The following is a 57,671-nucleotide window of genomic DNA, read 5'->3' as shown; positions in this document are numbered from 1 at the left end:
GCATCCCGTAGCCTGTATAATGCGGCGCATAATATTTATTGCTGCATCATGGCCATCAAACAACGAAGCGGCTGTTACAATGCGAATTTTATTTTTTGGTTTATATGGTTCAACGCGTTCCATGTATTCCCTTTTTTGATTTTAAGATTAAAAAATCTGAAAGATATTTATATTTGAAGATTGAAAAACATTTAGGAAGTAAGAATTGAAATAATATCAATTAAATAGTCGCTTTAAGTTTTACACTACTCTAATCTTTCATTCTTACATTCTGAAAGTCTTTCAATCGGCGAAGGAATATACAAACTTAGCAGGATTTTGTAAACGAGGGATTTTACACAATTCAATCATTTTTTATTGCAAATCTTTACTTCCCAATTTTACTTAAAAGCCGGTCATGTGGTTTGCTTAAAACAATCAGTGCCACAATCGCGCCAATAGTTGCATAAAGCATATCCGATTGTGTATCCCATATATAGCCTTGTGTTCCTAAAAATGATTCGGCAGATTCACCCGAAAGTTCTGCGACAAACCATTCAATAAATTCATAAGATGCGCTTATGGCCAAACACATTGAGACAATAATTGCATTGAGCCATTTTCGGCCATTAACGACACTTTTTCTCACCAGGATTTCGCGGGCAATCATTGCCGGAATAAAACCCTGGGCAAAATGACCAACCTTGTCGTAATTGTTGCGGCTCTGGTCAAAGGCTTCACGAATCCAATCAAACAAAGGCACTTCGGCATAAGTGTAATGTCCGCCAACCATCAAAATTATACTGTGGATTAAAATCAAAACATAGAGCAAGTTTGTAAATTGAAACTTTTTAAATGTGATTGCCAGGGTGACCAGTCCGATTAAAGCCGGCAATACTTCTAAAAACCAGGTAAAATAATCGAAAGGATTTATTGCGGACCAAATTAAAACCGTAAAAAACAGAATCAAAAGTGTTGTAAAAAATTTCATTTTAGTATCCTAGTAAGTATGCAAATATCAATGGCACAACTATGGTCGCATCAGATTCAATTATAAACTTTGGCGTATCAGCATCCAGTTTGCCCCAGGTAATTTTCTCATTTGGCACAGCACCGGAGTATGATCCGTAGCTTGTAGTAGAATCCGATATCTGGCAAAAATATGACCAGAAAGGTGTATCTGTTCGTTCTAAATCCTGGTATAACATTGGCACAACACAAATGGGGAAATCCCCGGCAATGCCCCCTCCAATCTGGAAAAACCCGATACCGTAATCTTTTGTGTTTTTAGAATACCAGTCGGCAAGCCAAGCCATATATTCTATACCGGATTTCATTGTTGTTGGGTTTAAATCTCCTTTAATACAATATGAGGCAAAAATATTACCCATGGTGGAGTCTTCCCAGCCGGGTACGACAATCGGCAGATTTTTTTCGGCAGCAGCCAACACCCAACTGTCTTTTGGATCAATCTCATAGTATTGCTCCAATATACCAGACAACAGCATTTTATACATAAACTCGTGAGGAAAGTATCGCTCCCCCGTTTGGTCGGCTTCTTTCCAAATGGCGTATATATGTTTTTGCAATCTTCGAAAAGCTTCTTCCTCAGGAATGCAAGTGTCCGTAACCCTGTTCAAACCTTTGTCCAGCAATTCCCTTTCCTGTTGGGCGGTCAAATCACGATAATCCGGCACACGTTTATAATGAGAATGCGCCACAAGATTCATAATATCTTCTTCAAGATTGGCACCTGTGCATGAAATGATTTGAACCTTATCCTTGCGGATCATCTCGGCCAGCGTTTTGCCGATTTCAGCCGTACTCATTGCCCCTGCCATGGTGATCATCATTTTATTATCGAGATCCAATTGTTGCTCGTAAGCTTTGGCCGCATCGACAACACTGGCAGAATTGAAATGCTTGAAATGCTCAAGCATAAATTGTGAAATCTCACCTTTTTTATTCATAAAATTTATAGGATAAAAGTTTATAATATAATTTGGCAGCCAGAAAATCTGGTGCGGTTAAGTCTCCGATCGGAGAAAGTTCTACAATATCAAATCCAACAATATTTTTCTCTTTAAAAACCTTGGCCAAATATTGAATAATTGTGTTCCAATCCATACCTCCGGGCTCCGGTGTGCCGGTTGAAGGCATAATTGACGGATCGAAGACATCCAAATCTATAGTGATGTAGACATCTTCAGTCATTTTAGAAATTGATTCATCCATCCAGTTTTGATGACCAAACATCTGTTCTGCAAAAAAACACTTTTCAGGATTCAGGTATTCTTTTTCACTACTATCCATACTCCTGATTCCCACCTGAATTAGATTGGTTGTTTTACTTGCTTTATGCACGGCGCAGGCATGGTTATACTCTGAGCCAAGATACTCTTTCCTCAAATCGGCATGGGCATCAAGCTGCAACACGGTTAAATCTTTATATCTATTTCTGAATGCTTCAATTATGCCAATACTGATGGAGTGTTCGCCACCAAAAAAAGTCAGGAATTTTTTTGTTTTAAGTAACTTCTGTGTTTTTTCAAGAACCGTTTTATAAACATTTTCAGGGGAGGAGTCTTCTTCAATCTTATCTAAAATATGAATACCTTTTTTATAAACCTCAGAATGTGTTTCGATATCGTAAAGCTCCATATTTTCTGAAGCATCTAAAAAAGCATCAAATCCTTTATCAGCCCCTTTGCCCCAGGTACTTGTGCCGTCGTATGGAACAGGTTGCAAAAGTATAGCGGCCAAATCAAAGTCAGATAATGCAGTCTCAATCCCGGCATATGTTCGTTTATTTTTCATTGTATCCCAAAATATTAAACATTTCCCGGCTGGATTGTTCTTCCCGGTAAACCGTATCGACAATATTGCCTTTTTCATCCCTGTCAATTATTACATGTTTTGGAGATGGAATTAAACAATGCTTTATACCGCCATATCCACTAACAGAATCCTGATAGGCACCGGTATGAAAAAATCCTAAATAAAGAGGCTCTTTGTCATTTTTAGGAGAAACGGGAAACAACACTTCCTGGTTAAAATCTTCTGAATTATAATAATCCGAATGATCACAACTAATCCCACCAATATTTACCCGTTCATACTCGTTTTGCCATTTGTTTATGGGCAATAAAATAAATTTTTCCTGGATCGACCAGGCATCCGGTATTGTGTTCATCAAGCTATTATCAATGATGTACCATTTCTCATTATCATTCTGCTGTTTTTGCTCCAAAACCTGAAAAATAATTGCACCCGATTCTCCGACAGTATATTTGCCAAACTCGGTATAAATATCCGGTTCCAGAACATTTTCCGCTGTACAGACTTCCTTAATATTTTTAATGATTTCATTAATCATATATTCATAATTGTACTCAAATCCAAGGTGATTTCGAATTGGAAATCCGCCGCCCAGATTAAATGAATCAAGACTTTTACTTTCTTTTTTAAGATCCACATAAAGTTTTAACGCCTTCTGAAATTCGCCCCAGTAGTACGGTGTGTCTTTTATCCCGGAGTCTACAAAAAAGTGCAAAACTTTAAGCTCTACCTTTTCATTATCACGAATGTTTTTCTTGAAAAAATCAACAATTTCTGTGTGCGGAATGCCCAAACGGGACGTATAGTACGGCGATTGTGGCTCTTCATTTATTGACATACGAATGCCAATTTTTAATTTCTGGTTTGTTTTTACTTTTTTTAATAGCCGTTTCAATTCATCTTTGCTATCCAGAATTGTGATTGCATTTTCAAATCCAAGTTCATGCAACTTGATAATCTTCTGCAGGTAATCGTTGGTTTTATAACCGTTGAGAATAATCTTTATTTTCTTGTCTAATTTTCCTTTTTCCAGCAAAGACAAAATCAGGTCAATATCAAAAGAGGATGAAGTTTCCAGATTAACATTATGTTTTAGGGCTTCGTTAATTACATGGTAAAAATGATTGCATTTCGTGCAGTAGCAGAAATTATATCTGCCTTTATAAGCATTGTTTTTTATCGCCCTGTTAAACAGGTTACGCGCCTTCTTAATCTGGTCACCAATTTTGGGCAGGTAAATAAACCTAAAAGGAGTGCCATGCTTTTCAATAAGATGCTTGAGCGAAACGCCATGAAATGTCAGGAAGTTATTTCGTAAATCAAACCCTTCCTGGGGGAAATAATAACTTTGTTCAATTAAATCAAAATATGAGTTTTTCATTCTTTTCTTTGTAATTTTTTACCAAAATATGGGCTAACATTAAAACAAACTTCGGATTTAATCAATCAAATTTTATGCTGCGTTTTCATTGGCTGGAATATTATTATTAGTATTCAAAGATATTAATCCAAAGATTGGACCAATTGCCAAAACTAAATAAATATATTTTGGATCAAATATATCCTGCATAAAATTTATCAGCTGAATACTAACAATTGTAATGGCAAAACCTATGCTGTTAACAATTGTTAAAGCAGTCCCTTTTGTTTCTGCTTCCACATTACCTGCCACAAGCGTTGAAAAAAGTGGCGAGTCTGCCACGACCACCCATCCCCAAAAAACTAGAAATCCAATCAGAATTATGGGAGAACCTATAAAAAAGATTGCTGGTGAAACAAGGCAACAAAGTCCTGAGAAAAATATAGCCAAAGACGCGGTTTTCTTTACACCAATTTTTTGAGATGCAAAACCACCGGCAAAACAAGCCAATCCACCTGAGCCTATTACCAAAAAAGAAAGGGTTGATATATTCAAATCTGCCTGAGGATATATTGAAGAATAGGTGCCTAAAATTACCGGGAGAAAAGCCCAAAAACTGTAAAGCTCCCACATATGCCCAAAATATCCAAACGCGGCCGCACGAAAGTTACGATTTCTGAAAACAGTGAACAATGCGCTTAAATCCAGCTTATTACTTTGTTTTCGGTACGGGCCGTCGGGTACAAAAAACAGTATCAGCAGTCCTCCTACAAATGCAAGAGAGGATGTAAAAAAGAGAACGGATCGCCATGGGAAACCGCTGCTTCCTGTAAAATCTTTAAGCAAATGTGGAAAGGCTGTTCCTAAAACAACTGCACCGACTAAAAAACTTAAAGATTTTCCCAAACCTTCTTTGTAGTAATCAGCGATGATTTTCATTCCAACCGGATATATTCCTGCCAATGAGAAACCAACCAAAAACCTGAAAATAATTAAACTGAATAAGGTGTTGCCAGACCAAATTGTACCAAGATTAAAAATTGCTCCAGACAATGCACTCATAAAAAAAACGCGGGATGGAGAAAAACGATCTGCGATTGTAAGCAAAGCGAAAAGAAAAGAACCTGAAATGAATCCAAACTGAACGGCTGAAGTTAAATGACCCAAAGCGCTTTTTTCAAGATGAAAAGTAGAAAGCAAATCATTCATCACTCCATTGCCGGCAAACCATAAAGATGTTCCACAGAATTGTGCTAAAACTACAATGAATAAAATCCAGGAAAGATTATTTTGGGGTTTATATACTTTACTCAGATGATTGTCCAATCGAAAAAAAATATTTACAAAAAATTGTTATTACCGGGAATGCAACAATTCCAAGCTTGTATTTTGGATTAATTGCCAGGCTTGTTCAACATGTTTTTGCTCAACATTTGTCTGGCCGATGGATAAACGAAGAGAATAATTATCTTTTACTTTGGTATGTGTCAGATACAGTTTACCTGAGTCATTTAATTTGTGAAGTAATTTTTCATTTAAGTCGTTTAGGGTATCTTCATCGTTTATATTATCAGGCTTATAGCGAAAGCAAATTGTATTTAACGTGACTGGTGCAAGTACCTCAAATTCAGCATGATTATTAATTTTTTCAGAGTATTTTTTTGCCAGGGAAATATGTAAACGAATTTTTTCCTGAATGCCTTTTACACCAAAATTTCTAATGACAAACCACAACTTCAACGCTCTAAAGCGCCTGCCAAGTGGTACGCCCCAATCGCGATAATCATTTACTTTACCCCTTGTTCTCGTCTTAAGATATTCTGGCAAAATCTCAAAAGTTCGTATCAGGGATTCTTTGTCTTTTACAAAATAAGCGGAACAATCAAAGTTGGTAAACATCCATTTGTGCGGATTAAACACAAAACTGTCAGCCATTTCAATTCCTTCAATCATCCAACGAAACTCAGGGAGGACCAAAGCGCTGCCTGCAAAAGCAGCATCCACATGCAGCCAAAGCTCATGTTTTTTGCATATTTCGGCAATGCTTTTTATTGGGTCAATTGATGTTGTGCTTGTTGTCCCGATTGAAGCGATAACACAAAGTGGTTTTTTCCCCTCTGCAATATCCTTTTCAATAGCTGCAGATAAAATGTCTGGCTTTAAACTCAGCTTGTCATCTACTTCAATTTTGACAAGGTTTTGTTTTCCAATGCCTGCAATTTTCACAGCCTTTTCAATGGAAGAATGTGTTTCCGTAGAACAATAAACCCGAAAATCTCCACATGCATTAAGGCCATGTGAGTTAATTTTATAATTCGATATTTTTTCCCGTGCAGTAAGTATCGAAGCCAATGTAGCTGTTGATGCAGTATCTTGAATGACTCCGTCAAAATTCTGAGGAATGCCAATCATCTCTTTTAGCCAATTCATTACCCGTTCTTCCAACTCTGCAGCAGAAGGAGACGTCTCCCAAATCATGGCCTGGGTGCCCAAAGCAGCGGTTATCATCTCTGCTAAAACCGAGGGATAACTGGAATTTGCCGGAAAGTATGCGAAAAAATTTGGGCTTTGCCAATGTGTAATTCCGGGCACAATAATATTTTGAAAATCTTTCATGATCACATCAAAAGGCTCACCATTTTCAGGAGCCAAATCAGGCAGCTGATTATAAATTTCTTTTGGTTTAGCAGGAGATTTTACAGGGTATTTCTCGACATCCTGCAGATAGTCTGCAATCCAATCAACTACCTGATGTGCATGCTTTCTAAAATCGTCATTATTTAACATTTTAATATTCGTTTACGTGTTTGCCTGACTTAATTAATAAAATCCAGCCAATGGATTGAGTTCTACTCACCTTCTTTTTCTTTACTATCCTTGTCAACCACATCAGGCTTAAAAAGCCCAAATTGTATTAATTTTTCCTCTATATCTTTCTTATTATATGGTTTTAACATGTAGCTGTCACATCCATAACGTATAGCTTTAATAACGTCTTCCTCCTCATCCGAAGAGGTTGTCATTATTATTTTAACTTTTTTTAATCCTTTATCGATCTGTCGAATTTGCTGCAAAACTTCAAATCCGGAAATCCCAGGCATAAAAATATCTAGACAAATCAAATCGTATGGTTTGTTTTTTTTTTGAGCTGCCTTGAATAATTGTAACCCATCTTTACCAGATCTTACCGAATCACACGAACCATAATCATTAAGTATTTTTTCCAATAGTCTTATATTAATTACGACATCTTCTATGATCAGTATTTTCATTATAGCCCCATGAATTTATAATTATCTCATAAATGGGATGACCTTAAGGTGTTAAATATAAACCAGCATCCGGACCAAGCTGAAATCCAAAAATTAACCAGATGATCAATAATATCGACCATACAATAAAGAAGAAAAATGTGTAAGGCAGCATGGTTGATATGACCGTTCCTATACCAGCATTTTTATCATAACGGGCCATAAAAGCAACAATCAAAGCAAAGTATGACATCATTGGTGAAATGATATTAGAAACGCTATCACCAATCCTGTATGCAACCTGAACCAATTCCGGGCTGTAACCAAGGAGCATAAACATTGGGATAAATACCGGCGCCATAATGGCCCACTTTGCAGAAGCGCTACCCATAAACATATTTATAATGGAAGAGAGTGCAATAAATGCCAGCATCAAAGGTATTGCCCCAAGATCCAGAGCTTGCAAAAATTCGGCCCCCTTAATGGCGATAATCAATCCAAGATTTGTCCATTTAAAATAGGCCACAAACTGGGCTGCAAAGAAAACAAGTACAATATAAATGCCCAGAGTTTCCATAGCCTTGCCCATACCATTCATAACTTCTGTATCATTTTTATAGGTTTTGGCACCCCAACCATATGCAATACCACAAATGGCAGAAATAAGAAAAATGAACGCTACAATCCCATCCATAAAAGGAGATTTTAACCAGCTGTCTGTAATAGGATCACGCAAATAGCCACCATCAGGAATTATGCCTATTGCCAAAAATAATGAGCAAAGAACAAGTGCGACGGTTGCGTATGCTAAACCTTTCTCCTCTGCCTTAGTCAGCTTTCTTATTTCTTCCGGTTCTTCATCACCTGTGTATTTTCCTAATCGTGGCACAACAATTTTTTCAGTTACCCATGTACCAACCACGGCAATAAAAAATGTTGAAACAAACATGAAATACAAATTTGCTGCCGGATTAACTAGGTATTCAGGATCAATGATATGAGCTGCTTCTTGTGAAAGGCCTGCTAAAAGTGGATCGATTGTACCAAGCAAAAGGTTTGCGCTATAACCACCGGAAACGCCCGCAAAAGCTGCTGCCATACCTGCGATCGGGTGACGACCCATAGCCAGAAATATTATTGCACCCAAAGGAACAAGTAACACATATCCAACTTCGCTGGCCGTGTTTGACAAAATACCTGCAAACACAATCACAAAAGTTAAAAGATTTTTTGGAGCCGAAATAACCAAAAGACGCAATGCAGTTCCAATAAGTCCGCTGCTTTCTGCAATTCCGATACCCAGCATAGCCACGAGCACGGTGCCTAAGGGAGCAAAGCCCGTAAAGTTAGTAACCATTTCACTAAAAATCATGTGCATGCCTTCTACCGATAAAAGGCTAAAAGGTGTAACTATTTTTTTTGTGCCCGGATGAATAACCTCCAGATCGAACATGGCGGCTATGCCTGATAAAACGACAACTCCCAGAGCGAAAATTAAAAAGAGTGTGGCTGGATGAGGAAGAGCATTCCCGCCTTTTTCAATAACTGTCAGAAACCGGTCAACAAGCGGTTTCTTGTTTTTAGTTTTCTTTGACATAGTGTTTCCTGTATTTAATAAGAGATTTCGTTAATAATTTTAGAGTGAGGATACCTAAATAGAAAACCTAAGATAAAAGTTCCACTATTATGATTCAATCTTACAGGCAGTATTTATCTAAAAAATTACTTGGATAACTATCCCCTTTTTTGTATTTTGTGTACATGTTTCTTATTTTACGTACATGTACAAGGAGCTAAAATGATTACTATTAGTGTCACAAACTTCCGCAACAATATGTTTACTTACCTGGAAAAAATTGAAGCAGGAGAAACCATAATCCTTGAACGTAACAAAAAGGAAGTTGCACGTTTGGTACCTTCCAAACAAACAAATTGGCGTGAGCGAATGAGTTCAAAACCAGAAATACTTGTTTCAGCTGAAAAACTAATTGAACCTATTGAAGATATTTGGGAAGATTATTTATGAAGCAGAATAGCTACTTACTCGATACGCATGCTTTATTATTCTGGGTAAATCAATCAGAAGTATCTGGAAATTTTATTAAACACTTTGACAATCAGCAGCAAAAGGGGAATGTTGCAGTTTCTGCAATATCATTTTGGGAAATCGCGTTACTTGTAAAAAAAAAGCGGATCAAAATTGGGGATGTCCAAAACTGGAAAAACGAATTGTTTAACAATACCAACCTTCGGTTAATTAATATAGATGTTTCCGAAATGATTACTTCAACTACTTTACCGGATTTTCATAAAGACCCTTTTGACCGTTTGCTAATTGCCCAGGCAAAACTCCACAAAACCCTTTTGGTGACAAAAGATAAGCAGATTCAAAAATATGATGTACAAACATTTTGGATGGAATAAACACAAACAATGAATCACTACCAAAAAAAACTTGAAAAATTTATTCCACAAACCTTGTTTAATTCCCTGGATGAGCCCTCACGTGATTTTATCAGAAAAATCGCAACAGGATATCGGCTTACTTTTCAGGAATTCCGGCAGGTAACTGAGGCCGCTCGTGATCTTTCCATGTGGGGTGAAAAACCACTCGCAGAATGGTGGGCCGAAAACGTTCGGGATGATGCAAATAGGCAAAATAAAAAGAACGCTTTAAACCTTTTACATGATTATACAAATTCATTAAAAGCTTCTGCAAAAATTTATCCGCGACAAGGATTAGAGCGCCCTAAAAAACGGGAAAAGGGTAAAATTGTATTAAAAGAATCTGACAAAAATATATTTGGCTGGTGCCCTGTAGCTTCAGAAAAAACAGTTTGCTGTAATCTTAAAACTATTGATGCCGTTGAGAATTGCATTTTTGGTTGCAGCTATTGCACCATCCAGACATTCTACAAAAGTGAAACGGTTTTTGATAACAATCTGGCTGAAAAATTATCTCAAATTAATCTTGAGCCAGATAGGCGCTATCATATCGGAACAGGTCAATCATCCGATTCTCTGGCCTGGGGCAATAAAAATGGCAACCTGGATGCTTTGTGTAAGTTTGCCTCTGACAATCCAAATATTTTATTAGAGTTTAAAACAAAATCGGACAACATCACTTATTTCCTTGAAAATGAAATTCCGGCAAATATTGTTAGCAGTTGGTCGCTCAACCCTCAAACAATTATTGATAATGAGGAGCATTTTACAGCCAACCTGGAAAACCGCTTAAAAGCAGCAAAAGCAGTTGCTGAAAAAGGTGTAAAAGTTTCATTCCATTTTCACCCGATTGTTTACTATAAAGATTGGGAAAAAGAATATACTCAGATTGCTAAAGAAGTCATGAGTATGTTTAAACATGAAGAAATACTGTTTATCTCCTTTGGATCGGTTACATTTATCAAACCTGTTTTAAAGAAAATTCGCAAACTTGGTTTCCCAACCAAAATCACCCAAATGGAATTGGTTACAGATCCGCATGGTAAAATGACGTATCCGGATCACATAAAAATTGAAAAATTTTCTGCCATGTACAAAGCATTTGAAAAATGGCATTCTAAAGTTTTCTTTTATCTTTGTATGGAAAAAGCAGAGTTGTGGGAAAAGAGTTTGGGTTTTGTTTATAATACAAATGAAGAGTTTGAAAAAGATATGCTTGACAATGTTTTCAACAAGATAAAACTTGAATCCAGATGATCAAAGATAAACAATATTACAAGTTCTGCCTTTATGGTTTTCTTAAAAACCTCCGTTTCTTTGAGCCTTTTTTTATCCTCTTTTTTCTTAGCAAAGATTTAACCTTCCTGCAAATCGGAACGCTTTATGCCACCCGCGAAATTGCCATTAATCTGTTTGAAATACCTTCAGGGATTATTGCCGATACTCTTGGCCGCCGCAAAACTTTAGCATCATCTTTTATGGTTTATATTTTAGCTTTTATAATTTTTTATGGTAGTTCCAATTTTGGATTGTTTATTTTAGCAATGCTCTTTTATGCACTGGGCGATGCAATCCGGTCCGGAATAAATAAAGCAATGATTGTTGACTACTTAAAACGTACGGGGCAACAGGCTCATAAAATTAAATATTATGGCCACACCCGATCATGGTCGCAATTTGGCAGTGCTCTCTCCAGCCTCGCGGGAGGGATTCTTTATTTTTTCAATCAAAATTTAGATACTATTTTTCTATTTTCAATAATCCCCTACGTATTGGATTTTGCAAATGTATTGACGTACCCTAAATACCTGGATAAAAGCGCATCAGAATCAAGATCTGTAATGAAGGATTTTAGAGAAATAAGCGCTTCATTCCTGCAATCGCTAAAAAATTCAAGTTTGCTAAAAGCCCTGATTAACAGCTCTATTTATTCCGGATATTATAAAAGCATCAAAGATTTTATTCAGCCATTTTTAAAAACCCTGGTTATTCAACTTCCCTTTCTGTTGTTTTTAAACAATGAAGAAAAAACAGCAATCTTGCTAGGCGCAATCTATTTTCTAATTTTTATTGGTAATTCTGTGGCTTCAAGAAAAACAGCTGTCATAGCAGATAAGTTTAAATCAGCACACAGTTATTTAAACAAAACCCTTGTTGTGGGAATATTTTTAGGTTTGATAAGCGGTTTGATAATGCAGTTTTATATTTCTGTATGGGCAATACTTTTGTTTATCATAATTTTACTAATAGAAAATGCCCGGAAACCTGCCGGCATAGTTGTGATTACTGATCATAGTGATGAAAGAATCCATGCAGGTGTTTTATCGGTTACTTCGCAAATACGCTCTGGCTTTTCAGCTTTATTTGTTTTAGCAATTGGCCTTTTTGCAGATATCTATGGTGTTGGTGCGGGCATTGTTATTGTTAGTGGAATGATGCTGGTAACACTTCCCTTTTATAAGTTGAAATAAAAAAAATGGGAAACTAAGATATCGTTTTATCTCAATTTCCCAACCAAAGAAGTACTTATATTTCAGTAGTCAAATCTCATCTTTAACTTTTTACAATTCCAGGCCAACTACAAATCCAGGCCAAACACGCAGATAGTGATCATCTTCAAATTCATCTACCCATGGGTTTTGCGATAAGTCTTCGACAGCTATTTTTGAATACCATGCAGTTATTGTCGGCCCGACAAAAAGGCTTCCTTCATAACCCAATCCATAGCGGAACATAAGATTGAACTTTGCCATTGCTCCTAAATCGCCATCATCCCATTCATTATCTTTAAAGTTATCATCCAAAAGTTTATGTGCAGAAATGCCTACATCCAGCCCCCAATTATCACCCAAGTGAATTTTACGGCCGAACCCCGCACCAACTGTGTGGTAGCGAACATCGCCTTCAACCCTGCGTCCTACAGAAATAAGGTTGTACCAGTCTTCATTTCCAGACCTTAAGCCGGCATTCACAAATTGCATATCATCATACCACACATGATATCCCAACGGGACATCATTCACATAAGTAAATAAACCAACTGGAATTCCATCATGCTCCTGAGCAATGTTAACAATGCCAATTTGTAAACCTGAATCAAAATAGCGGGCAATATTTACTGTACCAATTTGCAACCCGCGAAAAGATCCGCTTAAAATATTTAATGCCGATCCTGCCTGCACACCGCGAAAATCCCCATTTGTTATATTAAACACTTCGCTTACCTGAACTCCTTTAAAATCACCATTTTGGATTGTGAAAACACCGGATGCCTGAACGCCTAGAAAATCACCATTTTGGATCTGGAAAATACCACTTCCCTGAACCCCTTTAAAATTACCATTTTGCATTCCAAAAATTCCGTTACCCTGCACGCCTTTCACATCACCATTTATCATCGTAAATATACCTGCTCCTTGTGCGCCTCGGATATTACCATTTACAAGTGTGAAAATCCCGCTTGCCTGAAAGCCTTGAATCCCTTCAGAATAAATGCTAAAAATCCCAGATATATCAGCTCCACGCAACCTGGCAGCACGCATACCAATAACACTGAATGCAAATCCTGTATTATAGATTTTTTTATATCCGGCTTCTTCGGCCCACATATCACCGGTGCTAATTCCCGGCCACAATGAAAGGTTAAATGGAATTTTTACATATTCATCATCATCATGCCAATCCTGTGAAAAAACGCCTGAAAATAACAGTAGTAATATTAGTAAGATTTTTTTCATTTCAGCTCCTTTTTTTTAGCCGTTGTAATAAAAACTGAGTACGGCAGAAAAAATGAATATGTTTCTATAATTTTATTTATTTTTAGAAATTAATTTATCAAGATTCCAGTTTTAAAAAAATCATTGGATCACTAATATTTACCAAGGATCATTTATGATAAAAAAGGTTGCTGTTTTTTGTGGCTCCAACAGTGGTGCGGATATAATTTATAAAGAAGAGGCTAAAAAATTAGGTCTGTATCTCGCTCAAAATAACATTGGTTTAGTTTATGGCGGTGGCAAAGTAGGATTAATGGGCATAATTGCTGATGCCATTCTGGAGAATAATGGTTCAGTAACTGGTATTATGCCGGATCACCTTTATCAAAAAGAAGTGGCTCATGAGAGACTGACCGAATTGCAAATTGTACAAACGATGCACGAACGCAAAGCACTGATGGAAAAGTTATCCGATGCATTTATTGCTATGCCCGGCGGCATGGGTACTCTCGATGAAATTGTTGAGATTTTTACCTGGTCTCAATTAAATCTGCATACTAAACCTTTTGGATTTTACAACATCGAGAATTTCTTTGGAAAACTATTCGATTTTTTTGAACACATGGTAAAAAATCAATTCTTACATCAGGGCCATTATGACAGAATTGCTATTTCCGATAATCCAAAGGATTTGCTGACGATACTAAACAGATACATGCATGGTGAGATTGATAAATGGTTTTGATAAGATATTAAACGGATCGCTTTCTGATTGTGTGGTTTAGAATTATCCCTTTCAAAAAAGACTTTATAAAAAAATGCTGCCTTTTTCAAAAACTCCTATTAGCTAAAACAAGGGAATGTTTTTTTGACCTTTTATGTTTGTTACTGAAGTCAACACATCGCAAAAGGGGTTACTGTGAATTTACTTTGTGGAACAAGCGGATTTAGTTATAAGGAATGGAAAGGCTCTTTTTACCCTCAGAAACATCCTGATAAGGAAATGCTTTCGTATTATGCAAGCCAGTTAACCGCAGTTGAGATTAATAACACTTTTTACAGAATGCCGAAAGAGAATGTGTTGCAAGCCTGGGCAGAAAAAGTTCCGGACACGTTTAAATTTTCCATCAAGGCATCCAGAAAAATAACTCATTTTAAACGGCTGAAAGAATGTGAAGACGAATGCGGATATCTCTTTAAAATGGTACGCACCCTAGAAAAAAAATTAGGCTGCATATTATTTCAACTTCCACCAAACCTGAAAATAGACATTGAACGGCTTGAAAAATTTCTTAAAATAATCCCTGATGACATAAAAGCAGCTTTCGAGTTTCGTCATCCATCCTGGCTAATCGATGATATTTATCAAATGTTAAATAGTAAAAATTGTTCTCTCGTAATTACGGAAACAGATGAAGCTCCAAAAGCTAAATTTACAGAAACTGCCGATTGGACCTATCTGCGACTTAGGCGCACACAATATTCTAAAGAAGAGCTTTCTGAACGAATGGAAAAAATTAAAAAAAGTAATTGGGAAGATGTATTGGTCTTTTTTAAACATGAAGACGAGGGAACAGGCCCCCGTCTTGCAAAACAGTTTATGGAGCTATCCTAATTTCTACTTGATTAGTGAGGCCATAACCATCCAAATGTGCCGGCAGTAATCACAGCATATATCAATGCATCAAGTGATGATTTTACTGCCATTGAAAATGAGTGTTTATACCAGATTGCGTTTTGCCAACTACCAAGCGCATACGCAACAAATGAAAGAGTCCCGACAAATCTGAAAACTGAAAGATAATCCGCACCTGGCCCCAGTGCCCTTCCGCTTATATAAGCTGCAAAAATTCCAATAACAATTGTCGATATAAACCAAAGAGTTAAACTTTTACCCATGTTGGGCGGTCCATTTTCGCCAACAGCCAGAAAACCAACCGGACCTTTTTTCATTTTTTCAATATATGCTTCATCTTTCATCGCTTCCATACTGCCTGCATATGGTAAAACATAAACACCCGGTTTAATATCCTGTTTTCGCAATGCTTCCATTGCTCCGTCTTCATCAGGCAATTTGCTATAATCCGTGTTATGATATTTTAATACCATATGGATTATTGAGCTAGCTACAAAAACAAACACAGCCGAAATAAGTATCGGCAACCATAATGACATGATTGATACCATGCGACCTCCCTTATGTTATATTTATGAATTGAGTTAGGTAGAAAAAAGAATAATACCACACATATAACATAGTGCCTTGCTAATAAATTCCATAAACACTTATGATTATACCTAATTAATAACACTTAAACTTTTATTTTGAAATTGATGAATATCAATTCTAATCCAAAAAGAATGCATTAGTATTGTCCAAGTTGCAGAACATTTTTTAAAAAATGGAGGTGAATATGAGAGTTTTTGTAATAATTATAAGCTTGCTTATAACTCAATCAAACATGCTCCTGGCACAAGGTGGTGATAAAAGCCTAGCTTTTGATGGAATCGATGATTGGCTCAATTGTGGAACAAATTCCCTTGGTATTTCAGGCTCAATCACAATTGAAACCTGGGTAAAAGGAAACGATCTTCAGCCAACGTCCTACGGTAGAATAATCGACAAATTTAATTGGAACGATAAAGCAGGTTTTAACCTGGTTATGGAATTTCCCTCAAGTAGTGGAAGTGCAATGTTTGATTTCTTCGCGACAGATGGAAGTGAAAATGCGGTTGTTGGTGCGACTAAAATTAATGATAATAAATGGCATCACGTGACGGCAACATATGATGGCAATACCATGAAAATCTACATTGACGGTCAATTGGAAGGCGAAAATATTGTAGGCGCTAAAACTATTAAGGCTTCAACTAACTTTTTAGGAATTGGAAATAATAATGATGGTAACCAATGGTTTCCGTTCAACGGCTTTATTGAAGAAGCCCGGGTATGGGATGTAGCCTTGGGTTCAGAAGAAATTCGCGGCTGGATGTATAAAGATGTTGAAGCATCACACCCGTTTTATAGCAGGCTACAAGGTTACTGGAAATTTAACGACGGAAGCGGATCTACAGCGAAAGATGATGGCTCAAAAATCCATCACGGCAAACTTACCAGCATGGATACAATTGCAGCCTGGCAAAACTCTAATGCTCCAATAGCTACAAATCTTACCAATTCGTTGGAAGAACTCTCTGCTGTGTGGGCCGCACAAGATTCCAGTGCATCCTCAATCCTTTCTATCGTTGATACTATTAATGGAGATGGAGTAATTATATTTGGTCACAATAACGCAGACCTTTCCTGGAACTGGACAGAAGTGCCTGATAAAAATATTATTGAAAGGCGGTTAAACCGCGTTTGGCGTTTTGAAGTTTATGACACGCTTAAAGGGGAAATTTTAATTGATTTGACAACCCTTTTATCAGCCGATGACGAAGCCGTTTTACTTGTGAGTGATCAGGAAACATTTACCAATGCCGATACCGTTTCAGCAGAACTAGACCGATTTTCAAAACTGCATGTTTTAAACCACAGTTTTAAACATGGACAGTATTACACCGTTGGAGTAAAAGTCGGAACAGCAAACGGTTTAATTGGACATTATTACCAAGGTTACAAAATCGATTCACTGGGTCATATCAGTTTTAACGGTCTAACGAAATCATTTACCAGATTAGATACAATTATAGATTTTTGGAATGGTGGTCAAAATTATCAATTCAACCCAGTCCCTGGGTGGGCCAATAATTATAGTATCGAATGGAAAGGCTATATTCAAATCAAAGAGGAAGGCCAATATGGGTTTGGCACTATTTCAGATGATGGCTCACAAATTTTTATTAATGACAGCCTGATAATGGATAATGGGGAAAAACAGTGGTATGACTGGGAAGATAACATTAGCGAAGGGGATACATCTAATACGCCGTTTCCACCCTTCTTTTTAGATAAAGGGTATCACAAAATTTCCATAAGATTTTATGAAGACAGGTCGCTGGATGGTATTGAGGTTTGGTGGATCAAACCAGGTGATATCGATTCTTCCGATATACCGTGGTATGGCAAAAATTTTAACAGTGGTGAACCACCTACATTCAACCCAAATACCAACTGGGAGCTTATCCCCAAAAACGTGTTATTCACCGCGAATCCTGATACAATAATTACATCTATTGGTAGATACGAGGAAAAAGACATTCTACCTGCTACAATCCAGCTATATCAAAACTATCCAAACCCATTTAACCCGGTGACTACAATTGGCTACAATCTGCCAATTAATAATCATGTAAAACTTACAATCTATGATATGATGGGGAAAAAAATAAAAACGGTTATTAATAGTTTACAGCAGGCAGGATTTCATAAAATTGCTTTTGATGCGTCCAACTTTGCAAGCGGTGTATATTTTTACCGGTTACAAACCAACAGCCAAACCATATCAAAGAAAATGATATTAATTCGCTAAAATCTATAATCCCAAAAATAAAAAGGGGTATTGTACAATTGGCACAATACCCCTTATTCTAAAACTTATTTCTAATCTAATATTCAGGAATTTCCTGACCATCAATATATGGGGCACCTGCATCTTTTAAAGCCTTTTCAAATGCCGGAATATCTATACTTGTAATCTTTTCCAGTTTTATTTTTAGCTTTTGGAATTCCTCGGCGGCTATTTCCAGACTGCGCCTTTGCGTTTGAGTTGGCCCGTATGTCGTTCCCCAATTGCCAGATGCAACCCGGTGTCTACTGACCATAGTTGGATTATTCTTTTCTCCAACTTCTCTTTTCAGCGTGCTGCCGAATAGCTCCTCTTCCATTTCAAACATTTCCTGCTTCAAGTCATGAATCTGTTTATCCAAATTTCCAGGAGCAAGCTTTAAGCGTGATAATACTTTTTGCAATATTTTAACACGATCCAGCGCTTTTGTAAAAACACTCCTGGCTGCGGTCATAGATTTATTAAATCGTTCTGTTTCCTGCCAGAATGCTGACACTTCCTCAGGTGTAGATCCGGTCAAAGCGCCTTTTGCCAGTTGTTCGATTTCAAATTCCATTGGTCCGGCAATTTCTGCGGAAACACCGTCTTCCATTTTTGCCAACGTCACAGAATATGTTCCGGGAGCAACCATAGCACCAGTATATCCACCATTAAAATCATTAAGGCTGTTAACAGCATCTGTTGGTGGATATCTCATATCCCATACAATGCGGTTAAAACCCTTTTTATTCACGGCAGGGAAAATACGGATTACTTCGCCCTTACTATTTTTAATGATAGCCCATATCTGTGGTGCATCCTGGCGCTTTTCGGCCGTCAGAACATCCCAACCCGGGAATTTTAAATTCTTCTTATCCTTTTTAAGTTTTCCTTCTTTCTTTTTACGTTCCGATTTTTTGGTTGTCAGTGCATCTTTCAGATAATAAGTAAGAACTGCTCCATATGGAGGATTAGGCGCTGAATAATTGTTTCCGGAGAAAAAGCCGCGCATTCCTTTTTGCATGTACCACCAAGTTTTACGGGCAGGAAAAATTACAGCTTCCTTTTGAAGTTCTTTTTCAGAAACTTCACGTAAAACGGAATAATCATCGAAAACATAAAATCCACGTCCAAAAGAAGCACCCACTAAATCATTCTCACGTTTTTGAATGGCCAAATCACGAAATGAAATTGTTGGCACGCCACCGCTTAACTTAATCCATTTCTTCCCCCCATCAATTGTAAAATAAATTCCGAACTCAGTGGCCGTAAATAATAGATTTGGTTTTACATGATCCTGAACAACCCTCCAAACCAATGTACGATCGGGAATATCGCCTACGATAGATGTCCAGCTTTTACCACGATTTGTACTTTTTAAAAGATAGGGTTTAAAATCACCAAACTTATGATTATCAAGCGCAATATAAACTGTGTTAACATCAAATAAATCTGCTTTAATATCATTTACAAATGCTGTTTTAGGAATACCAGGTAAGCTACTTACGTTAATTTTTCTCCAGTTTTTTCCACCATCTTCTGTCACCTGGATCAGCCCATCATCTGTACCGGCATAAATCAAACCCTCTTGTTTTGGGGACTCGGCCAACGATGTGATGGTATTGTAGTTGGACATTGCATAATAATCCCAGGGAGCATCCCAACCCCAGGTTTTATCCATTATCGGTAGATTAATTCTCTCCTGGTCAAGAGTCAGATCGCCGGAAATTGCTGTCCAGCTATCACCGCGGTTTTCAGATTTCCATACCCTTTGCGAAGCAAAATAAAGTCGTGTCGGTTTATGAGGGCTAACTAAAATCGGTGAATCCCAGTTGAAACGTTCATAATCTTGGCCGGCCTCAGGTTGCGGCTGGATTGATATTGTCTCGCCATTTGTACGATCTATGCGCGATAAAAATCCCTCTTGCGATTCAGCATATACAATATCCGGATTTCCCGGTTCTGTGGCAGACTGATGACCATCGCCGCCCAATGTTAAAAACCAGTCGGAGTTTTGAATTCCATTGGCCCAAAGTGTCCGGGAAGGACCACCTTGTGAAAAATTGTCTTGAGTTCCACCATATATATTATAAAACGGTTCAGAATCATCCACTGCAACTTTATAGTATTGTGTCACCGGTAAATTTGGAAAAAAATACCAGTTCGCTGCTAAATCAAAACTTTGATACAAACCACCATCCGTTCCAACTAATAGCCAATTAGGATCTGTTTTACTGAATGCCATGGCGTGATTATCAGAATGCTTTGCCCTTTCTCTCATTCTGCGGAAAGTTTTACCGCCGTCATCAGAAACCTGCATGCGCACATCGGCAAGATAAATTCTATCAAAAGCATGAGGGCTGGCATAAAGTTCTTGGTAATAATGCGGCCCTGTTCCACCGGAAACCGTATCTGACATTTTTTGCCATGTGAGGCCCCTGTTAGCAGAGCGGTAAACTGCACCTTTTCTACGATTCAACTCAATGGCTGCATAAAGTACATTTGGGTTTTGCGGGGACATGGCTAAACCAATCTTAGCAAGATTGCCGCCCGGTAAACCACCGCCCAGTTTTTTCCAGGTGTCACCACCATCGTTTGAACTGCGAATTCCTGATTCCGGGCCACCGCCCATATAGGCTGCCACATTGCGGTGCCGTTGCCAGGTTGCTGCATATAAACGATTTGGATTATCAGGATCGATCAGAATATCAGTAACACCAGTCCATTTGGCATCACCTAAAACTTTTTTCCATTTTTTACCACCATCCGTACTTTTGTATAAACCACGCTCATCGCCTTTTGACCAGAGTGGTCCTTGAGCTGCAACCCAGATTATATCAGAATTTTCAGGATGAACGATAATTTTGGAAATATGCTCTGATTTCTTCAGTCCCATATTTTCCCAGCTGCCACCACCATCGAGGCTGCGGTAAACACCATCGCCATAACCGACATGCCTGCCGCCTACATTTTCACCTGTTCCTACCCAAATTATACTCGGATTATTAGGATCGATTGTGATACATCCAATTGAGTATGAAGGCTGGTCATCAAAAATAGGCTGCCAGGTTGTCCCGGCATTTCTGGTTTTCCATACGCCGCCGGAACCTACGGCAACATACCACAAGTTTGGATCATCGGGATGAATAGCAATATCCGCGATACGCCCGGATGTAAAAGCAGGGCCAATTCCACGCAGCTTTAAACCGGAAAAGGTCTGTTCATTTAAAATACTTTTGTCTTCGGGTGGAAGAGCAAATAAAAAATTGGAAAACAATAATGATGCAAGTACTAAAACAATTGAACGTTTCATTACAATGGCCTCCAAGGTGAGTAGGTATTTTATTAAGAATGTAAGATGTGAAATAAAAATTCCTGAAATATAGAATCTTCCCTACGAGACATGCAAGCCATTGTTTCAAATTAGCGCTTGCTAAACTTTAGATACTTGCTTTATTTCAATCGCCGAATACCAATTAATTTTTCGAGTCACAAACATTACAATTGCTAAAATGAAAAACAGACCAATGCTACCCATAATCAGTGCATAATCCTGAAGTTGAAGAATGATAAACAGATAGCTATATAATCCGGTAAGGGTGCCAAGTACAGTAAACATTTGGATTGGCTTCCCTAAAATACTTTTTGAATAAGACGTTATTAAACCGGTGATGCTAATGGTGGCAATAATGTATGAGCTCTGAAAACCAATGTGTTCTGAAAAAGACAGGAGTAAGGTGTAAAACAACAATAAAGCAAAACCGATCAATAAATATTGAATGGGGTGTAGCATTTTTTTATTTAGAACTTCAATCATAAAAAAAGTTAGGAAAGTAAGTGCTATAAACATGATTGCATATTTTGTAGTACGCATCGTTTTCTGATATTCATCAACCGGCAACCGTAACTCAACACCGAAAGCAGAGTTTTCAATTTTATATTGATTGCCAATCCATAACTGTGGATAATTTCTATTCAAGTTCAATATTTTCCAGGTTGCAGAAAAGCCACTCTCCGTAACTTCCCTTTTTTTTGGTAAAAAGGCCCCTGAAAAACTGGGATTATTCCAGCTTGATTCGAGTTTGATATTTGTTTCTTTACCAAGTGGAGAAAAGAAAAGTTGTTTGCTACCATTAATATTTAAAGCAAATGAAAAGTCATAATTTGATTTGTTGTCTGAAAGATCAATTGGAATATTCACGCCAGATTGAAACAATTCCTTGGCTTCAATCCCCGGAATGGAAGTTTTATTTTGATCTGCCCATTTTACTTTAACAAGATCATTTATACCCTGCATATCTGATAAGCCAATAGCAAGAAAAGCTTGATCCCATAAAACCTTGCCATAAGAATTGACTGCATCCAGATCTTTTTTGATTTTAAATGAACCATTAAACTGCAACAACGAGGAATACAACGCAACTTCATAAATACCTCTATAACGAATCTGAGGATCCATCTTTCCTTCAATTTGTAAATCGTCAGGTAAAAAATAGGCGTAATTGCGGTAATGAATAGTCTTATTTGTTTTATCAGTTTTAATTTGTTCAAGAATAGGAACTACTACGATGGGACCTGAAATTGTTTGTGATGCACCCCATTTATCACTTATTTCGATTTCAGTTTCCACGCGTCGTTCTTGACGTTCCTCAACTAAATTTTGGATTAATATTGCGGGTATTAATAGCACAATGGTCATAATGGCTATAATAATCAAGCGGGCAGTAATTGAATTCTTAACTTTGTTTAGGCTCATTGTTTTTCCTTTGGTTAAATGAAAATCAAGAGCTTTCTACTGCGGGAATTATCGCGGGTTCAGATAGGGATAATTTTTGGTACTAATGGAGTTATTGATGTAAAACTTTCCAACCGAAATAATGCCATTTAGTTTGCAATTTTTGATAATTGATAATATGTGGTTTTTTCCTCTGACCATTCATTATCTTTTTGAAATTTTGATATGCATCTCATAAGATTGTCTGAAACTAAATCTATAACAATTTCAATTTTAAACTCGGTCCCATCTTTTAACTGAAGATCTCCGCGAGCATTGATTTTGTCATCGTTCAAAGTAGCTTTTCCATTGGAGTGGTCACCAAATTTTGATTTATATGAATATAAATAGGAACCATCCGAATGCAATTTGATTATAGATTCTCCAATTGCTTCATGCTTTTCCTGCAAATGCAATATTTTTATTTCTACACTATTTTGAATTAAATCCCATTTTAAAATCTTAAAATACGGTTTCTGATTTTTATTCGTTTGAACAATCCATGTCCTATTTATAAAAGAATCAATAAGGGCTGAATTGGTTTTAGAATGATATGAGTTTATTTTTTTTTCAGGCTCATATTTATGATGATATGTTTTAACAGAAGGAGATGTGCTTAAAAGTGAATTTGCAAAATAGTCAAACGAAGCTCCCACAAGTAAAGAAGACGCACCTATCCCAAGTAATTTTATTGGTTCAACCTTTTTTAAATAGCTTTCATTGTCAATGTCATAATTTTCATCTTCTTCATCATTATCATTTAAAGCCACAGATAAAGCAACTATTCCCAAAGAACCAAATCCAACTCCATAAGAAATCCATTGCGCAGTTCGTAGAGGAACATAAAGAACCTTTTTATGAATAGGCTTGGGTGTACAAAGTGAAGAATCAACATCGTTATAATGTCTGAACTTCTCAGATCCAATATCTGTTATTAAAGAGTGTCTTAGACCTGTACAACATGAGGAAAGGAATATCAAAAAAAATATGGAAATTAATAAAAGTTTTATTCTCATTTTGTTAAAATAATTTAATTAGAGGTTTTTACTTTAGACGGCTAAATTGTATGCAAAATATCATAAATGGTAAAATAATAGCCGTCCTAAAACAACCTACTTATCTGGTTTCAAAAATGCAATATAAAAGGCAGGGTTTGCGGATTAAATCATTAATTATAAGTCAAATCTCGGATGATTTATAGTTTCAAAATTGTAGTTGGAATATTATTAATGTAAAACCCCAGTTCCGGTCAAAGTTCTTCGGTCAACTCAACAAAACGTTTGTATGGAATTGCTGTCCAGCTTTCGGCTTGGGAAGCACCTTCCTTCTGGCTGATTAGGGAAACCTTTGCCGCTGTCTCCGCATCCGGTGCTTCAAAGATATCCATAAAATCGTATTTGCCCAGTAAGGCATAGTGGGCCACAAATTTCACTTCAGGACATTTTTCATGAACCTGCCCAAGCCAGTTGCGGCCAATCTGTTCACGCTGTTTTATTTTGCTGGTAAGTTCGGGGGGAAGTTTGGTCATTAATACAAATGTTTGCATATCATACCTCACTTTTTGGATTTATGATTTTAAGACTGAAAGAATGTAAGATTGTTAAGTTTTTTCTTACACCTACTTCTCACTTCCAAATTCCTACTTCTTCAATGATAATTTAACGGTTGCTGATCCTTAAGTAAATGGATTGTTTTGGCAATAACGGTTTTTCGATGTTTTAATTCATCCCGGAATTCTTTCTTGTCGGTATGAGAAATTTCCATACGCAGATCCGAAAGAAACATTTCGAGGGTTTCAACAATTATTTGTTTTTCCTCAATATTTAAATTCTCAGTGAACATAATTCCTCCTTCAGATTAAGGATGAAGTTTACTAAAAAGAAGATACCAAGAACGAAATGGGAGAGCAATAAAAGAATGAAAAATTATTTATCCTCTGTCTCCCAATCTTCTGACAAATCAAGATGTATGTGCTCATCCGGAGCTTCGTCTTTCTTTTTAAAGAAAGCACGCATCCCTGTTTTTTCTTCCAGGTATGGGCTTAGATTTATTTTCTTGCCTTCTTTAATAATTGTTATGGACTTGCCTGATTTTATTACCTCATCAAGAAATTTATAAACATTTTGTCTAAATTCCGCTGCAGTGATTTCCATATTCTTCTCCTCCAATTTTTATATCTCCATTTAATTAATCATTGAATAAAGCATTTTTATTTCTTCAGCCCAGCGCTCAGGATTTGGCGTTTCCAGGATTATCGGCATATCTTCAAATCTTGGATCGTTCATTATAAACCGGAATGCATCAATTCCAATCAGACCATCGCCGATACTTTCATGCCTGTCCAGCCGGCTGGCAAATTCTTTTTTTGAATCGTTTAAGTGGATGCCCTTCAGATATTCTATACCCACAATATCTTCAAAAGTTTTAAAAGTTTTATTAAAACCGTCTTCATTTCTTAATTCGTATCCGGCACCAAAAGTATGGCATGTATCAATACAAACACCGATTCGGGATTTATCTTCAACAATATCTATAATGTGAGCCAAATGTTCAAATTTGTAACCCATATTGCTGCCCTGCCCGGCCGTATTCTCAATCAGCAATGTTACGCCGGTTGTTTTATCCAGCATCATATTCAACGATTCGCCAATTCTGTCCAGGCACTCTTCTTCACTTATTCTTTTTAAATGGCTGCCGGGATGAAAATTGAGCATTTTTATTCCAAGCTGCTCGCAACGCTGAATCTCTTTTAAAAATGAATTGCGCGACTTCTCCAGGCCATCCGGATCGGGGCTGCCCAGGTTAATAAGATAACTATCATGCGGCAGAACATAATCCATGTCAAATTTCAATTCTTCACAATTTTTTTTAAAACCATCAATACTTTCTGTTGTCAAAGGTTTTACAAACCATTGCCGTTGGTTTTTAACAAATAGCGCAAAAGCTTTTGCTTCAATTTCTTTCGCATTTAAGGGAGCGTTTTCCACACCTCCGGATGAGCTTACATGTGCCCCGATATATTTCATAAATCTGTACTCCTTCTCTTGCTCATAATCTTAATCAGTCTCGTTTTCTTAATCGCATCTAACAATGGAATATTGGAATAATGAATTATTGAAAAGCACTGAACTAATCTTTAGTTCAATCCTACAATTATCAGTTGTCAATTGTCAATTTTCCTCAAACTAACTCAATCTTATCCGGTTTATTTGGCACCAGGCACAAAAACTGAAAATCTTCATCTCCCAAAGTTTTATAATTATGTGGAACTCCGGCCGGGATAAAAACAACATCATCTTTTTTTACTTCAAATTCTTTACCATCAATTACTACCTTTGCGCGACCATTTAAAACAAGTTGTTCATGCTCAACCAGGTTTGTGTGCATCGGCATTGATCCACCAGGTTCGATTGTAAAACGGCGCATGGCAAAATTAGGTGCATCATCAGCGCTGATCAAAACCTGCATAAATGTATCTTTGCCAGCAGCTACTTTTTCTCTTTTAAATAAATCGATATTTTTGACCATATAATTTCCTTGGTTTCAACTTAACCGGGAAGATAAATGTAAGAATTTTTCCAACAAACAACCCAATCAATTTTGGATTTACTTTTCTGTTTGACGGTAAAAATTTTAATTCTAAATTAAATAGTTTTTCATGAGCAAAACCATGTAACATTTTTAATGCACAATCGTTATATGAGAAGTCTTTTCTTTTCTAAAAAACCACATCAAAATAAATAATCCTTAAGGAGGAAGCATGAAGCATAAATTTTATGCCGCTATTCTTATGGCAATGGTCTTTATTTTTGCTGGCAGCTTAATCGCCTCAGATAAGATTTTGCCATATCCAATTAATCAGCATAAGCTTGACAATGGGTTAAATGTTGTGACAGTCCAGTTTGACAGCCCCGGATTGGCAGCATTTTATATTGTTGTACGTGTTGGAGCCCGCAATGAAGTTGAAAAAGGTGTAACCGGATTTGCCCACTTTTTTGAGCACATGATGTTCCGTGGTACAGACAAATATTCCAAAGCTGAATATGGCGCTGTATTAAAATCAACCGGAGCATCGGCCAATGCCAATACATCTCAAGACAGAACTGTATATCACATTACCGGAAACGCAGAAAAACTGGAAACCATGTTTGAGCTTGAAGCCGACCGCTTCATGAATCTTAATTATTCTGAACATGGATTTAAGACTGAAGCAGGAGCGGTAAAAGGTGAATATACAAAAAATTATGCCAGCCCTTATTCACGAATCTATGAGAAAATGCTAAATACAGCATTTGACGTTCATACATACAAGCACACAACCATGGGCTTTTTTGATGATATCGTTGACATGCCGAATCAATACAAATACTCCCTTCAGTTTTTCGATCGTTATTATCGTCCGGAGTATTGCACCATCGTTGTAGTAGGTGATGTAACAGATGACCAGGTAAACAAACTTGCAGAAAAGTACTTTGGAAAATGGGAAACAGGAAGTTACGTTTCTGTTGTTCCTGAAGAACCACCTCAAAAAGGTACGCGCTATGCACATCTTCAAAATGGCGAAATCCCACCATACATGAGCCTGGCTTATAAAGGTCCCGCATTTAAAGATGATCAGATCGATATGCCTGCATTGGATGTTATGTCTTCCATAGTTTTTTCAAGGACATCAGATCTTTACAAAAAATTGGTATTAACCGAACAGAAAGCTCGTTTCCTGGGTGGTGGTGCAGGAGATTCAAGAGATCCAAACCTGTTTAATATCAGAGCCTCAATGGTGGATAAAAAAGATCTGCAATATTTCAAAGACGAAGTTATAAAGGCCATTGAAAATGTAAAAGCAAATGGCGTTGATGCAGAAATTCTTGCCAAAACAAAATCCAATCTAAAATACAGCTTTGCTATGAGCATTGATAACCCAAGCAATATAGCAAACTCACTTTGTCACTATATTATGCTTACAGGTGATCCTGAATCATTAAATAATTTATATGCACTTTATGATCAGGTTACGGTGGAAGATATTAAAATGGTTGCAAATAAATATTTTATTTCTGATGCCCTGACCGTATCAACAATTTCTGAAGACACAAAAGGAGGTGTTAAATGAAACATTTCAAAATTATAGCACTTTTCCTGTTGGCCGTGCTTGTGTCCCTTTCCTGGGCAGGTGATAAAAATGTTGTCGAATTAAACATGGCAAATTCCAATAAACTGGTTGTAAAACTTATGTTCCGTAATGGTGCTGTAAGTGATCCGGCTGGAAAAGAAGGTTTAACTGTAGCTACGGCATCAATTTTATCACAAGGCGGTGCGGGTGATATGAGCTATAGCGAAATTCAGGATAAACTACACCCATGGGCAGCAGGTTATGGCGCAAATGTTGATAAAGAAGTAACGGTTTTTACTTTTCAGGTGCCGGCAGATTTTGCAGATGAGTTTTATCCTATCTTGCGCGATGTCATTCTTAAACCGGCTTTTGCTGAAAATGATTTCAAACGCATAATGGTCAATCAGCAGAATTATGTCGATCAGGGAATTCGTGCTCAGTCTGATGAAGAATACAGCAAAAAAGCTTTGGAAGATTTGTTGTTTCGCGGTACAAATTATCAGCATATGAAACAGGGAAAATCAGAAAGCGTAAAATCCATTACCCTGGATGATGTTAAAGATCATTACAAAAAATATTTTACAAAAAATAATCTGACAATCGGAATTGCAGGCAAATATTCAGCCGATTTCTTATCTCAGCTTAAAAAAGATATGGCTACTTTACCGGACATAAATCCAATTATCCCTATAAATGGCAAAGCCCGGACTCCAAAAGGTATTGAGGTTGAAATTATTTCCAAACAAGGTGCATTTGGCTCGGCTATTTTTACAGGAGCTCCATTGGCTATTACCCGCTCGGATGATGATTTTGCGGCTATGATGGTTGCCAACTCCTGGATGGGCGAACACCGCAAGTCCTACTCGCGTCTGTATCAAAAAATACGTGAAACACGCTCTATGAACTATGGTGATTACTCTTACATAGAATGGTATGATAATGGTGGTGGTAATATGTTGCCACCTTCCGGAGTTCCGCGCCACTCAAATTATTTCTCTATCTGGATCAGGCCTGTTCAAATCGCCAAGCAGCTAAAAGGACAATATGAAGAGTTGGCTGATATTAAAGTTGGACATGCTCATTTTGCTTTGCGTATGGCCATCCGTGAATTTGATTTGCTAATTGCCAATGGCATGGATGAAAAGTCTTTTGAAGAAACCCGTACTTTTCTACGCAGTTACATAAAATTGTATGCCCAAACTCCTGCCCAACAATTGGGCTGGTTAATGGACTCTCGTTTTTATGGCAGAACAAATTATCTGAAAGAAGTTGACGGTTTACTCTCAAAACTAACTTTAGCTGATGTAAATAAGGCCATCAAAAAATATTGGCCAACTGAAAATATGTTTGTCACTATTGTAACGGATGAAAGTGAAGCCGGTCCGTTAGCAAAAAGCCTGCTTGAGAATGAAGCATCACCAATGAGCTATTCCAACCTGGTTAAATCCGGTTTACCGGAAGAAGTGTTGGCTGAAGATGATGAAGTGGCTAATTATAAGCTGAATGTTAAATCTGTGAATATTATTAACTCTGCAGATACGTTCAAGTAAAACAGAAATACTGAATTAGTGAATTGCTAAATATGAGAAGGCGGTAATCAGAAACTTTGAATAACCGCCTTTTTTATTTTGATTTATGTGAATTAAAAACCTGGTATGTGCCAACCAGATATAGTAAACCAACAATTATTGAAATCATCGAGTAACTTGTTTCCAAAACAGAACTCGTATCATTCAAATTATCATAAAAGAATTCACCAATCCCTCGCAGCAGATAGATAAATGCGATAGAATAATTTACTATCTTTAAAAAAGGAAGCTTTTTGCCAGAACCCGCTGCAGACAAGGCATATCGGCCAAAAAGATAAAAGAAAACTGCAACAACAATTGTTAAAAGGTAAGGCAGAGAAACATGAATTTCTGCAAGTTCAGCCATATCTTTTTCGATACCTGTTACCCTGAACATCCAATCTGCCCACAACAGACCCACAATGTGCAAAACGGCAATCATGTAATTGATATAACCACCAATAAGCAAAAGTATGTTCTTTTTTTCAGAATCGCTGCGTTCCATTCCTATTCCTTTATACCATTTTTATTTCGATTAAAATTGCTGCTAAAAAAAAGACAAATGTTGCAATAAGAATTCCAATAAAAGGGTCTTTAAACCAATATCGCTTCGCAAGAAATAAGTAAGATATACTATTCACTACTGCGAGCCAGATAAAAGTTGTTGTTGTAAAAAATAAATCCATGTGAAATATTGAAAGTATTAAATACAACAAAGAAAATATTATGGCACCCAAACTATGGCTCGCATTAAAACCAATCCAGGCTTTCCACATGGTAGTTTGATCTGTTAAAATTGGAGTTGTATTTTTCATTTCACTTACAACTTCAGCTTTCCGGGCCAGAAATTTATCCGTAAAAAAAGTAAATAATAAATGGGCGCTCCCTAAAATTCCAAATATCCCAGCACCAACAATAATTAATATTTGTTCTATCACTTTTTTTCCTTTCAATGAAAATGATAATAACTCACAACTCTTTTGTCATTTCTCTAAGATTTATTATTTCAACTTTGGAAAATGATATTTCACGAACCATATCCATTTTCTTTCCCCACAAGTATTTGTGGCCTTTAAACATCTTTGTCAGTCGCATACGCCTTTTTAAGCGATTGATTTCTTTTTCAGTGGCTTTCCTTTTTTCTCCCATCTGTCCATAAAGTTTTAAAGCAGGATACGTACTAAACTTTCCATCAAGCAGAGATTTTAGCCAAAACCCACGTCCACTATTCACACCCAGGATACAGACATTTTTATTCGATTTGGCATGTTGAGAGAGTTTTGTTGGAAATTTCTCGAAGTAGAATCCTGTTTGGTTCCCATTTAAAAATAATGAACCAATCGGCGTAACTGTTGGATTATTTTCCGAGTCTACAGATGCAATTGATACATGGAGACTTGATCTAAAACTCTTGTTAAAATGTAATCTCACTCTTTTCCAGTCTTTCACTAAATCCATTTTTCTCCTTCCCGCTTTTTAATCGCTCATCCACTCAAGCCCGGAAATCAGGGCGATCTTTCGCAACTCTTGATTAATAACCTCATCGGGTGCCGTGAAATGTTTATTATGCTCGTACCAGCCCAAATAATAATAGTAGATTATTTCTGCCTTCGCTTCATAATCTGCGACTTGTGCTTCCTGCAGTAAATGCGCCATAAAAGAAATACGCCGCTTTTCTGTTTTTTCGATCAGTTCTTTAACAGCCGGATTTTTTTGTCCATGATGCCGTAGATAAAACTCAAAATCAGCGCCACGACGATCTTTGAGTACTTCTGTAATGAGGTGTTTGAGCTTGGCTTGTGGGGTTTCGGCTGTTTCTGCGTCATCAATAAAAGACTCTGTTCCATCAGCTGCCCACAAATCAATAAGCTGCATGATATAATCATCGCGGGATTTGAAGTACCAGTAAAAGCTGCCTTTTGTGCATTTCAGAGCTTTGGCCATTTTTTCCACATTGAGTGCATTTATCCCACCTTTTGAGAAAAAGCTTATACCGGCCCAAAGCCAGTCTTTTTTTGTTACTTTCTTTATTGGCATTTATTGTTCCATTTTCCGTACGCTTGCGTATGTTAACAAAAACAAAAATCAATTGCAAGAAAAAAATACGGTAACGTATGGAAAACGAGAATAGTTGCATAAAATATGCTATTTGCCATCCTCAAAAATGGGTGAGTTAAAAACTGGAAAGCTATTATTAGAGAATGGGCTCTTCTGAATAAACCGGTAAAGAAACAAATGAAGTTATTATTTCCAATACTTTTTTATCGCGTAAAATTCGGGAATGACCAAGACCTTCCGTTGTAACCAAACGCCCTTGAGGCCACATTTCTTCAAATAACAAAGCCTGATCATACTCTGCTTCCGTGTCATTTTTATCATGAATAAGCAAACCGGGTACAGAAAGCTTTTGCCCGATATTAGTCAACGAAAATTCACTTGCATTGGCCCGTGCATACTTTTCTACAAAAGTCTTGATATAGTTTTGTGTAGTTGAAGAGGCGTTTATAATTTTACCGAATGCCTCTAAAATAAAATTCATCGTCGTTGGAGATCCAATAGTAATTAAATTTTTACATTCCACCCCTTCTGTTATGGCCTTGCCTGCTGCAATTCCGCCCAACGAATGTCCAACAATTGCTTCAAACGGCCCAAACTTTTCATGGATGTTTTTTATAATCTTTACAAATTCAAGAACGGTAGTCTGCTTGCCCGGAGAGCTGCCGTGTGCAAAGGCATCAAATGTTATTGTTTTAAACCCTTTATCTGCCAAAGCAGTTGCAATACTTCCCATTTGAGAAGCTCTACCTGACCAGCCATGTACCAAAAGCACTACCGGGCCTTCGCCAAGTTCATACAAAGTGTAAAAAGTTTTGTCCGTATTTTGGTTAAATTGCTTGTTTAAAACTTTTCCTTTTGCCCACTCCAGGTTGTATAATTCGGTTAAATTGATTTGAAAAGGAATTTTGGATATTTGGGCTTTTTTAACAAAGGCTTCTTCTCTAAAAGGCCGCTTAAATCGCATTGGTGAAAAAAACAAATTTACTGACCATTTCCTGGCAATAACCGGCAAAACAGTCTCAACTAATTTAAACCAGATTTGAAATATCTTTAATACAATCACTTGCATAACAAACTCCCATCAAGACCGATCGGTCTGTAAAAATGTAATTTTTTTTAAATTTTTAAATTATCGTTTACATATTTATAAAGCTGATCAACAATAATTTCCATATAACTATTTTTCTCGAAACTCCTGGCTATAAGTACACCGCCCTGCATATTAGTGACAATCAAAACAGCAGATTTGTATGAATCTACTTCTTCTTTAAATTCACCGAGACTTTGCCCTTTTTTAATGATGTACTCTAAATTTTCAATCCACTTATTAAGAACATCTTTTACACGCTCCTTTAAAGCCGGGTGGGTATTATCGGAATCAATCGCTGTGTTGATTATTGGGCAACCACCTTCAATTACCGGGTTAAGCGGGTACGTTTTATAATACTCAATTATTGCATACAATTTCTGAAGTGCCGTTTCCTTGTCTTTGTAAGCCTGGTAAATTTGGCGATTAAACTTTTTTATAGCGTAATCAAAAGCTTCAAACATTATCTCATCTTTATTTTTGAAATGATTATAAATCCCGCCTTTTTTTAGACCTGTTGCATTCATCAGCTCAGATAAAGATGCTCCGGCAAAACCATTTTTATTAAAAATGGACGCTGCCTTCTCGATTATTATTTCCCGTGTTGATTGTCCTTTACTCATTCCCTACTCTGATTTTTCCGACCGGTCGGTCTCTATTTAACAAAATCTATATTCTTTTCCAAATATATTTTCAAATTGTATCAAAAAAAAGTATTGGGGTTTGAGGCTGTTATATCACCAAATATTTAAATCTGTTTAATATTTTTATTTATCAGAACCTAAAATTTGTTTCATTAATTCAGGATCATTGGGTAATAAACCAGCAGCAGGTAAACGTTTGGTAACTTCTTTCCAGACGGGTTCTTTTTCAAACACCTGCTTAAACAAGGGCATCGCCTGTTCAACCTTACCAACACCAGCCATCGTTGCAGCAGTCCAATACAAAATTTCAACATTTTCGGGGTATAATTTATTGGCGAAAGAATACTCTTTTAAAGCATTCTGGATTTGATCGATGGCCATGTACTCATCGCCTTTGTTCATGTGCTCATAAGCACGGTGGATTTTGATTAACCTGGCTATTTCCTTCAATGGCTGGGCATGATCATCGATTCGTAAATCAACCAGCTTTTCACGCCACGGTTGTCCTTTGGTTTTAACCGGAACAATCAAGATTGCCACAGATTGCTTTCCGCGAATATCGCCGCCTTCAGCTTCTGCAGCTTCCAAAGAAGCCATCAATCTTGATAATAAATCTCCTTTTGTTTCAAGATAGGCTTTTTCCATTGCCGGCCAAACACTGCTTTTTTCCATCAGGTTCGCTTGAACAGAGAATCCTTTTCCTTTGCTATGCCCGGCTTCACGAATACAATTTTTTCCTGTATGAACGGCCACATTTCCATTTGCATCAACCATGGCTACCTGCCGCACTTCTCTTTGCGGATCAATTTTTAAGAGTGCTTCCAAAGCTTCCGGTGCTGTTTTCCCGGCACGCATTAACTCCAGACCGAGTGGTCCATAGGAAATTTCAACAAAAGATTGTGTGGCAACAACGCCAACACCAGCCTCTGCCCAGCTAACAACTGTACCTACCTGAAACCAGTGTGACTGAACCGCAACACCCATTTCACCTGCTACAGAATCATAAGCAACGATGGAATATGTATTAACAGGGCGGATTGGATCGTTTGCAAAAAGGGGGCTGCAAAAAAGAAATAATATGATAAAAAATGAAGCTCTCATCATCGACCTCGCTTTAAGTAAAAACTTATTTTACTAAAATCATGTCAGTGTTTGTCTTAAAAAAAATCCGATCGTCTTTTTGCTCCAGGCTAAAAGAAGAAAATGGCTGCGTTTTCTCATTTCGGCTCGATATTTCTTTTCCTTCTTTTGAGAAAACTTTGATTGTGGGATTTATGTAATACCAGTTTCCGTTATTGAGGACCGGGGCTTCCGTAGTAACAATAATTATTTCATCTGATTTATATTCTGCGGTAATAATTATATCGTTTTTTGAAATAAACTCGAATGCAGTACTTTTTTTTGTGAGATCATATAAAAAGTATAAATGTTTGCGATAACCTGAAAATGCCTCGCCATTTTTTACAAAGCTTCCGGAAGAAAAATTATTTCCTGACTGTTGGAGGAGATCGCCGGTTCGATTAAAAAACTGTGTATTTTTTGAAATGGATCCGCTACCCCAACTGTAACTTGAGACAGCCAGAATATTTTGCGACTTCGCAAACTGCAAACCATTAACGTGTTCATTTTCAATTTTCCAATCGTTTAACAAAACCCCCTTTTCATTATAAATTTGAATCAAAGAATAATCCAGGCCGGGCTGGCTTAAAGCAATTAAAAGGTTATTTTCATCAATCGCTGAATATATCGATCTTTCATAAATGGCTTTTAACTCTTTATTGATTTTCAGTTTTACAATCTTCTCTCCTAGGTTATCAAAAAAAGTTAAAGACGCATCAAATGAACTAACCATAACACCGGCACCATCTTCAAAAACAATAAATTCTGGTACAGGTGCATCATAGTCCAGGCTATTTGTAATGCTGTAAATTTCTTTTTGATTTTTTTCTACTGTGTATGTTATTGTGTTTTTTTCCTTGTGGTTTTGTGCATCTCCGCTGATTTCTTTATTGACAGAAAAATCATCAATCTCTTGTGCAATAGAAATTCCGGAAATGATAAAAAACAATCCCACATAAAGTGGTCCATTTTGAAATACTTTTTTTATAAAGTTCATCAACTCATTGCCCCATCATTTTAGTAATAAGATTTTTCTGGTGTACCGGGTTTTGCCGGTTTTAAGTTCAACTATATAAAACCCACTTGCCTGAGAGCCAGCATCCCAGGTAAATTCATATTCACCGGTTGTAAATTGCTTATTAGTAATATTTTTAACCCGCCTGCCCAACAAATCAAAAATTGTAATTTTTATTTTTTGCGTTTTCGGTACAAAAACTTTGAAGGTTGTTTGTGGATTAAACGGATTTGGAAAATTTTGAGATAGACTCAATTTCCCGGGAATTATTTCCTGCCGGTTTTCGATATCTGAGATAATGTCAAAGTACTGTAAAAGCGTTGTCATAAAAGATGAGCGCTGATCCAATGAACTGACAGTTTCAAGCGGAAAAGAGATATAAACAATTTGACCAATCTCCTGGCTTTGACCAAACGTTCCCGTATAGGCCACTCCCGCTTTACGGTAATTTGTACCGGAGCGAATTTGATTATAATATAAAATTGCCTCCGAGCCATTTATTATGCCAATATCATCCGGATAATCCTCTACATAAACCTGGCCAAAATTTAGTTGAACATTGTTGAACATAGTGCTGGCCGTTCCTTTGGCAGGTGACATACTCGTATTTCCATCATCAAAATACCGGGCCTTAAAATAATTATGGTAAAAACTGATATCATCGTCTGAGCCCTTTTCTTCCAGATCCCAGCCAATTTCAGAACCTGAAACAAACAGCTTCCCGCCTGCTTCAAGAAAAGCCTTTATTTTTGATTGTTCTGTGGGCGTAAAAGTGTCATCAGCTGTCGATTCATCTCCGACAAACCAAATAACAAAATTATAATTGCCCATATTGATTTTGCCATCGATAACCGCCTGATTTGAACATGATGAAATAACTACACTGTCAGAATTTAACAAGGGCTCAAAATACGATTTAACAAAAGAATGAACCGGGTTTTGCCAGCTTCCGGAACCACCATATCTTGTAAAACCATTTACTATTAACGCCGTCGGAAAATTGGTTCCATCCGTAAAAGAAGACCTGGCATATTTATCGCCAGAACCGCTCTCGTTGCCGTTTGTATCTACTGCCGTTAAACGAAAATAATAAACATCCTGAGCAGGCGGAACAACAAATTCAGAAGATGATTCAATAAAAAACTCGGTGCTATCTTTGGTCAGTTGCGTTTCATTAGCGGCCAACTCCCACGCAGAAAGCTGACTGTTTAAGGAATAGTATAGTCGGTAACCGGCAAGATCTTTTTCGCTGTTTTTTGTCCATGAAATATGAACAGATTTCTTCAAATCAGTGTTTAGAACAAAATTCAATTCGGGAGTTTTAGGTGCAGAAAGATCCTGGTCTGTAATAAAAATTGGAAAATATTCTGAGTCTTTATTACTTCGCGTATCTTCTGTAAAAATCTGTAAAACATAATCACCTGTATCCAGCAACGTTGTATTAAAATAATTATTATTTACTTCCAAAGTCTGATTGATGCCGCTTGCACCAGTGCCATTTGTCAACCAATATACGGGATTACTTAAAGTTGCCAGATCTTCTACAAAAACCTGGTGCACGCTGCTGTTATAAGGCTTTTTATCAAAACGGTATTTTACCCCGGCGTCATTAGGTTCAAAAACTATCGTGGTTGTGTCTGCACTCCATATTCTGAAGCCGGCCAAATAAGTGCCATTATTTGTCTGACTGCTGGTCGTACCATTATGGTCCTCAATCTTTATTTGAATATCCACTTTTCCGGTTAAACCATGGGCCGGAAGTTGCGTATTTGTTCCATCCATAAAAAACTTGAGTGAGTTTCTGTAAATTATCGGGGGATAAGGATCATTGTATGGTGTAAGGCCACCATTGTTTCTAATATTATTGATATATGCGCCACTGGAGCTTTTATCGGAAACCAGTTCCCTTTCGCCAAGATGTACATGTCCCATTCCGGGATAAATTGTTCCCAAAATTGTAACCCCTTTTTGAACAGGATCACCAACCTCCAAGCTTGGGTTTGGTTCGATATGCAGGTAAGTAAGGTGTTTCCATTTGCCATTTATTTGAGTTGCTACCCGTACATATGAATTAGAACCGCTGTTACCAATTGTAAAAACCTCACCATCAAATACAGAATAGCATGGTTCACCATCAGGTTCGCCAATATCCACAGCATTATGAAAATGGTCCGAATCGAGCGTGTTTCTAAATTCACTAAATCCTCCATTTATCCCATGCGAGGAATTCAGTGGAGTTACAGGCCATTGGCTTTTCAAAGTATCAAGTTGGGAGAACGAGTAATTTACAAATAGAAAGAAAATAATCAGAACGTATTTTGGAGTCATTTTATAAACCAGTCTTATGTGTTTTGTGTGTGGAATATAAGTGAAGATTGGTAATAGTTCAATTAATGAACAAACTTCTTTTTTTGAGGAAACAGAAATAAGAGTAAAAGGATGAAGAAGGGATCAGCATGTGCCAATCCCTGAAATAAAACTACTTTTTCTTTATGGTGCTTAACTTAAATGGAAAGTACGCCGGGCAAAAACCCATAAAAGCAGTTCCCAAAGGAAGAAGGCCAACAAGTCCCCACCAGCTTTGCGCCCAAATTCCCCAGGCACCAATAGCAACACCTAATACAATACGGATAATTTTATCAGCGCTACCTACATTCTTCATATTAATCCCTTCTGTTTATTATTTGAATAATTGAATGATTAATAATAAAAAATGAAAAAAGTATTGTCAGTAACTTTAGTTACAAAGCTGATTTAAAAATTTTATTGAGCTTGTACTTGTATTTCAAACACCTTGAATTGAATAACGCCCCGTGTGTTTTTTATGCCCTTTTTTTCTGGCTATTTTTTCGATATCAACAAAAACTGTAATTGTGATTGATGTATCTGCCGGAAATATCTCCTGCCACATTGGAGTCAACTCTTTTACCGGTTCGATTGGACTGGAGACGGTGTGAAAATATTTGCCATCTTTTAAAACATTACACTCCAGAAAACTTAAATATTTTAATGATTGAACAGGAAATGGGTATTTATTTTTGAGGGTGATATAAAAACGGAGGTCTTCCAAATGAGGTGAAGTAATAGTATCATGACTGGCAGTTGCCGATAATTGTAAACTCCCAGCCTCTCCCTGCCGGATAATATTTTTTTTATTGGATTTTTGAAAGCTGCAACTTGAAATGAATAGGATTACAAAGACCGGTGGAAATATTTTAAAAAATTTATTTGAATTTATTATACTACCAAGTTGCATTGTCATAGTTTTTTAAAATCAATTTGTCCTTTGTCAAAAGTTTTGCTTGATGAAAAGAAGCTTCAGCTGTTATTAACCTGTCAAATGGATCTCGTGTCCAAACCATTGTGCTTGCTTCTTTTGAAAGATCAAATGTGTCAGTTCGGGCAAAAACAATATTTACATTTGATGTCAAATCAGATTGAGCTTCTATTGCAGTGAAATTTATTTTTCCCAGTTGATTTAAGAAACTAATTTCTAAAAATGAAATTGATGGAAAATAGAGCTCTGCTAGATCGAGTAATTTTAAGGCGTTTTTTGAAAATGGTTTTTTATTTCTTTGATATAACCAGATAATTACATGAGTATCAAGAAATAGCTTCATATTTTTTCATTCCATTCCCAGGCTTTATAATCAATTAACTCTTCTGGATCGCCATTAATTGCATCTTTTTTAAAAGGCTGTTCAAATAGCCTTTCAGTTCGTGATTGTGGCGTGACAAGGTCAATTTTTATTAAATGACCTTTGCGTTTTACAAAAACAGGTTTGCCAGTTTCAGAAACTTCATCAAAAATAGAAAAGATTTTTTCCCTTAATGATGTCAATGTTATTGTTCTCACCTTTCTACCTCATTGTTAATTTGATCCAAACATGTACACAACATAATAAAACATGTACATATTTTCAACTTTTAAAAATTATAACCTAACCCGGCAAAAAATTGATTAACACGGTTTCCATTGCTTATTGGGCTATCCTCTGCCTCACCATCAAACACATATATTCTTGTCCCCGCAAAAATACCAATCTTTCCAATTGGATAAGTTGCGATAATTTCAAGCTCGCCCACAAAAGAGCTTTCCGGGGAGTAATTTGGAGTTCCGTAATAATAATCTACTAATTTTTTATTTTGATATTGAACTCCAACCGCTGTTAACAATCGCATCGATCCAATAAAGTTTCGACGAAATACCTGTAAGTCCAGTTCCCAACTTTTATGTGCACCACTAACATCATGCAAAAAGGCTAAACGTGTAGAGAAATTTGAAGGTAAACGACGACCAATTTGGACACCAGCCTCAATCGCCCTTTTTCTCTCTCCAAATAGATTATCCTCTTTTGTGCGATATTGATGCGACCGGATTTGGGCAGCAAAGGAAGCAAAGTATGTTCCATCGCGGTAAAATGAATAGCCAATGCGGTTTGCCTCAATAAAGATCGGCCCAAAACCACCAAAGATAAAAAGACCCGGCGTTATATCAACATCAACTCCTGTGTAATTCCTGTCACGGCTTACAGCGCCAACTCCCCACAAACCATATGCAGGATCAAGCCAGCTATCTGCTTCTGATAACCCGAAAAACAGTAAAAATAGAATTATAACTTTTTTCATAATTATTCCCTCACATCATTTTATACACTTTAATATCGCCACCTGTTATCTGATTTTTTTCTTCGTTAATTTCACTCATTCCCATTTTAGCAATTACAACATGTGAAGCTATATTTGGCTTGTCAATCTTCGCATAAATCTCATCAATTAAATCAAGCTGATTAAAATATTCAATTACTTTTGAAGCGCTTTCCGTAGCATATCCATGCTTTTGATTATCCGGATGGATTGCAAATATTAATTCTAAAAGTTGGTCCTCAAAAAAACCACAGAAACCAATTGGCGATAGTTTGTCCAAAGAATTTATTAACCACAACCCAATTCCCTTTTTATCAAATAAAATATCGCTGTTAGAGATTATACTCTTCACGAATGCCTTTTCAACATTTCTATTATCACATAAATATTTCTTGATATTATCATTACGCAAGAAAGAAAAGAGAAAATCTAAATCCTGATTCTTAACCGGTATAAGTCTTAATCTTTTTGTGATAAGTTCTTTTTTCATTTTGTTAAAATATTCATTAAGCTGATTTTTGTAACTAAAAATATTTGATTCAAACAAAATAAAGAAGCAAATCATTTCAAGTTTCACAAATAGTTAAAATTATTACGAATGTATTTTCAAGACAAATATTTGTATTATTTAAGGATAAGAGATTAAACAAAAGAAAATTAGAATCGTAGAAACAACTTATTCCAACCCCAAAAGGCACATTATGTTAATTAAATCAACAACGATAAAAATTACATCAATAATTTTAATTACCATCTTTATTGGTTGTAGTGAAGAAAGTAGTACACAATCAAAAGAGACTTACGAACGCGGCGAGATAATTGAATCCAAAAATTTGCAAACATACAGCGTAAATGAAATACAGTTTGCACTAACATTGTTTGGAATTACAGAAGATATGAACCTGCAATACCCGGTTAAAGCTGTAAGTATTACTTACCAAACCAGCGATGTAAATGGCAAATTAATCGAAGCTTCCGGTGCTTTGCTTGTTCCCGTATCGTCTTCAGTTTTCCCACTGCTTAGCATTCAGCACGGCACTGAAACAAAACGAACATCCGTAGCATCAGTTAGCGCCATTAGTTCTATTGAAGGTGTAAGCGGCTTAATTACAGGATCGAAGGGTTATGTTACCTGCGTTCCCGATTATCCCGGTTTTGGGGTCTCCACTGAAATCCATCCATATGTTCACGCCAAATCTTTGGCAATTAGCGTAATTGATTTTCTTGTGGCCGCAAAAAATTATTGTGCGGACAATAACATTGTTTTAAATGAGCAGCTTTTTCTTGGCGGTTATTCTGAGGGAGGTTATGCGACTTTGGCCACACAAAAAGAGATTGAACAGAAGTACAGCCAATTTAACATAACAGCGGTTGCACCAATGGCCGGACCTTACGATTTGCTTGGAACAGCTGATTTAATCTTACAAAAAACTGAGTATCAGTCACCCACATACATTGCATACCTTTTTACAGCTTATGATGAAATTTATCAATGGGACCGGTTAGACGACATATTTACAGATGCTTATTCAGGAAGAATGCATAACTTTTTTGACGGCAGCATGTCCTATTCTGAAATTAACAATGAATTGCCAACAACAATTTCTCTATTGTTAAAAGATGATTTTATAACAGGTTTTTTAAACAGGACAGATACCACTGTAATCGCCACATTTCAGGAAAACACACTTTTGGATTGGACACCTTTTGCACCGATTCGTTTTTTTCATGGAGATGCAGATGAAACTGTGCCCTTTCAAAATGCCCTAACAGCAAAAGATACTTTATTAACAAATGGTGCTACACAAATTGAATTAGTTACAATTGAAGGCGGAACCCACAGTACTGCAGGTTTGCCGGCGGTTTTGGGTATGATTGAATGGTTCGACTCTTTCCAATCTCTGCCTTAATGATTAATCACACCTTTTTCAGTTAGCCAATCTCTGCTTATGTTAACAAGTTTAGTGGTTAGTTCCGGTTTGCGCGGATGCATATGTCCATCATCCAGAATTAAAACAGTTTTGGGTTCGGGTAATAAATTGTGTAATAGTAACCAGCTTTCCTCCGGGATTTGTTTATCCTGGTTTCCGTTTATAACCAGGAATTCATTATTCAGATGATGTAGATGGTTTTCAGGATCAACACTAAAAATAGCAGTTGAAGCCAACAGGGCGATTATTTCGCGTGTAAAAAAATTATTCTTTTTTAGATTGGCTTTTAGCATCAAATAAATATCCGCACCACCGTAGGCAATTACACCATACGATAATTGCACACTATATTTATTAGCCAAACGATAAACAGCCGGTGTAAATAAAGCGCCAAAACTATATCCGGCTATACTTACCCTTCGTCGGTCACACCAGCTTTCTTCCTTTAGCCACTTAACAACTTCCACAACCTGCGCCGGAACAGATAATACAGCGTTTCTGATTTTGGGAATTTCCAACAAGGCTGTACCGTCGTACCAGCCCGAATCATCGTAAGGATATTTATAAATGACTATGGCATTATTTCCCGGATTTTCGATAAGGGAAAAATTTGAACGGCGAATTTGTAACCCGCCAAGAATTAAAATTACAGGTAAACCCTCTTTAGGAATTATTAAAGGAAGACTGATATAAATTTTAATATTACCGGCAGATCCGGATAAGTTTACTTCCTGGTATTCACGGGGTTCACCATAAATTGAATCCTGGCTAGAGATGTTGCTGGTCTCAATTATCTCATTAATACCAAAGTCCAGCGCAGCAAGATGGTTACGGTTATGTTCCCAAATTGCCCAGACAAAAATCACGCAAAGAAGTAATGAGAAAATTAAAGCAAAATATTTTAGTATTAATTTAATCATTGCTGATCCGGGCATTTAAGTTGTACAAGTAAATATTGCACGTTTTGGTGCAGGATACCCTTCGATTGTCTTGTTTAAATCTGTAGGATCCAGAAATTCCTTAAGCGATTCAAATTCCATCCATTCAGTTACGCGCTGCTCTTCAATCGATGTTTTCGTTACATCCACCAGGCGTATATTTTTATAACCACAGCGCTTAAGCCAGCTTTCTAAAGTTAAGACAGATGGAATAAACCAGACATTTCGCATCTTTGCATATCGGCCATCAGGGACCAGCGTTGCCCCTTTTTCACCATCAATAACAAGTGTTTCCAGAACCACTTCTCCACCGTTTTGCGTCAGCTCCTTCAATTCATATAAATGATCAATCGGTGAACGACGGTGGTACAAAACGCCCATAGAGAAAACGGTATCAAAAGCCTTTAGATTCTTTGGTAAATCCTCAATCCGTAAAGGCAAAATTTCAATATTGTCAAAAGGTAAGAAGCTTTTCACCACATTAAACTGCATTACAAAATGAAGCATTGGTTCTATGCCTAAAACCGATTTCGCACCGGAAGCCAACATACGCCAGCAATGGTAGCCATTTCCACAGCCGATATCCAACACATTGCGGCCGGACAAATCTGAAATATGATTTTGCAGCCTTTGCCATTTCCAATCGGAACGCCACTCCGTATCAATATTGATGCCGCATATTTCATAGGGCCCTTTTCGCCACGGCATAAATTGTTTCAGGGCAGCTGTAAATTCTTTTGCATCATCATCGTTCAGATTATTTTTGTCACTAATCCTTATTCTATCCGACGAAATATCAAAATTGTTTTTTTCGTTCTCAATTGGGAAAAGTTGATGCAGTTTCCTTAGCGCTGCCTCCCATTTCTCAAAATCGCCATGATATTTTTGTGAAAAATAATTGTTTTTTTCTTCATCAAATTTTTGGAGAAAGTTAATTAGATCCGGATTTCTATAGTTCGAAATGAGTTTTTCAAGAGTTAGCATATAACCGTTAATTTAATTGTTAATAAAAACCTGTTTTTTCTTAACTATCATTTGATATGCAATACCAAAAATACAATCATAGACCTATCACTTTATCCAAGGATAACCATGAATAACAAAAAATACTTTATTCTACTCATTTTTCTGGGAGTAAGTTATATCCAGGCACATGATTTCTTTTTTAGCTATACATGGATACAATTTAATAAAGCTTCTGATTTGATTGAAATTCAAATTAAAATTGATAAGAATGATTTAAACCGGGCTGTAAAGAAAAGTGTAATTAACATAGAATATGAAAATGCAGTAAATAAATATTGCCAGTCCAAGGTAGAGATATTAATCAACGACAAAAAATTAAAACTAAATTATGACAAGATTCATGTTGAAGATGAGGCGGTGCGTGTGTACTTCACAACAAAATTTGAAGAGCCCAAAAAGATTCAGATTAATAATTCAATTTTACATGAGTTATTTGAAGATCAAATAAATAAAATTATTGTAATAAAAAATGACCAAAAAAAATATCTTGAACTAAGTAAAAAAGAACCTCAAAAGTCAATTGATTTTTAACCGAATAATTATTTACTTTTCTGCAACAAGCGAAACAAAATTAAAACATTGAAACCAGAGGTTCACTTTTTCAAATCCTGCTTCATATAAGCGTTCTTTATTTTTATCCAGTGTTTCCGGGATGAGAACGTTTTCTAAAGCTGTGCGTTTTTGGGCAACTTCAAGATCGCTATAACCGTTGGCTTTTTTAAAAGCATGATGCCACTCAACCTGGCTTTTCTGTTCATCAGATTTATCAAAAACTATCTTTTCAGATAAAACCAAAATTCCACCGGGTAACAATCCATCATATATTTTTTGGATCATTTTTTTTCGGTCTTCAAGTTTTAGAAACTGCAGGGTAAAGTTCAGCACACAAACCGAGGCATTCTCAATCTCAATATCCAAGATATTATCAAGAACCAGTTCAACTTTAGTGGATGAAGGATCACGATCAATAATTTTTTGGGATTTTTCAATCATTGCCAGCGAATTATCCACCGCAATAATTTTTACATTTTCCTGGTTTATATGATGACGCATAGCCAATGTTGCCGCACCCAACGAACTCCCTAAATCATAACAATTTGAATTAGATGTTACATGTTGGCCGGCCAATACACCAATCATAGCAATGGTGGTTGTGTAACCTGGAACCGACCGTTCAATCATATCCGGGAAAACATCGGCCACATGTTTATCAAATGTAAATTTTACAAGTGGATCCGTTGGTGTGGAGAATATTTTATCTTTTTTCATAATGCTAAATTAGCATCTTTCTTGAATACAATAAAACAAAAAATGCTATGTATATAATTTACTAATAAAAAAAGCCGTGAATAGAATCCCAGGCATTTTTGAATTAAAAGTTAAGTTTTGTGTAAATTCTAATCATCATCTTCACCATCATCATCTTCGTCTTCAAAGATTTCAAACGAAGCTTCAATATTATCTTCAATTATACTGCGGTTTTCAGATATCCTTGGATCTAAATCTTGTCCCTGATCATTTATAAACCATCCGGCAATATCAACGGAAATAACTATATTTGTTGATGGTGAGTTTTCATCTAAAACAAGCGGTTGATCAAATTCTTTTTCCTGTTCAGCTTCAATGTCACTTGTAAAAACAAAAGCCTCGCTGGAATCGCCATTTACAAATCCTTTAACAAGAACACTTATATCCTGTAGCACAGGATTCTGGGCATACACATCACCATCTTTAGGGTCAAGGTCATCAATTTCAATTTCTGTTTCTTTATAGCTGCCAAATGGGACTTCAACTGACTCTATTTCATGGAGATTATTTCCGCTTACCAAATCCTGAATAAAAGGCTGTTCAAACTCAAAATCCAATGAATCACCAAGACTGCTTTCAAACTCAATTTCATCAATTACAATACGGGCTTCAGTAATCGTGATTGTGGAAGTCGTTTTAGCGAAAGTACTAGAGCCATTTCTGATACTTATTTTAATTGAGCCTTCCGTTGGCGTTGGAGATGTTGATTCCGAACAATTCACTAAAATAAAACTTAAAAAACTTAATATTAACAATGATTTCATAACTTTCATCACTTTGCTCTCCTTATTTATATTTTTAATTTTCAATATATTTATTTTATTATCCTTGCATAGTTTATATTTTTGAGAAAATCCTCAGCTTCTCTTATTGGAAATTTTAGGCTGCGTACTTTGTTTTTTATCCAGCCCGTTTTGAAACCTCCCCAAAATAAACCCGATCTTTTATGGCAAATATAAACCAGCTCATCCATGGAGCCATTTTTTCTCGAAACTAAATTTTGATTTTGCATGATCAATATCCTTTTTGATTATACATTCCGATCTCAATATGTCAATAAACGTGCCAACGAGTTAAACACATAAAAAACAATAGACTATAAGAATCTTTTATTTTTTCATTGAAACATAAGTAGTGTATTTATATACCACGTAGCGCAAATATTGCTCTATTAAAAATTCAAACTATTGTTTTCAGATTGACCGAACTCAGGTTATTTAATGAATTTTTTTTATATTCAAATCAATTAAGTATGGTACTTTTGAGTCATGGCAAAAAACAAACAACTTGTTGAAATTGGCAAACACAAAATTGACCTGACCAATCTGGATAAGACACTTTACCCGGATGATCAAATCGTCAAAGCTGAGATTATTCAATATTATCTCAAGATTGCACCTACTCTGCTCCGCCATATTAAAGGCCGTGCCCTTTCTTTTATTCGCTACCCCGATGGAATTGACAGCGAATCTTTTTTTACAAAAAACAAACCGCAATATGCCCCGGACTGGATTGAATCTGCAAAACTTGGTAAAGAGAAAAAGAATTATATCATTGCCATAAATGATGCTACCCTTGTTTGGACGGCCAACCTTGCTGCCATTGAAATCCACCAGGCCCAGAGCCGGCAACCGGATTTTGATAAACCTGATTATTTTGTACTTGATCTCGACCCACCAGATGGCTTTCCCTTTTCAAATATTATTGAAATGTCATTCGATGTAAAAAGACATCTGGAAAGCTATGGCTATATACCCTTTGTAAAAACTACCGGACGTAAAAGCGTTCATATTGTAGCACCGATTGAAGCAAAATACAGCTATGGTGATATTGCCGTGGCTACCCTGGAAATCGGTAAATCTTTTGTAAAGAAATATCCAAAAACTACCACATTAAAAATTCAGAAAAACGCCCGAACGGAAAAAGTACTAATCGATATTTATCGAAACCGCGGCTCGCAAACAATAATCTCACCCTATAGTTTACGCGCTTTTCCCAAGGCACCCGTTTCCATGCCAATTACCTGGGAAAAGCTGGAGCAAACAAAAGCCATTTCAGATTATACAATCCACAACGCGTTAGACCTGGTTTTAGAAGAAGGTGATGCCTGGGAATCCATTGGCGCATACAGCACAGAGCTTCATACAAAAAGAACAAAATCTGTATCTGCAGGAAAACCAAAAAATGTCGGCTCATTAAAAAAATATAAAGAAAAACGTGAGTTCACTAAAACGCCAGAGCCAGGCGAAGAATATCCTGCGGGACAAGGGAATGCATTTGTGGTTCACCGCCATCATGCATCACGCTTGCATTATGATTTGAGGCTCGAACAAGATGGAGTTTTAAAAAGCTGGGCTGTTCCCAAAGGCTTGCCTCCACGACCAGGTATAAAACGGTTGGCCGTTCAAACAGAAGATCATCCGTTAAAATATTTGGATTTTCACGGCACAATCCCAAAAGATGAATATGGCGGTGGAGACATGTGGATTTATGCGCGTGGAAAATACCAAATCAGCAAGACCAAAAAGAACGGTTTTTATTTTCGATTGCAAAGTAAGGCCTTAAGCGCGGAATATAGAATTCATGATACAGGCAATAATCAATGGCTTTTGGAGCGTGTGGAAAATCCGCAGATTGATTATCTGGATCAACCCATTTTGCCGATGCTTGCTGAAAGTGACAAGAAAGTTCCGGTCGGAGAAGATCAAATCTATGAAGTAAAATGGGATGGTATCCGGGCCATGATTTCAATTGAAGATGGTGCGGTTAGAATTTTAAGCCGAAATCAAAAAGATATTACTGCACAATTTCCTGAACTGTGCCTGCCTGAAGAATCCTTTCGTATTTCCACCGCATTGTTTGATGGCGAAATTGTTTGTCTTGATGAGAGTGGTCGTCCCCTTTTTAAAGATGTCATCCGGCGCATGTTTCAAAAACATGAAGGATCTATTGAAAGAGCCCGGAGAAAACATCCTGCAGTTTGCTACTTATTTGATTGCCTTTATTTAGATGGCAGACCTTTAATTAATGAACCTTTATGGCAACGAAGAGAATGGCTTGAAGATTCGATAAAACCTGAATCCAACTACCGTATGAGCCAGGCAATTGAAGATGGACCCGGGCTTTTTAAAGCTGCAAAGGAACATGGCCTGGAAGGAATTATGGCCAAGGATAACACCAGTCTTTATTATCCCGGAAAAAGAACCAGCGGGTGGACAAAAGTTAAAGTTCGCAACACGATTGATTGTTTGATCATTGGTTATACTGAAGGTAAAGGTGACCGCTCTGCCCTGTTTGGCGCGCTTCATATTGCAAAACAAGAAAAGGACGGGCTGAAATATTTGGGCAAGGTTGGAACCGGTTGGAGCGCCAGACAGATGGAAGAAATTCTGTCGGAATTAAAGAAAATTGATCCTGCGTCTAAGTTGATTGAAGATGAAATTATTGATGAGAAAGTAACCACCTGGCTTTCACCACAACTTTGGTGCGAGGTTCAATATGCATCCCCTACACCAAATGGAACTTTGCGGGAACCTGTTTTTATGCGCTTTAGATTTGATTTGTAGTTTTCCTAAGAAATAAAAAAGCCTGAAAAATGATTCAGGCTTTCTATGAATTAGATGTGTTATTTTGCTGGTTTTTTACCAGTTACATTTGGCCTGGTTGGTGCTGCTGATGTCCCAATTCCATATCCGCTGGTTCTTCCTAATACATTGTCCTCAGCATCTATTAAAGCAATAGGTGCCGCGTCGGTTTCAGGAGCATCACCCTTCACCGTGAACTTTACAAGAGTATCCGAAGCTTCACCCATATCAAGAACATCACTTTCACCCAGTTTAACACTTACTGTATTCTCAAGGTTTGTGCCAACAATTTTATATGTACTTCCACGAGTAAGCAAAGTCCCAGAAACAGGAGTGTCATCATCATTATTTACTGCTGTCACACGCACCTTGTCCAATAAAATAGATCTGAGATATTCTACAAATTCACCAAACTCCGAACTTTCTGCTACTGATTCTAAATCGCTTGAAAATTGCTTGATAAATTTTGGTGTTACAAATAGGTAAGTATCTTTGTGCATATGCCATGTGCTTTCCGCCTCTTCTGCCTTAAAACAAGGGCCTATTTCTAAAGATGCTTTATGATCATGTACATTTATATAAACAACTATTACAGTCACAAGTGGCATGCCCAAAAGATACTCACACACAAAAACAATATTTGCGACAGAACTATCTGTGTCCGAGGTGTCAGCACCAATTTTTAAACCTTCTTGTCCTATTGATGATAGCATTCCCTGTGCGAACGATAATGCTCCAGCACCCGTGGCCAAACCAAGCAATCCTTCAATTAGTTCTTTACTAAATGTTAATCCAAATGATTTTGTTTTGTGTTCAATATCTTCTTTTGTTACCCATGCAAAAAGGCCTGATCCACCTAAAATTTTCTCCAGAGCCGTATAATTATAAATTGAATATGGCTCATCAGTTTTAGGGTTTGTAGTAGTTGTTATTGCCCGGGTCATTGCAGCAAAAAAAACAGATACTTCTGCAAAAACATCCCTAACCGATTGCTCTATGTCTTTTGAATTTTCTTCTGTTGATGCCATCATAATATTACCAGTTTCATTAAAAATATAATATTTGGTTGCTTGAATATTATGTGGGTCTTCAGATGGAATTAATAACTGCGTTTCTTTTTTTTCTCCAGCCATGTTAAGCTCCTTTGTTTATATGTTTAAAAAATAAACTATGCTCTAAGCCAACCATCAGGTTCTGTCCAAACAGCCATCAGGCAGGCAACTTCACCAGTGAAAATTGATCTGAAAATTCGATGATTTTCCCAGGTGATTGATAAAACCCTGTCTACTGCCCCCTGGCTAAATGGCAAGGCAAGCATTATACTTGTTGATTCGCTAAAATCAGTGTTTCTTTCATCATTTAGCTTTTTAAGATCGCCATTAACACCACTAACAAAACGGTTACGGTTAAAGAAGGATTCTGCTTTTATTTCAACAGGAATTTGATAATCCGTATCTAAATCAACATTTAAAAGTAAATCAACCTTTTTTCTTGAAGACGTAAAGATTGATTGTTCCCTCAAAATTTCAATTCGAGAATCCACGGATAAAATATATGCTGTTAAATCAACCTGAATCCAACCTTCCCAGCCACCATTAACAGTCCAGTTATATTTAAACTGACCATTACGCCTTCCGGCCCATTGCGTAACGGCATCTGAGAATTGCTGTACACTGAGATTACTCATTAATAACCTCCGGTTTTTTAATCATTTATGGATAATACAATACAGGTATGCTGTTGCATAAGCTGACCTGTGTAAAAAAGTAGGTAATAGAATGGAAAGATCACGTGCGGCTTAAAAAGAGCATAAGCAAAACCTCCTTAATCCCCTCTTTGTTTATGTCATCCGGACGTTTATTGGTTTCCTGAAGAATATTTATTGCAGTGTAAACCGACAAACATAAGTATGTTTAGTTTTATTCCGATGGAAATATTAAAGCAAAAATTGCCTGGACAAAAACGGTGACGCAGCTGAATTGAAGGATAAATTTCGAGAAGAAACGGGAATAAAAACTGGGCAAGAGCTTCAATAAAGTTAACTTTGGTGCGAGGTTCAATATGCTCCCCTCACACCAAATGGTACTTTGCGCGAACCTGTTTTTATGCGGTTCCGGCATGATTTAGAAATTTCCTAATCCATATTATAAATTTTTCTAATATCAAAACCCGGAAACTGCAGATGACTATCTTGTTTATGGTGTAATGGATTTTCCAAAGAAACTTTTCATTTTCACCTGATAAATTTATTTTTCCTGTTTAGCAAGTTCATTGCTTGTCTCATTCATCTTAATCAATGCATAAACATCATCTGTTGTAATTGCAACCATGGCAAATGATGGCACGCTGCTAAACCCTCTTTCCCCAAAAGGTTGTAAACTGTTATTTTCCAGGCGAAAGACCGAAGGCTTACGTTCAAATTCCTGATCACAAATACCAAAATATAAATGATTGCCATCGTAATTAATACTTATGTCATTTGCTTTATAAAACTCCTGGAGCGGGCCATTGGGTAAAACAAACTCGCCAAGATCGTTAATGCCGGTGATATCAATTTTCAAGATACGAAGTGTTTGCTTGTCTTCATGACGAAAACAGGCATAAACAGGCTTATCTTCGTATGTTAACAATTCCAGTCTCCAGTCTTGTTCATTTTCAAACCCCATAGGCAAGGTACCAATTTTATTGAAAACACCATTTTCATGTTTTGCTGCTTTTAAACCTACACTATCCAAAAACACCACAAAAATGTTATCAATATCCTGTACAAAAGTTGCTAAATGATGAACAAATGGATTTAATGAATGGGCAGGCCAATCATCGTAAAACGGCTTTACAAAGTTGCGTAAATCATATCTCACCGGTTTGTATCCCGGATCCAGGAAAGTGTGCCGGTTAAGAATATTAATACTCAGTACAGTTTCCCATTCGTGTGTTCGCCCATCTTCAATATAAGACCTGTCAGCCACCCAGGCGCTAACTAAATGCTCACCCCAGGCGCTAATATCTAAATCACCACTTCCGCTATGATATGTCCAGGATGTATCTCCAATTATTACAAGATTATCTTCAACATAGTTAAAATATTCTGTTTGAGGAGAACTAACATAAATATCATTCCCGGGTCCCCACATTACATGCGTATAAGTGGAATACAAATGGCCGTCTCGAGATTTATAAGTTGGATGATCATACTCTGTGGGGAAGTCGATATTAAAAGGTTGAAGCGGATAATCAGAATATTTTTCAAAATCGTTATTTGTATAACCAGATGTTTCTAGCTTAAAATCCAAAGTTAGATTTGAAATTGGATCATACTCCCGTGATTGATAATAAAACAGAGGCGTATTTCCACCTCGAGAAGAAATTATAGGTGTAATTTCCCGATACTCAAGACCTTGTACAAATCCTGCCGGTGTCCATCCCGAGCCAGTAATAACAGTTTCATATTCTTCGGATTTATAAGATATGTTATAGGCACCAGTATAGTCATCATCTTCAATAGAAAACCAAAATCGTCCCTGATAAAGGCCTGCTGCGATATCATGAACATCTACCATTAACAAGCCGGTTTTTGCCTGGTTAGAATATTTTACATTTACCTGGTCATCTATTTTTTCAATCATGCTAATATTCAAGCCACTGGGATAAGAATAAACCCCTTCTCCGGTAAACTGGTTTGGAAACCCCACAAATTGGATCAACAAAGTGCGGCTGTCATTTCCTGACTTATTATCAACAGTAAGGGTGAAAGTTGTAGCCGTAAAGACTGGTTCGGAAGTTTCATTACAAATATTTTTTTTATATTTTTTATCACCAAGCTCGAAATAACTGTCCGATTCATAGCCATTACCAGTTAAACCGCAATCGAATAATATGTCTTTTTCTTCTTCCTGAGGTGATGAACTTTCGCTGCAGGCCATAAATAGAAAAGCAATTATTGATATCAATAAATAAAAATTATGCATCTTATATATCTCCTAAATTTTCAAAGGTATAGCTTCAAAAATAATATTATCTGCTCGATGGATAAGATATTTTAAGGATTGTTGAATACTTCGTTGAAACAGTTTATGTTACTTCAAAACAGAAATGAAGTGAATCTGTTGATACAGGAATTAATATTTAAAGTATCACGTTAAATTTATATTGTACGACAATATTGATTATTTATGAAAAAAACAGATTGAGGTCAACATGAGAGCAATTTGGAAAGGTCATATTCGTTTTTCTTTGGTAACAATTCCAATCCGTGTTTATGGTGCCATTGAAAGCAGCCAGACTGTACGGTTTAATCAGCTGCATAAAGATTGTAACGGAATGGTTGGCTATCAAAAAAAATGCAAAAAATGCGGAGAACAGCTTAACAAAGAAGAAATTTTAAAGGGCTACCAGTATGAACCTGAACAATTTGTCCTTGTTGAACCTGCCGATTTTGAAAAACTAAAACTTAAAAGCACAAAAGCGATTGACATAGAAGGATTTGTTGATGCCGAGGAAGTGCATACAAGTTTGTTTGATACACCATATTTTGTTGGTCCGGATGGCGAAGTGGCAGCAAAACCATATAGTCTTTTGATGCAGACTTTAAAGAAAACGGGTAAAATGGGTATTGGCCGGGTTGTTTTGCGAGACCGCGAAGATGTTGTCTTAATTGCCCCAGAACAAGATGGTATCATGTTTTACAAGTTGCGTTATCCTGACGAAATCCGCGATATAAATAAAGTCCCTGATATTAATACAACTGATCCTTCTTCAGAAGAAATGAAACTTGCAGAAACCCTCGTAGCATCGATGAATAAAAAATTAACTGAGATTGAGTTAAAAGACCGCTATGGTGACGCACTGCGTGAAATGATTAATGCTAAAATTGATGGTGAAGAAATTGTTACGATGGAAGAAGAAGAAAAAGAAGTTGTTGATATTATGACCGCTCTTAAAAACAGCATTGAACAGGCCAAAGAAAGTAAAAAGCCAATGAAGAAAGCAACTGGCAAAAAGAAAGTTAAAACTGAAGAAAAAGAATTGAAAACAGCGTAATAATTATCAATTGTCAATTAATAATTAACAATTAAAAAACATGAGCAACATATTTAAGTTACATAAAGAAAAGCCAGTACGCTTAGGCCATAAAAAAGCCAAAAGCAGTAAAAAGCAACAAATGGAAGATAAAGGCCAGCAAAACCTTTTTGAAAAACCTTCTCCACAAATTTTATCGCTTCCAAAAAAAATGAGTGCCTTTGAACAGGCTTACCTTAATGACGAACAAGGCAATCCAAATGCGAAAGCTGCGTATTTAAAAGCAGTAGAAAGTGGCGATTATAAAGCTGATGCATATTGTAATTTAGGAATCCTTGAAGCCCATGAAGGAGACTACGTAAAAGCAATAGATTATTTCTCTCTTGCCCTGGCAACTGATCCGCGCCATTATGAAGCCCATTTTAATTTGGCCAATCTTTATTTTGACAATGAAAATCTTAAGTTGGCAAAACTGCATTATGAAACTGCTAAAAATATCGAACCTGAAGATCCAAATATTTATTTTAACCTGGGACTGGTCCAGGCGATGATTGGTGAAATAAGTTCTGCAATTAAATCCCTTTCCACTTACTCACAAATGGTTGGCAACAAAAAAGCCGGAAAAGCAATTGACCTGGTTAGCCAACTGACGCATTCACAAAAAGCCTAAAAAAAAGCATTCTCTTCTGAAATAATTTAGACTGCATAACTATTAAGATAGTTATGCAGTTTTAGTTGTTAGTAGTTAATTATTGTCATGTAACCACCGTCACAACTAACCGCGAAATTCTTTTTATTTTTACAACCTTTTCAACCAGGAGAAACGCATGTCAAAAATCGTTATTCAATCCATATCCCGCTTTTGATGGATTGATGATTTTTCCAACATTACTGATAACAGCCTTAAGGCCCAATTTGACAGACTAGGAGAATAGTATGAAAAATTCTTTAAGCATTTTTTTACTTTTATTATTGATGAGTCCCGTGGTAGCTCAATTCAATAACTCTGCTCATTTTTTTGGTGATGCCGGATATATAAAAATCGAATCAGACAGCAGCCTGCAAATGTCCGAAGAAATTACTTTGGAAGCTTGGGTAAAAATAGATTCTTTTCATAATAGCCAGATTGGGATTTGCGGTACATGGGATGATAATATCGGAAATTTTCGTACTTATTTTTTATGGATCAGAAATAATAGACCGGAATTTTTAGTCTCCAATAATGGAAGTGGTTTTCAGCGTGTATTAGGAAAAACTTTGTTGGCAGGAAAATGGTATCATTTAGCAAGTACATTTGATGGAACTAAACTTAGCTTCTACCGAAATGATACATTGGATGCGGAAGCTTCAATGACTGGCCCAATAGCAACAAATAATAGACCTTTCTTTATTGGCCGAACTGAATCAGGTAGCAACGGTGCGGATTATTTATTTGGCAATATTGATGAACTGCGTGTTTGGAATAAAGCAAGGAACGGTAAGCAGATTAAGTCAACCTCCCAAGATACTTTATCAAAAAACTATTACAGCACAAAAGACAGTGGTCTTGTCGCTTATTATCGTTTTGATGAAGTTATTGTCACGGATTCAGATTCTACCCTGAAGGATTTATCGGTTGAAAGTAACGACGGCACAGTAATTGGTAAGGTTGAATTCGATTCCTCAGTTATTATAACAAATCTGCCACAAAAGGCTTTTCCAAAAGCAGCGAGCAATTTCCAGCTTTTGCAAAACTATCCCAATCCATTTAATCCAATTACAACGATAAGATATGAGCTTTCTGAAAATAGCAAAGTAAATATTTCTGTGTTTGATTTAACCGGCCGGAAAATAAAAACACTCGCAAGTGGCCAACAATCAACAGGCGTACACGAGTTGGTATTTGACGCTTCTGTTCTTACAAGCGGCGTTTACATTTACAAACTCATAACCAATTCATTTGAGAAAAGCCGTAAAATGATTGTATTAAAATAATATTATTCAAACATTTGATAAAGGAATAATTATGACAAAATCCATTTTTATTTTCATTTCCGCCGTTTCCTTTGCTTTAGCTCAATGGCCATCTGATCCAGACATAAATTTGCAAATTAGCAAAACAAATATTTCTTATGGATGGGATTTTGCTGCTACATCAGATGGTAACAATGGGGTAATATCCGTTTGGGCCGACACACGAAAAGGAACGCAAACTTTATATGCTCAACGTGTAGATGATGCAGGTAATTTATTGTGGGATTCGATGGGTGTGGAGATTTCCGTTGACTCTCTTCAGTCTTTTTCCCCAGCGGTTTTGAGTGATGGTGAAGGCGGGGTTTTCATAGTTTGGGAAAAAAATATTGGTTCCGGTAATCTTTATGGACAAAGAATGAATGCTTTTGGAGAAAAACTATGGGCAGATACAGGAGTTGTAATCTGCTCAGCAACCCGGCGCCAATCATCTCCGAAAATCATATCTGATGCAGATGGCGGTATTATTATTACGTGGACTGATAACCGGGGCGCATTTGGTACTTATGATGATATTTATGTTCAAAGAGTTGATCAAAATGGAATTGCTATTTGGCCCAAAAACGGAATTATGCTGCACTCAAATAAGGGAGAAGAACGATATCCCGAAATTATCCCCGATGGAAATGGAGGAGCAATTTTTTGTTGGTGGACATTAGGACAAAGTATTTTCACACAAAAGATCGATGTAAATGGAAACCTTAAATGGGGTGGTGGCAAAAGAACTTCTTTATTGCCTACAAATTATCCCACAAAAACAATGGTGAGTGATAATGCTGGAGGAGCTATTTTATTTTGGAGTTCCGGGCAGGATATTTCTGCCCAAAGGGTTGATAGCTCCGGATCTCTGGTTTGGGGAGATACTGCAGAAATAGTTTTGGATTTTATTGATGGAGCACAAGACATTCCCAATGCCCTTGCGGATGGTGAAGGAGGTGCATACGTTGTTTGGCGCGATGCACGGCCCGGTGCGAATAATGCATTTATTTATTTACAACATTTTAACGCGAATGGAGACCAACTCTGGACACCTGGTGGAGTTTCTATAAGTAATTTTAATACTTATATCCCAACCCCGCTCATCACAAAAGCTCCCGATAACTCCGTTTATATTGCCTGGGAAGACACTCGATCATCACAATATTTATGGACACAACGTATAAACCCTGATAGTTCACATCATTATCAATATGGTGGTGTACAAACAGCAAAAGGTGTGGCCAATTGGTCGGATCACAAAATATTTACCACAGAAGAAGGAAGCATGATTGCAGTTTTTTCAGATGGCAACGATATCCGGGCAAAAAAAATTCATCCTGATGGAAGCCTGGGAACGGTCACTACAATTGCAGATAATAGTTTGATTAAACTTTCCGGATTTAATCTTTACCAAAATTATCCGAACCCATTTAATCCAAAAACAGTTATTCGTTATTATTTAACAAGAGCAAGTAATGTAGAGTTAACTGTTTATGATTTATCGGGTAAGGAAATAAAAACAATAGTTAATACGAAACAAGCATCTGGTGATTATAAGATTGTATTTAATGCAGAAAACTTTTCAAGTGGGGTTTATTTTTATACGCTGAAAACAGACAATCAAACCTTGAGCAGAAAAATGATACTACTAAAATAGTATCAAATGATACCATAGCTTGTCTTTTTAGAACATTTAATTGCCTAAAGGGATGAGCTCAATATACTGTTGAACGACGCGTTTAGACAAGCGTGTAATTAAAGAAATAGAATTAATATCA

General features: G+C 36.9%; 58 protein-coding genes (1 of these 58 running past the window's edge). 16 read left to right on the top strand and 42 right to left on the bottom strand.

Annotated features, from left to right (window positions below; all coding sequences use genetic code 11):
* The 9 genes from HND50_21145 to HND50_21105 all read right to left on the bottom strand — a co-directional run.
* On the bottom strand, nt 1-123 hold the 5' portion of the coding sequence (locus HND50_21145) for a methylmalonyl-CoA mutase family protein (GenBank protein NOG47758.1). 3,252 nt of this gene lie to the left of the window's left edge; the window shows 123 of its 3,375 coding nt (coding positions 1-123); it begins with the start codon at nt 121-123; its stop codon lies beyond the left edge, outside the window.
* A gap of 244 nt (nt 124-367) precedes the next feature.
* A complete protein-coding gene (locus HND50_21140) occupies nt 368-970 on the bottom strand; it encodes a DUF2238 domain-containing protein (protein NOG47757.1) in 603 nt (200 codons plus the stop codon).
* A gap of 1 nt (nt 971) precedes the next feature.
* Nucleotides 972-1,949 (bottom strand): deoxyhypusine synthase, encoded by a 978-nt coding sequence (locus HND50_21135; protein ID NOG47756.1) that lies wholly within the window; start codon nt 1,947-1,949, stop codon nt 972-974.
* Complete coding sequence (speB, locus tag HND50_21130) at nt 1,942-2,796, bottom strand: agmatinase (GenBank protein ID NOG47755.1); 855 nt, start codon at nt 2,794-2,796, stop codon at nt 1,942-1,944. The genes HND50_21135 and speB overlap by 8 nt, the downstream gene beginning before the upstream one ends.
* Entirely contained in the window at nt 2,786-4,198 is a 1,413-nt protein-coding gene (locus HND50_21125) for an arginine decarboxylase (protein ID NOG47754.1), read from the bottom strand. Before HND50_21125 ends, speB begins: the two co-directional genes overlap by 11 nt.
* A 72-nt stretch (nt 4,199-4,270) precedes the next feature.
* The gene (locus HND50_21120; GenBank protein NOG47753.1) at nt 4,271-5,491 is read right to left on the bottom strand and encodes an MFS transporter; all 1,221 of its coding nucleotides are present in this window, start codon (nt 5,489-5,491) and stop codon (nt 4,271-4,273) included.
* A gap of 42 nt (nt 5,492-5,533) precedes the next feature.
* Entirely contained in the window at nt 5,534-6,964 is a 1,431-nt protein-coding gene (locus HND50_21115; protein NOG47752.1) for an aminotransferase class V-fold PLP-dependent enzyme, read from the bottom strand.
* Between the two features lie 62 nt (nt 6,965-7,026).
* Nucleotides 7,027-7,449, bottom strand: coding sequence for a response regulator (locus HND50_21110; protein NOG47751.1), 423 nt, complete (start codon nt 7,447-7,449; stop codon nt 7,027-7,029).
* 43 nt (nt 7,450-7,492) lie between these two features.
* Nucleotides 7,493-9,025 (bottom strand): AbgT family transporter, encoded by a 1,533-nt coding sequence (locus tag HND50_21105; protein ID NOG47750.1) that lies wholly within the window; start codon nt 9,023-9,025, stop codon nt 7,493-7,495.
* 201 nt (nt 9,026-9,226) lie between these two features.
* On the opposite strand from HND50_21105, the gene HND50_21100 reads away from it, so the two are divergent.
* From HND50_21100 to HND50_21085, 4 genes are read left to right on the top strand one after another with little or no spacing between them, the layout of a single operon-like run.
* Nucleotides 9,227-9,454: a type II toxin-antitoxin system Phd/YefM family antitoxin gene (locus HND50_21100; GenBank protein NOG47749.1), complete on the top strand. Its 228-nt coding sequence runs from the start codon at nt 9,227-9,229 to the stop codon at nt 9,452-9,454.
* Nucleotides 9,451-9,852, top strand: a complete 402-nt coding sequence (locus HND50_21095) for a type II toxin-antitoxin system VapC family toxin (GenBank protein ID NOG47748.1) — start codon at nt 9,451-9,453, stop codon at nt 9,850-9,852. The genes HND50_21100 and HND50_21095 overlap by 4 nt, the downstream gene beginning before the upstream one ends.
* 9 nt (nt 9,853-9,861) lie before the next feature.
* The gene (locus tag HND50_21090) at nt 9,862-11,130 is read left to right on the top strand and encodes a hypothetical protein (GenBank protein ID NOG47747.1); all 1,269 of its coding nucleotides are present in this window, start codon (nt 9,862-9,864) and stop codon (nt 11,128-11,130) included.
* A complete protein-coding gene (locus HND50_21085) occupies nt 11,127-12,344 on the top strand; it encodes an MFS transporter (protein ID NOG47746.1) in 1,218 nt (405 codons plus the stop codon). The genes HND50_21090 and HND50_21085 overlap by 4 nt, the downstream gene beginning before the upstream one ends.
* 90 nt (nt 12,345-12,434) lie before the next feature.
* Here HND50_21085 and HND50_21080 read toward each other — a convergent pair whose 3' ends face one another.
* Nucleotides 12,435-13,610, bottom strand: coding sequence for a hypothetical protein (locus HND50_21080; GenBank protein NOG47745.1), 1,176 nt, complete (start codon nt 13,608-13,610; stop codon nt 12,435-12,437).
* A gap of 154 nt (nt 13,611-13,764) precedes the next feature.
* Here HND50_21080 and HND50_21075 point away from each other — a divergent pair, with 154 nt between their 5' ends.
* Together HND50_21075 and HND50_21070 are read left to right on the top strand one after the other, a co-directional pair.
* Nucleotides 13,765-14,334 (top strand): TIGR00730 family Rossman fold protein, encoded by a 570-nt coding sequence (locus HND50_21075; protein NOG47744.1) that lies wholly within the window; start codon nt 13,765-13,767, stop codon nt 14,332-14,334.
* A 174-nt stretch (nt 14,335-14,508) separates the two neighbouring features.
* The gene (locus HND50_21070; protein NOG47743.1) at nt 14,509-15,204 is read left to right on the top strand and encodes a DUF72 domain-containing protein; all 696 of its coding nucleotides are present in this window, start codon (nt 14,509-14,511) and stop codon (nt 15,202-15,204) included.
* Between the two features lie 11 nt (nt 15,205-15,215).
* Here HND50_21070 and HND50_21065 read toward each other — a convergent pair whose 3' ends face one another.
* Nucleotides 15,216-15,776, bottom strand: coding sequence for a hypothetical protein (locus HND50_21065; GenBank protein ID NOG47742.1), 561 nt, complete (start codon nt 15,774-15,776; stop codon nt 15,216-15,218).
* A 227-nt stretch (nt 15,777-16,003) separates the two neighbouring features.
* Between HND50_21065 and HND50_21060 the strand changes: the two genes are divergently transcribed.
* Nucleotides 16,004-18,061 (top strand): T9SS type A sorting domain-containing protein, encoded by a 2,058-nt coding sequence (locus tag HND50_21060; GenBank protein NOG47741.1) that lies wholly within the window; start codon nt 16,004-16,006, stop codon nt 18,059-18,061.
* Between the two features lie 76 nt (nt 18,062-18,137).
* Here the strand turns inward: HND50_21060 and HND50_21055 are convergent, their stop codons facing one another.
* The 8 genes from HND50_21055 to HND50_21020 form a co-directional block, all read right to left on the bottom strand.
* Entirely contained in the window at nt 18,138-21,389 is a 3,252-nt protein-coding gene (locus tag HND50_21055) for a glycosyl hydrolase (GenBank protein NOG47740.1), read from the bottom strand.
* A gap of 120 nt (nt 21,390-21,509) precedes the next feature.
* Entirely contained in the window at nt 21,510-22,832 is a 1,323-nt protein-coding gene (creD, locus tag HND50_21050) for a cell envelope integrity protein CreD (protein ID NOG47739.1), read from the bottom strand.
* 128 nt (nt 22,833-22,960) lie between these two features.
* The gene (locus HND50_21045) at nt 22,961-23,641 is read right to left on the bottom strand and encodes a hypothetical protein (GenBank protein NOG47738.1); all 681 of its coding nucleotides are present in this window, start codon (nt 23,639-23,641) and stop codon (nt 22,961-22,963) included.
* A 458-nt stretch (nt 23,642-24,099) separates the two neighbouring features.
* Nucleotides 24,100-24,396 (bottom strand): GYD domain-containing protein, encoded by a 297-nt coding sequence (locus HND50_21040; protein ID NOG47737.1) that lies wholly within the window; start codon nt 24,394-24,396, stop codon nt 24,100-24,102.
* Nucleotides 24,397-24,497: 101 nt separating this feature from the next.
* Nucleotides 24,498-24,692 (bottom strand): hypothetical protein, encoded by a 195-nt coding sequence (locus tag HND50_21035; GenBank protein ID NOG47736.1) that lies wholly within the window; start codon nt 24,690-24,692, stop codon nt 24,498-24,500.
* A gap of 83 nt (nt 24,693-24,775) precedes the next feature.
* Nucleotides 24,776-25,003 (bottom strand): hypothetical protein, encoded by a 228-nt coding sequence (locus HND50_21030; GenBank protein ID NOG47735.1) that lies wholly within the window; start codon nt 25,001-25,003, stop codon nt 24,776-24,778.
* A 30-nt stretch (nt 25,004-25,033) separates the two neighbouring features.
* Complete coding sequence (gene nfo, locus HND50_21025; GenBank protein ID NOG47734.1) at nt 25,034-25,876, bottom strand: deoxyribonuclease IV; 843 nt, start codon at nt 25,874-25,876, stop codon at nt 25,034-25,036.
* 154 nt (nt 25,877-26,030) lie between these two features.
* Nucleotides 26,031-26,378 carry a cupin domain-containing protein gene (locus tag HND50_21020; GenBank protein ID NOG47733.1) on the bottom strand — a complete coding sequence of 116 codons (348 nt, stop codon included), beginning with the start codon at nt 26,376-26,378 and terminating at the stop codon, nt 26,031-26,033.
* 232 nt (nt 26,379-26,610) lie between these two features.
* Here HND50_21020 and HND50_21015 point away from each other — a divergent pair, with 232 nt between their 5' ends.
* Both HND50_21015 and HND50_21010 read left to right on the top strand, forming a co-directional pair.
* A complete protein-coding gene (locus HND50_21015) occupies nt 26,611-27,960 on the top strand; it encodes an insulinase family protein (GenBank protein NOG47732.1) in 1,350 nt (449 codons plus the stop codon).
* Complete coding sequence (locus tag HND50_21010) at nt 27,957-29,510, top strand: insulinase family protein (protein ID NOG47731.1); 1,554 nt, start codon at nt 27,957-27,959, stop codon at nt 29,508-29,510. The genes HND50_21015 and HND50_21010 overlap by 4 nt, the downstream gene beginning before the upstream one ends.
* Before the next feature lie 73 nt (nt 29,511-29,583).
* Here HND50_21010 and HND50_21005 read toward each other — a convergent pair whose 3' ends face one another.
* The 15 genes from HND50_21005 to HND50_20935 form a co-directional block, all read right to left on the bottom strand.
* Nucleotides 29,584-30,033, bottom strand: coding sequence for a hypothetical protein (locus tag HND50_21005; protein ID NOG47730.1), 450 nt, complete (start codon nt 30,031-30,033; stop codon nt 29,584-29,586).
* A gap of 10 nt (nt 30,034-30,043) precedes the next feature.
* Nucleotides 30,044-30,466 carry a hypothetical protein gene (locus HND50_21000; protein NOG47729.1) on the bottom strand — a complete coding sequence of 141 codons (423 nt, stop codon included), beginning with the start codon at nt 30,464-30,466 and terminating at the stop codon, nt 30,044-30,046.
* Between the two features lie 31 nt (nt 30,467-30,497).
* Complete coding sequence (locus tag HND50_20995) at nt 30,498-30,986, bottom strand: pyridoxamine 5'-phosphate oxidase family protein (protein ID NOG47728.1); 489 nt, start codon at nt 30,984-30,986, stop codon at nt 30,498-30,500.
* Between the two features lie 18 nt (nt 30,987-31,004).
* Entirely contained in the window at nt 31,005-31,565 is a 561-nt protein-coding gene (locus HND50_20990) for a TetR/AcrR family transcriptional regulator (protein NOG47727.1), read from the bottom strand.
* Between the two features lie 157 nt (nt 31,566-31,722).
* Complete coding sequence (locus HND50_20985) at nt 31,723-32,655, bottom strand: alpha/beta fold hydrolase (protein ID NOG47726.1); 933 nt, start codon at nt 32,653-32,655, stop codon at nt 31,723-31,725.
* A gap of 47 nt (nt 32,656-32,702) precedes the next feature.
* Nucleotides 32,703-33,296 carry a TetR/AcrR family transcriptional regulator gene (locus HND50_20980; protein NOG47725.1) on the bottom strand — a complete coding sequence of 198 codons (594 nt, stop codon included), beginning with the start codon at nt 33,294-33,296 and terminating at the stop codon, nt 32,703-32,705.
* A gap of 144 nt (nt 33,297-33,440) precedes the next feature.
* On the bottom strand, nt 33,441-34,421 hold the full coding sequence (locus HND50_20975) for a DUF1028 domain-containing protein (protein NOG47724.1): 981 nt from the start codon (nt 34,419-34,421) through the stop codon (nt 33,441-33,443).
* A 22-nt stretch (nt 34,422-34,443) separates the two neighbouring features.
* Nucleotides 34,444-35,433, bottom strand: coding sequence for a hypothetical protein (locus HND50_20970; protein ID NOG47723.1), 990 nt, complete (start codon nt 35,431-35,433; stop codon nt 34,444-34,446).
* Between the two features lie 15 nt (nt 35,434-35,448).
* A complete protein-coding gene (locus tag HND50_20965) occupies nt 35,449-37,779 on the bottom strand; it encodes a T9SS type A sorting domain-containing protein (protein ID NOG47722.1) in 2,331 nt (776 codons plus the stop codon).
* Between the two features lie 151 nt (nt 37,780-37,930).
* Complete coding sequence (locus HND50_20960) at nt 37,931-38,113, bottom strand: DUF2892 domain-containing protein (GenBank protein NOG47721.1); 183 nt, start codon at nt 38,111-38,113, stop codon at nt 37,931-37,933.
* 123 nt (nt 38,114-38,236) lie between these two features.
* A complete protein-coding gene (locus tag HND50_20955; protein ID NOG47720.1) occupies nt 38,237-38,707 on the bottom strand; it encodes a hypothetical protein in 471 nt (156 codons plus the stop codon).
* Nucleotides 38,694-39,071, bottom strand: a complete 378-nt coding sequence (locus HND50_20950) for a PIN domain-containing protein (protein ID NOG47719.1) — start codon at nt 39,069-39,071, stop codon at nt 38,694-38,696. The genes HND50_20955 and HND50_20950 overlap by 14 nt, the downstream gene beginning before the upstream one ends.
* Nucleotides 39,068-39,307, bottom strand: coding sequence for a hypothetical protein (locus HND50_20945; GenBank protein ID NOG47718.1), 240 nt, complete (start codon nt 39,305-39,307; stop codon nt 39,068-39,070). The genes HND50_20950 and HND50_20945 overlap by 4 nt, the downstream gene beginning before the upstream one ends.
* Nucleotides 39,308-39,378: 71 nt before the next feature.
* Entirely contained in the window at nt 39,379-40,080 is a 702-nt protein-coding gene (locus tag HND50_20940; protein NOG47717.1) for a hypothetical protein, read from the bottom strand.
* Between the two features lie 10 nt (nt 40,081-40,090).
* Nucleotides 40,091-40,588: a GNAT family N-acetyltransferase gene (locus HND50_20935; protein NOG47716.1), complete on the bottom strand. Its 498-nt coding sequence runs from the start codon at nt 40,586-40,588 to the stop codon at nt 40,091-40,093.
* A 211-nt stretch (nt 40,589-40,799) separates the two neighbouring features.
* Between HND50_20935 and HND50_20930 the strand changes: the two genes are divergently transcribed.
* Nucleotides 40,800-42,008: a prolyl oligopeptidase family serine peptidase gene (locus HND50_20930; protein NOG47715.1), complete on the top strand. Its 1,209-nt coding sequence runs from the start codon at nt 40,800-40,802 to the stop codon at nt 42,006-42,008.
* On the opposite strand, the gene HND50_20925 is transcribed toward HND50_20930, so the two are convergent.
* Nucleotides 42,005-42,949, bottom strand: coding sequence for a prolyl oligopeptidase family serine peptidase (locus tag HND50_20925; protein ID NOG47714.1), 945 nt, complete (start codon nt 42,947-42,949; stop codon nt 42,005-42,007). The genes HND50_20930 and HND50_20925 overlap by 4 nt on opposite strands.
* A gap of 15 nt (nt 42,950-42,964) precedes the next feature.
* Nucleotides 42,965-43,951 carry a tRNA 5-methoxyuridine(34)/uridine 5-oxyacetic acid(34) synthase CmoB gene (gene cmoB / locus HND50_20920; GenBank protein NOG47713.1) on the bottom strand — a complete coding sequence of 329 codons (987 nt, stop codon included), beginning with the start codon at nt 43,949-43,951 and terminating at the stop codon, nt 42,965-42,967.
* 108 nt (nt 43,952-44,059) lie between these two features.
* Here cmoB and HND50_20915 point away from each other — a divergent pair, with 108 nt between their 5' ends.
* Complete coding sequence (locus HND50_20915) at nt 44,060-44,524, top strand: hypothetical protein (protein NOG47712.1); 465 nt, start codon at nt 44,060-44,062, stop codon at nt 44,522-44,524.
* A gap of 12 nt (nt 44,525-44,536) precedes the next feature.
* Here HND50_20915 and cmoA read toward each other — a convergent pair whose 3' ends face one another.
* The 3 genes from cmoA to HND50_20900 all read right to left on the bottom strand — a co-directional run bounded on the left by cmoA (nt 44,537) and on the right by HND50_20900 (nt 46,313).
* Complete coding sequence (gene cmoA, locus HND50_20910) at nt 44,537-45,262, bottom strand: carboxy-S-adenosyl-L-methionine synthase CmoA (GenBank protein ID NOG47711.1); 726 nt, start codon at nt 45,260-45,262, stop codon at nt 44,537-44,539.
* A 128-nt stretch (nt 45,263-45,390) separates the two neighbouring features.
* Complete coding sequence (locus HND50_20905) at nt 45,391-46,077, bottom strand: hypothetical protein (protein ID NOG47710.1); 687 nt, start codon at nt 46,075-46,077, stop codon at nt 45,391-45,393.
* A 38-nt stretch (nt 46,078-46,115) separates the two neighbouring features.
* Entirely contained in the window at nt 46,116-46,313 is a 198-nt protein-coding gene (locus HND50_20900) for a hypothetical protein (GenBank protein ID NOG47709.1), read from the bottom strand.
* 256 nt (nt 46,314-46,569) lie between these two features.
* Here HND50_20900 and HND50_20895 point away from each other — a divergent pair, with 256 nt between their 5' ends.
* Nucleotides 46,570-48,867, top strand: a complete 2,298-nt coding sequence (locus tag HND50_20895; protein NOG47708.1) for a hypothetical protein — start codon at nt 46,570-46,572, stop codon at nt 48,865-48,867.
* 59 nt (nt 48,868-48,926) lie between these two features.
* On the opposite strand, the gene HND50_20890 is transcribed toward HND50_20895, so the two are convergent.
* The 3 genes from HND50_20890 to HND50_20880 form a co-directional block, all read right to left on the bottom strand.
* Nucleotides 48,927-50,018 carry a hypothetical protein gene (locus HND50_20890; GenBank protein ID NOG47707.1) on the bottom strand — a complete coding sequence of 364 codons (1,092 nt, stop codon included), beginning with the start codon at nt 50,016-50,018 and terminating at the stop codon, nt 48,927-48,929.
* A 35-nt stretch (nt 50,019-50,053) separates the two neighbouring features.
* Nucleotides 50,054-50,572 (bottom strand): hypothetical protein, encoded by a 519-nt coding sequence (locus HND50_20885; protein NOG47706.1) that lies wholly within the window; start codon nt 50,570-50,572, stop codon nt 50,054-50,056.
* A gap of 559 nt (nt 50,573-51,131) precedes the next feature.
* Complete coding sequence (locus HND50_20880; GenBank protein ID NOG47705.1) at nt 51,132-52,853, bottom strand: hypothetical protein; 1,722 nt, start codon at nt 52,851-52,853, stop codon at nt 51,132-51,134.
* 229 nt (nt 52,854-53,082) lie between these two features.
* Between HND50_20880 and HND50_20875 the strand changes: the two genes are divergently transcribed.
* The 4 genes from HND50_20875 to HND50_20860 all read left to right on the top strand — a co-directional run bounded on the left by HND50_20875 (nt 53,083) and on the right by HND50_20860 (nt 57,550).
* Nucleotides 53,083-53,925 (top strand): Ku protein, encoded by an 843-nt coding sequence (locus HND50_20875; protein NOG47704.1) that lies wholly within the window; start codon nt 53,083-53,085, stop codon nt 53,923-53,925.
* Between the two features lie 40 nt (nt 53,926-53,965).
* The gene (locus tag HND50_20870; GenBank protein ID NOG47703.1) at nt 53,966-54,574 is read left to right on the top strand and encodes a tetratricopeptide repeat protein; all 609 of its coding nucleotides are present in this window, start codon (nt 53,966-53,968) and stop codon (nt 54,572-54,574) included.
* A gap of 719 nt (nt 54,575-55,293) precedes the next feature.
* Nucleotides 55,294-55,878: a T9SS type A sorting domain-containing protein gene (locus tag HND50_20865; GenBank protein ID NOG47702.1), complete on the top strand. Its 585-nt coding sequence runs from the start codon at nt 55,294-55,296 to the stop codon at nt 55,876-55,878.
* 31 nt (nt 55,879-55,909) lie between these two features.
* On the top strand, nt 55,910-57,550 hold the full coding sequence (locus tag HND50_20860) for a T9SS type A sorting domain-containing protein (protein NOG47701.1): 1,641 nt from the start codon (nt 55,910-55,912) through the stop codon (nt 57,548-57,550).
* Nucleotides 57,551-57,671 lie beyond the last annotated feature (121 nt).

This window comes from Calditrichota bacterium, assembly GCA_013112635.1.
Lineage (GTDB): Bacteria > Calditrichota > Calditrichia > Calditrichales > J004 > JABFGF01.
The sequence above is the reverse complement of the archived record's forward strand: the minus strand, read 5'-3'. Positions and strand labels throughout refer to the sequence as shown.

Excerpts from the sequence above, each read along its gene's own strand:
- HND50_21140 (NOG47757.1), bottom strand. The coding sequence starts at position 970 with ATGAAATTTTTTACAACACTTTTGATTCTGTTTTTTACGGTTTTAATT.
- HND50_21135 (NOG47756.1), bottom strand. The coding sequence starts at position 1,949 with ATGAATAAAAAAGGTGAGATTTCACAATTTATGCTTGAGCATTTCAAG.
- speB (NOG47755.1), bottom strand. The coding sequence starts at position 2,796 with ATGAAAAATAAACGAACATATGCCGGGATTGAGACTGCATTATCTGAC.
- HND50_21125 (NOG47754.1), bottom strand. The coding sequence starts at position 4,198 with ATGAAAAACTCATATTTTGATTTAATTGAACAAAGTTATTATTTCCCC.
- HND50_21115 (NOG47752.1), bottom strand. The coding sequence starts at position 6,964 with ATGTTAAATAATGACGATTTTAGAAAGCATGCACATCAGGTAGTTGAT.
- HND50_21110 (NOG47751.1), bottom strand. The coding sequence starts at position 7,449 with ATGAAAATACTGATCATAGAAGATGTCGTAATTAATATAAGACTATTG.
- HND50_21105 (NOG47750.1), bottom strand. The coding sequence starts at position 9,025 with ATGTCAAAGAAAACTAAAAACAAGAAACCGCTTGTTGACCGGTTTCTG.
- HND50_21100 (NOG47749.1), top strand. The coding sequence starts at position 9,227 with ATGATTACTATTAGTGTCACAAACTTCCGCAACAATATGTTTACTTAC.
- HND50_21095 (NOG47748.1), top strand. The coding sequence starts at position 9,451 with ATGAAGCAGAATAGCTACTTACTCGATACGCATGCTTTATTATTCTGG.
- HND50_21090 (NOG47747.1), top strand. The coding sequence starts at position 9,862 with ATGAATCACTACCAAAAAAAACTTGAAAAATTTATTCCACAAACCTTG.
- HND50_21085 (NOG47746.1), top strand. The coding sequence starts at position 11,127 with ATGATCAAAGATAAACAATATTACAAGTTCTGCCTTTATGGTTTTCTT.
- HND50_21080 (NOG47745.1), bottom strand. The coding sequence starts at position 13,610 with ATGAAAAAAATCTTACTAATATTACTACTGTTATTTTCAGGCGTTTTT.
- HND50_21075 (NOG47744.1), top strand. The coding sequence starts at position 13,765 with ATGATAAAAAAGGTTGCTGTTTTTTGTGGCTCCAACAGTGGTGCGGAT.
- HND50_21065 (NOG47742.1), bottom strand. The coding sequence starts at position 15,776 with ATGGTATCAATCATGTCATTATGGTTGCCGATACTTATTTCGGCTGTG.
- HND50_21060 (NOG47741.1), top strand. The coding sequence starts at position 16,004 with ATGAGAGTTTTTGTAATAATTATAAGCTTGCTTATAACTCAATCAAAC.
- HND50_21055 (NOG47740.1), bottom strand. The coding sequence starts at position 21,389 with ATGAAACGTTCAATTGTTTTAGTACTTGCATCATTATTGTTTTCCAAT.
- creD (NOG47739.1), bottom strand. The coding sequence starts at position 22,832 with ATGAGCCTAAACAAAGTTAAGAATTCAATTACTGCCCGCTTGATTATT.
- HND50_21040 (NOG47737.1), bottom strand. The coding sequence starts at position 24,396 with ATGCAAACATTTGTATTAATGACCAAACTTCCCCCCGAACTTACCAGC.
- HND50_21035 (NOG47736.1), bottom strand. The coding sequence starts at position 24,692 with ATGTTCACTGAGAATTTAAATATTGAGGAAAAACAAATAATTGTTGAA.
- HND50_21030 (NOG47735.1), bottom strand. The coding sequence starts at position 25,003 with ATGGAAATCACTGCAGCGGAATTTAGACAAAATGTTTATAAATTTCTT.
- nfo (NOG47734.1), bottom strand. The coding sequence starts at position 25,876 with ATGAAATATATCGGGGCACATGTAAGCTCATCCGGAGGTGTGGAAAAC.
- HND50_21020 (NOG47733.1), bottom strand. The coding sequence starts at position 26,378 with ATGGTCAAAAATATCGATTTATTTAAAAGAGAAAAAGTAGCTGCTGGC.
- HND50_21015 (NOG47732.1), top strand. The coding sequence starts at position 26,611 with ATGAAGCATAAATTTTATGCCGCTATTCTTATGGCAATGGTCTTTATT.
- HND50_21010 (NOG47731.1), top strand. The coding sequence starts at position 27,957 with ATGAAACATTTCAAAATTATAGCACTTTTCCTGTTGGCCGTGCTTGTG.
- HND50_21005 (NOG47730.1), bottom strand. The coding sequence starts at position 30,033 with ATGGAACGCAGCGATTCTGAAAAAAAGAACATACTTTTGCTTATTGGT.
- HND50_20995 (NOG47728.1), bottom strand. The coding sequence starts at position 30,986 with ATGGATTTAGTGAAAGACTGGAAAAGAGTGAGATTACATTTTAACAAG.
- HND50_20990 (NOG47727.1), bottom strand. The coding sequence starts at position 31,565 with ATGCCAATAAAGAAAGTAACAAAAAAAGACTGGCTTTGGGCCGGTATA.
- HND50_20985 (NOG47726.1), bottom strand. The coding sequence starts at position 32,655 with ATGCAAGTGATTGTATTAAAGATATTTCAAATCTGGTTTAAATTAGTT.
- HND50_20980 (NOG47725.1), bottom strand. The coding sequence starts at position 33,296 with ATGAGTAAAGGACAATCAACACGGGAAATAATAATCGAGAAGGCAGCG.
- HND50_20975 (NOG47724.1), bottom strand. The coding sequence starts at position 34,421 with ATGATGAGAGCTTCATTTTTTATCATATTATTTCTTTTTTGCAGCCCC.
- HND50_20970 (NOG47723.1), bottom strand. The coding sequence starts at position 35,433 with ATGAACTTTATAAAAAAAGTATTTCAAAATGGACCACTTTATGTGGGA.
- HND50_20965 (NOG47722.1), bottom strand. The coding sequence starts at position 37,779 with ATGACTCCAAAATACGTTCTGATTATTTTCTTTCTATTTGTAAATTAC.
- HND50_20960 (NOG47721.1), bottom strand. The coding sequence starts at position 38,113 with ATGAAGAATGTAGGTAGCGCTGATAAAATTATCCGTATTGTATTAGGT.
- HND50_20955 (NOG47720.1), bottom strand. The coding sequence starts at position 38,707 with ATGCAACTTGGTAGTATAATAAATTCAAATAAATTTTTTAAAATATTT.
- HND50_20950 (NOG47719.1), bottom strand. The coding sequence starts at position 39,071 with ATGAAGCTATTTCTTGATACTCATGTAATTATCTGGTTATATCAAAGA.
- HND50_20940 (NOG47717.1), bottom strand. The coding sequence starts at position 40,080 with ATGAAAAAAGTTATAATTCTATTTTTACTGTTTTTCGGGTTATCAGAA.
- HND50_20935 (NOG47716.1), bottom strand. The coding sequence starts at position 40,588 with ATGAAAAAAGAACTTATCACAAAAAGATTAAGACTTATACCGGTTAAG.
- HND50_20930 (NOG47715.1), top strand. The coding sequence starts at position 40,800 with ATGTTAATTAAATCAACAACGATAAAAATTACATCAATAATTTTAATT.
- HND50_20925 (NOG47714.1), bottom strand. The coding sequence starts at position 42,949 with ATGATTAAATTAATACTAAAATATTTTGCTTTAATTTTCTCATTACTT.
- cmoB (NOG47713.1), bottom strand. The coding sequence starts at position 43,951 with ATGCTAACTCTTGAAAAACTCATTTCGAACTATAGAAATCCGGATCTA.
- HND50_20915 (NOG47712.1), top strand. The coding sequence starts at position 44,060 with ATGAATAACAAAAAATACTTTATTCTACTCATTTTTCTGGGAGTAAGT.
- cmoA (NOG47711.1), bottom strand. The coding sequence starts at position 45,262 with ATGAAAAAAGATAAAATATTCTCCACACCAACGGATCCACTTGTAAAA.
- HND50_20900 (NOG47709.1), bottom strand. The coding sequence starts at position 46,313 with ATGCAAAATCAAAATTTAGTTTCGAGAAAAAATGGCTCCATGGATGAG.
- HND50_20895 (NOG47708.1), top strand. The coding sequence starts at position 46,570 with ATGGCAAAAAACAAACAACTTGTTGAAATTGGCAAACACAAAATTGAC.
- HND50_20890 (NOG47707.1), bottom strand. The coding sequence starts at position 50,018 with ATGGCTGGAGAAAAAAAAGAAACGCAGTTATTAATTCCATCTGAAGAC.
- HND50_20885 (NOG47706.1), bottom strand. The coding sequence starts at position 50,572 with ATGAGTAATCTCAGTGTACAGCAATTCTCAGATGCCGTTACGCAATGG.
- HND50_20880 (NOG47705.1), bottom strand. The coding sequence starts at position 52,853 with ATGCATAATTTTTATTTATTGATATCAATAATTGCTTTTCTATTTATG.
- HND50_20875 (NOG47704.1), top strand. The coding sequence starts at position 53,083 with ATGAGAGCAATTTGGAAAGGTCATATTCGTTTTTCTTTGGTAACAATT.
- HND50_20870 (NOG47703.1), top strand. The coding sequence starts at position 53,966 with ATGAGCAACATATTTAAGTTACATAAAGAAAAGCCAGTACGCTTAGGC.
- HND50_20860 (NOG47701.1), top strand. The coding sequence starts at position 55,910 with ATGACAAAATCCATTTTTATTTTCATTTCCGCCGTTTCCTTTGCTTTA.